The 54,322-nt window shown below is 70.1% G+C and carries 54 protein-coding genes, 1 tRNA gene and 1 pseudogene (1 of these 56 cut by a window edge); 26 read left to right on the top strand and 30 right to left on the bottom strand.

Going from position 1 to position 54,322, the window contains the following annotated elements:
• Positions 1 to 767, bottom strand: the 5' portion of a protein-coding gene (locus ACIBBB_RS32420) for a sensor histidine kinase (protein WP_398988525.1). 463 nt of this gene lie to the left of the window's left edge; 767 of the gene's 1,230 nt are visible here — the first part of the coding sequence; its start codon is at positions 765 to 767; its stop codon lies off the left edge, out of view.
• 252 nt (positions 768 to 1,019) lie between these two features.
• Here ACIBBB_RS32420 and ACIBBB_RS32415 point away from each other — a divergent pair, with 252 nt between their 5' ends.
• Positions 1,020 to 1,814: a class I SAM-dependent methyltransferase gene (locus tag ACIBBB_RS32415; RefSeq protein ID WP_398988383.1), complete on the top strand. Its 795-nt coding sequence runs from the start codon at positions 1,020 to 1,022 to the stop codon at positions 1,812 to 1,814.
• A 27-nt stretch (positions 1,815 to 1,841) separates the two neighbouring features.
• Here ACIBBB_RS32415 and ACIBBB_RS32410 read toward each other — a convergent pair whose 3' ends face one another.
• Positions 1,842 to 4,565 carry an NACHT domain-containing protein gene (locus ACIBBB_RS32410; RefSeq protein WP_398988381.1) on the bottom strand — a complete coding sequence of 908 codons (2,724 nt, stop codon included), beginning with the start codon at positions 4,563 to 4,565 and terminating at the stop codon, positions 1,842 to 1,844.
• Positions 4,566 to 4,733: 168 nt separating this feature from the next.
• Between ACIBBB_RS32410 and ACIBBB_RS32405 the strand changes: the two genes are divergently transcribed.
• The 3 genes from ACIBBB_RS32405 (at position 4,734) to ACIBBB_RS32395 (ending at position 7,670) form a co-directional block, all read left to right on the top strand.
• Positions 4,734 to 5,690 carry a LysR substrate-binding domain-containing protein gene (locus tag ACIBBB_RS32405; RefSeq protein WP_398988379.1) on the top strand — a complete coding sequence of 319 codons (957 nt, stop codon included), beginning with the start codon at positions 4,734 to 4,736 and terminating at the stop codon, positions 5,688 to 5,690.
• Between the two features lie 114 nt (positions 5,691 to 5,804).
• On the top strand, positions 5,805 to 6,968 hold the full coding sequence (locus ACIBBB_RS32400; protein ID WP_398988377.1) for an NAD-dependent formate dehydrogenase: 1,164 nt from the start codon (positions 5,805 to 5,807) through the stop codon (positions 6,966 to 6,968).
• Positions 6,969 to 7,034: 66 nt separating this feature from the next.
• The gene (locus ACIBBB_RS32395) at positions 7,035 to 7,670 is read left to right on the top strand and encodes a hypothetical protein (RefSeq protein WP_398988375.1); all 636 of its coding nucleotides are present in this window, start codon (positions 7,035 to 7,037) and stop codon (positions 7,668 to 7,670) included.
• Positions 7,671 to 7,897: 227 nt separating this feature from the next.
• Here the strand turns inward: ACIBBB_RS32395 and ACIBBB_RS32390 are convergent, their stop codons facing one another.
• The 4 genes from ACIBBB_RS32390 to ACIBBB_RS32375 form a co-directional block, all read right to left on the bottom strand.
• Positions 7,898 to 9,646 carry an asparagine synthetase B family protein gene (locus tag ACIBBB_RS32390; protein WP_398988373.1) on the bottom strand — a complete coding sequence of 583 codons (1,749 nt, stop codon included), beginning with the start codon at positions 9,644 to 9,646 and terminating at the stop codon, positions 7,898 to 7,900.
• 116 nt (positions 9,647 to 9,762) lie between these two features.
• Entirely contained in the window at positions 9,763 to 10,278 is a 516-nt protein-coding gene (locus ACIBBB_RS32385; protein WP_398988371.1) for a hypothetical protein, read from the bottom strand.
• An 11-nt stretch (positions 10,279 to 10,289) separates the two neighbouring features.
• Complete coding sequence (locus tag ACIBBB_RS32380; RefSeq protein WP_398988369.1) at positions 10,290 to 11,306, bottom strand: hypothetical protein; 1,017 nt, start codon at positions 11,304 to 11,306, stop codon at positions 10,290 to 10,292.
• Positions 11,303 to 12,250 (bottom strand): hypothetical protein, encoded by a 948-nt coding sequence (locus ACIBBB_RS32375; protein WP_398988367.1) that lies wholly within the window; start codon positions 12,248 to 12,250, stop codon positions 11,303 to 11,305. Before ACIBBB_RS32375 ends, ACIBBB_RS32380 begins: the two co-directional genes overlap by 4 nt.
• Before the next feature lie 230 nt (positions 12,251 to 12,480).
• On the opposite strand from ACIBBB_RS32375, the gene ACIBBB_RS32370 reads away from it, so the two are divergent.
• Entirely contained in the window at positions 12,481 to 13,200 is a 720-nt protein-coding gene (locus ACIBBB_RS32370) for a hypothetical protein (RefSeq protein ID WP_398988365.1), read from the top strand.
• Between the two features lie 53 nt (positions 13,201 to 13,253).
• Here the strand turns inward: ACIBBB_RS32370 and ACIBBB_RS32365 are convergent, their stop codons facing one another.
• From ACIBBB_RS32365 to ACIBBB_RS32355, 3 genes are read right to left on the bottom strand one after another with little or no spacing between them, the layout of a single operon-like run.
• Complete coding sequence (locus ACIBBB_RS32365) at positions 13,254 to 13,997, bottom strand: TetR/AcrR family transcriptional regulator (protein WP_398988363.1); 744 nt, start codon at positions 13,995 to 13,997, stop codon at positions 13,254 to 13,256.
• 34 nt (positions 13,998 to 14,031) lie between these two features.
• Positions 14,032 to 15,036: an SDR family oxidoreductase gene (locus ACIBBB_RS32360; RefSeq protein ID WP_398988361.1), complete on the bottom strand. Its 1,005-nt coding sequence runs from the start codon at positions 15,034 to 15,036 to the stop codon at positions 14,032 to 14,034.
• Positions 15,037 to 15,091: 55 nt separating this feature from the next.
• Complete coding sequence (locus tag ACIBBB_RS32355; protein ID WP_398988359.1) at positions 15,092 to 15,838, bottom strand: SDR family oxidoreductase; 747 nt, start codon at positions 15,836 to 15,838, stop codon at positions 15,092 to 15,094.
• A 312-nt stretch (positions 15,839 to 16,150) separates the two neighbouring features.
• Here ACIBBB_RS32355 and ACIBBB_RS32350 point away from each other — a divergent pair, with 312 nt between their 5' ends.
• Complete coding sequence (locus tag ACIBBB_RS32350; RefSeq protein WP_398988357.1) at positions 16,151 to 16,567, top strand: YciI family protein; 417 nt, start codon at positions 16,151 to 16,153, stop codon at positions 16,565 to 16,567.
• A gap of 154 nt (positions 16,568 to 16,721) precedes the next feature.
• Positions 16,722 to 17,978 carry an RNA polymerase sigma factor gene (locus ACIBBB_RS32345; RefSeq protein WP_398988523.1) on the top strand — a complete coding sequence of 419 codons (1,257 nt, stop codon included), beginning with the start codon at positions 16,722 to 16,724 and terminating at the stop codon, positions 17,976 to 17,978.
• A 40-nt stretch (positions 17,979 to 18,018) separates the two neighbouring features.
• On the opposite strand, the gene ACIBBB_RS32340 is transcribed toward ACIBBB_RS32345, so the two are convergent.
• A complete protein-coding gene (locus tag ACIBBB_RS32340; protein WP_398988355.1) occupies positions 18,019 to 18,237 on the bottom strand; it encodes a hypothetical protein in 219 nt (72 codons plus the stop codon).
• Between the two features lie 6 nt (positions 18,238 to 18,243).
• On the opposite strand from ACIBBB_RS32340, the gene ACIBBB_RS32335 reads away from it, so the two are divergent.
• Complete coding sequence (locus ACIBBB_RS32335; protein WP_398988353.1) at positions 18,244 to 18,477, top strand: hypothetical protein; 234 nt, start codon at positions 18,244 to 18,246, stop codon at positions 18,475 to 18,477.
• Positions 18,478 to 18,810: 333 nt separating this feature from the next.
• The gene (locus ACIBBB_RS32330; RefSeq protein ID WP_398988351.1) at positions 18,811 to 19,320 is read left to right on the top strand and encodes a hypothetical protein; all 510 of its coding nucleotides are present in this window, start codon (positions 18,811 to 18,813) and stop codon (positions 19,318 to 19,320) included.
• Positions 19,321 to 19,380: 60 nt separating this feature from the next.
• On the opposite strand, the gene ACIBBB_RS32325 is transcribed toward ACIBBB_RS32330, so the two are convergent.
• From ACIBBB_RS32325 to ACIBBB_RS32315, 3 genes are all read right to left on the bottom strand, one after another.
• Positions 19,381 to 19,572, bottom strand: coding sequence for a hypothetical protein (locus tag ACIBBB_RS32325; RefSeq protein WP_398988349.1), 192 nt, complete (start codon positions 19,570 to 19,572; stop codon positions 19,381 to 19,383).
• On the bottom strand, positions 19,573 to 19,866 hold the full coding sequence (locus ACIBBB_RS32320; protein ID WP_398988347.1) for a protein kinase: 294 nt from the start codon (positions 19,864 to 19,866) through the stop codon (positions 19,573 to 19,575).
• Between the two features lie 87 nt (positions 19,867 to 19,953).
• A complete protein-coding gene (locus tag ACIBBB_RS32315) occupies positions 19,954 to 22,254 on the bottom strand; it encodes a germacradienol/geosmin synthase (RefSeq protein ID WP_398988345.1) in 2,301 nt (766 codons plus the stop codon).
• Between the two features lie 165 nt (positions 22,255 to 22,419).
• Here ACIBBB_RS32315 and ACIBBB_RS32310 point away from each other — a divergent pair, with 165 nt between their 5' ends.
• From ACIBBB_RS32310 to ACIBBB_RS32295, 4 genes are all read left to right on the top strand, one after another.
• A complete protein-coding gene (locus tag ACIBBB_RS32310; protein WP_398988343.1) occupies positions 22,420 to 23,022 on the top strand; it encodes an HhH-GPD-type base excision DNA repair protein in 603 nt (200 codons plus the stop codon).
• Between the two features lie 173 nt (positions 23,023 to 23,195).
• A complete protein-coding gene (locus ACIBBB_RS32305) occupies positions 23,196 to 24,773 on the top strand; it encodes a M28 family metallopeptidase (protein WP_398988341.1) in 1,578 nt (525 codons plus the stop codon).
• Between the two features lie 300 nt (positions 24,774 to 25,073).
• Complete coding sequence (locus tag ACIBBB_RS32300; RefSeq protein ID WP_023540426.1) at positions 25,074 to 25,376, top strand: type II toxin-antitoxin system VapB family antitoxin; 303 nt, start codon at positions 25,074 to 25,076, stop codon at positions 25,374 to 25,376.
• A 117-nt stretch (positions 25,377 to 25,493) separates the two neighbouring features.
• Positions 25,494 to 26,129, top strand: a complete 636-nt coding sequence (locus ACIBBB_RS32295; protein WP_398988338.1) for a LytR C-terminal domain-containing protein — start codon at positions 25,494 to 25,496, stop codon at positions 26,127 to 26,129.
• Between the two features lie 61 nt (positions 26,130 to 26,190).
• Here the strand turns inward: ACIBBB_RS32295 and upp are convergent, their stop codons facing one another.
• On the bottom strand, positions 26,191 to 26,826 hold the full coding sequence (gene upp / locus ACIBBB_RS32290; RefSeq protein WP_398988336.1) for a uracil phosphoribosyltransferase: 636 nt from the start codon (positions 26,824 to 26,826) through the stop codon (positions 26,191 to 26,193).
• A gap of 288 nt (positions 26,827 to 27,114) precedes the next feature.
• On the opposite strand from upp, the gene ACIBBB_RS32285 reads away from it, so the two are divergent.
• From ACIBBB_RS32285 to ACIBBB_RS32270, 4 genes are all read left to right on the top strand, one after another.
• Entirely contained in the window at positions 27,115 to 27,330 is a 216-nt protein-coding gene (locus ACIBBB_RS32285) for a hypothetical protein (protein ID WP_398988521.1), read from the top strand.
• Between the two features lie 252 nt (positions 27,331 to 27,582).
• Positions 27,583 to 28,137: a hypothetical protein gene (locus tag ACIBBB_RS32280; protein ID WP_398988335.1), complete on the top strand. Its 555-nt coding sequence runs from the start codon at positions 27,583 to 27,585 to the stop codon at positions 28,135 to 28,137.
• Between the two features lie 125 nt (positions 28,138 to 28,262).
• On the top strand, positions 28,263 to 28,706 hold the full coding sequence (gene tadA / locus ACIBBB_RS32275; protein ID WP_398988519.1) for a tRNA adenosine(34) deaminase TadA: 444 nt from the start codon (positions 28,263 to 28,265) through the stop codon (positions 28,704 to 28,706).
• 31 nt (positions 28,707 to 28,737) lie between these two features.
• Positions 28,738 to 28,822: transfer RNA gene (locus ACIBBB_RS32270), tRNA-Ser, on the top strand.
• Positions 28,823 to 28,911: 89 nt separating this feature from the next.
• On the opposite strand, the gene ACIBBB_RS32265 is transcribed toward ACIBBB_RS32270, so the two are convergent.
• Both ACIBBB_RS32265 and ACIBBB_RS32260 read right to left on the bottom strand, forming a co-directional pair.
• Positions 28,912 to 29,796, bottom strand: a complete 885-nt coding sequence (locus ACIBBB_RS32265; RefSeq protein WP_398988333.1) for a TIGR03621 family F420-dependent LLM class oxidoreductase — start codon at positions 29,794 to 29,796, stop codon at positions 28,912 to 28,914.
• A 165-nt stretch (positions 29,797 to 29,961) separates the two neighbouring features.
• Entirely contained in the window at positions 29,962 to 32,046 is a 2,085-nt protein-coding gene (locus ACIBBB_RS32260; RefSeq protein ID WP_398988517.1) for a discoidin domain-containing protein, read from the bottom strand.
• A gap of 515 nt (positions 32,047 to 32,561) precedes the next feature.
• Between ACIBBB_RS32260 and ACIBBB_RS32255 the strand changes: the two genes are divergently transcribed.
• The 4 genes from ACIBBB_RS32255 (at position 32,562) to ACIBBB_RS32240 (ending at position 35,398) form a co-directional block, all read left to right on the top strand.
• Positions 32,562 to 32,726 (top strand): hypothetical protein, encoded by a 165-nt coding sequence (locus tag ACIBBB_RS32255; RefSeq protein ID WP_189106395.1) that lies wholly within the window; start codon positions 32,562 to 32,564, stop codon positions 32,724 to 32,726.
• 104 nt (positions 32,727 to 32,830) lie between these two features.
• Positions 32,831 to 33,124 (top strand): Dabb family protein, encoded by a 294-nt coding sequence (locus ACIBBB_RS32250; protein ID WP_398988331.1) that lies wholly within the window; start codon positions 32,831 to 32,833, stop codon positions 33,122 to 33,124.
• A gap of 199 nt (positions 33,125 to 33,323) precedes the next feature.
• Positions 33,324 to 34,298 (top strand): RNA polymerase sigma factor SigF, encoded by a 975-nt coding sequence (locus ACIBBB_RS32245; RefSeq protein WP_398988329.1) that lies wholly within the window; start codon positions 33,324 to 33,326, stop codon positions 34,296 to 34,298.
• Between the two features lie 221 nt (positions 34,299 to 34,519).
• The gene (locus ACIBBB_RS32240) at positions 34,520 to 35,398 is read left to right on the top strand and encodes an RNA polymerase sigma factor SigF (RefSeq protein WP_189106392.1); all 879 of its coding nucleotides are present in this window, start codon (positions 34,520 to 34,522) and stop codon (positions 35,396 to 35,398) included.
• 159 nt (positions 35,399 to 35,557) lie between these two features.
• Here the strand turns inward: ACIBBB_RS32240 and ACIBBB_RS32235 are convergent, their stop codons facing one another.
• Positions 35,558 to 35,764 (bottom strand): hypothetical protein, encoded by a 207-nt coding sequence (locus ACIBBB_RS32235; protein WP_398988327.1) that lies wholly within the window; start codon positions 35,762 to 35,764, stop codon positions 35,558 to 35,560.
• Positions 35,765 to 36,016: 252 nt separating this feature from the next.
• Here ACIBBB_RS32235 and ACIBBB_RS32230 point away from each other — a divergent pair, with 252 nt between their 5' ends.
• From ACIBBB_RS32230 to ACIBBB_RS32215, 4 genes are all read left to right on the top strand, one after another.
• Positions 36,017 to 36,556, top strand: coding sequence for a MarR family winged helix-turn-helix transcriptional regulator (locus ACIBBB_RS32230; protein WP_398988325.1), 540 nt, complete (start codon positions 36,017 to 36,019; stop codon positions 36,554 to 36,556).
• Positions 36,557 to 36,572: 16 nt separating this feature from the next.
• Positions 36,573 to 39,059: an MFS transporter gene (locus ACIBBB_RS32225; protein WP_398988323.1), complete on the top strand. Its 2,487-nt coding sequence runs from the start codon at positions 36,573 to 36,575 to the stop codon at positions 39,057 to 39,059.
• Between the two features lie 203 nt (positions 39,060 to 39,262).
• Complete coding sequence (locus ACIBBB_RS32220) at positions 39,263 to 40,090, top strand: YceI family protein (RefSeq protein ID WP_398988321.1); 828 nt, start codon at positions 39,263 to 39,265, stop codon at positions 40,088 to 40,090.
• Positions 40,091 to 40,100: 10 nt separating this feature from the next.
• Positions 40,101 to 40,571: a PPOX class F420-dependent oxidoreductase gene (locus ACIBBB_RS32215; protein WP_398988319.1), complete on the top strand. Its 471-nt coding sequence runs from the start codon at positions 40,101 to 40,103 to the stop codon at positions 40,569 to 40,571.
• Positions 40,572 to 40,612: 41 nt separating this feature from the next.
• On the opposite strand, the gene ACIBBB_RS32210 is transcribed toward ACIBBB_RS32215, so the two are convergent.
• The 10 genes and pseudogenes from ACIBBB_RS32210 to ACIBBB_RS32165 all read right to left on the bottom strand — a co-directional run.
• The gene (locus ACIBBB_RS32210) at positions 40,613 to 41,434 is read right to left on the bottom strand and encodes a TetR/AcrR family transcriptional regulator (protein ID WP_398988317.1); all 822 of its coding nucleotides are present in this window, start codon (positions 41,432 to 41,434) and stop codon (positions 40,613 to 40,615) included.
• Positions 41,435 to 41,479: 45 nt separating this feature from the next.
• Positions 41,480 to 41,701 (bottom strand): hypothetical protein, encoded by a 222-nt coding sequence (locus ACIBBB_RS32205; RefSeq protein ID WP_398988315.1) that lies wholly within the window; start codon positions 41,699 to 41,701, stop codon positions 41,480 to 41,482.
• Between the two features lie 22 nt (positions 41,702 to 41,723).
• The gene (locus ACIBBB_RS32200; RefSeq protein WP_398988313.1) at positions 41,724 to 43,883 is read right to left on the bottom strand and encodes a glycosyltransferase family 39 protein; all 2,160 of its coding nucleotides are present in this window, start codon (positions 43,881 to 43,883) and stop codon (positions 41,724 to 41,726) included.
• Positions 43,880 to 45,214, bottom strand: coding sequence for a glycosyltransferase (locus ACIBBB_RS32195; protein WP_398988311.1), 1,335 nt, complete (start codon positions 45,212 to 45,214; stop codon positions 43,880 to 43,882). The genes ACIBBB_RS32200 and ACIBBB_RS32195 overlap by 4 nt, the downstream gene beginning before the upstream one ends.
• 26 nt (positions 45,215 to 45,240) lie before the next feature.
• Entirely contained in the window at positions 45,241 to 46,902 is a 1,662-nt protein-coding gene (locus ACIBBB_RS32190) for an ATP-binding protein (RefSeq protein WP_398988515.1), read from the bottom strand.
• 32 nt (positions 46,903 to 46,934) lie between these two features.
• A complete protein-coding gene (locus tag ACIBBB_RS32185; protein ID WP_398988309.1) occupies positions 46,935 to 47,672 on the bottom strand; it encodes a response regulator transcription factor in 738 nt (245 codons plus the stop codon).
• Between the two features lie 125 nt (positions 47,673 to 47,797).
• Positions 47,798 to 48,103, bottom strand: coding sequence for a hypothetical protein (locus tag ACIBBB_RS32180; RefSeq protein WP_398988307.1), 306 nt, complete (start codon positions 48,101 to 48,103; stop codon positions 47,798 to 47,800).
• Between the two features lie 148 nt (positions 48,104 to 48,251).
• Positions 48,252 to 49,163, bottom strand: coding sequence for an amidohydrolase family protein (locus ACIBBB_RS32175; protein WP_398988305.1), 912 nt, complete (start codon positions 49,161 to 49,163; stop codon positions 48,252 to 48,254).
• Positions 49,164 to 49,220: 57 nt separating this feature from the next.
• The gene (locus tag ACIBBB_RS32170; protein ID WP_398988303.1) at positions 49,221 to 50,096 is read right to left on the bottom strand and encodes a DUF2797 domain-containing protein; all 876 of its coding nucleotides are present in this window, start codon (positions 50,094 to 50,096) and stop codon (positions 49,221 to 49,223) included.
• 21 nt (positions 50,097 to 50,117) lie between these two features.
• A pseudogene (locus ACIBBB_RS32165) lies at positions 50,118 to 50,380 on the bottom strand (cysteine hydrolase); the annotation flags it as partial.
• 129 nt (positions 50,381 to 50,509) lie between these two features.
• Between ACIBBB_RS32165 and ACIBBB_RS32160 the strand changes: the two are divergent.
• Positions 50,510 to 50,665: a hypothetical protein gene (locus tag ACIBBB_RS32160; RefSeq protein WP_398988301.1), complete on the top strand. Its 156-nt coding sequence runs from the start codon at positions 50,510 to 50,512 to the stop codon at positions 50,663 to 50,665.
• A gap of 61 nt (positions 50,666 to 50,726) precedes the next feature.
• On the opposite strand, the gene ACIBBB_RS32155 is transcribed toward ACIBBB_RS32160, so the two are convergent.
• From ACIBBB_RS32155 to ACIBBB_RS32145, 3 genes are all read right to left on the bottom strand, one after another.
• Positions 50,727 to 51,380 carry a DUF6461 domain-containing protein gene (locus tag ACIBBB_RS32155; protein WP_398988299.1) on the bottom strand — a complete coding sequence of 218 codons (654 nt, stop codon included), beginning with the start codon at positions 51,378 to 51,380 and terminating at the stop codon, positions 50,727 to 50,729.
• Between the two features lie 73 nt (positions 51,381 to 51,453).
• Positions 51,454 to 52,017 carry a dihydrofolate reductase family protein gene (locus ACIBBB_RS32150; protein WP_398988297.1) on the bottom strand — a complete coding sequence of 188 codons (564 nt, stop codon included), beginning with the start codon at positions 52,015 to 52,017 and terminating at the stop codon, positions 51,454 to 51,456.
• Between the two features lie 121 nt (positions 52,018 to 52,138).
• A complete protein-coding gene (locus ACIBBB_RS32145) occupies positions 52,139 to 53,326 on the bottom strand; it encodes a glycosyltransferase family 39 protein (RefSeq protein WP_398988295.1) in 1,188 nt (395 codons plus the stop codon).
• Between the last annotated feature and the right edge of the window lie 996 nt (positions 53,327 to 54,322).

Raw genomic sequence — 54,322 nt, 5'->3', positions numbered from 1 at the left:
GCGAGCGCCGGGGCGAGTGTGCTCTCGGCGAGGTCGGCCGGGGCCAGGTCGTGCACGAACCTGCGTGCCTCGGCGAGGCTCCGGGACGCGATCTCGGCCGCGTCCCGCATATGTCCCCGCGCCGCCTCCGGGTCCGCGTGCCAGACGCGTTCGGCGGCCTGGAGCAGCATCTGCTGGCTGGACAGGCCCTGCGCGAGGGTGTCGTGGATCTCTGTGGACAGCCGCTGCCGCTCCGCGAGGATCCCCGCCCGGCGTTCGGTGGCGGCGAGGTCTCGGCGCGTACGGAGGAGGTCGTCGATCAGGACGCGCTGCCGGGCGGCCTGACGTTTGAGATGGATCAGTACGGCGGTCCCGACGGCGGCGACGGCGGGCGGGGCGAGCAGCGCGTTCGGGTCGAACTGGCCCTGTGCGAAGCGCAGTTTGGACGCCACGACCAGCAGGGTCAGTACGGCGGCGAGCGACACCGCCGTCCGCGTCGACAGGGTGTGCAGGCCGGTGAAGAAGAGCGGCATCGCGCACCACGCGGCGCTCGGCGCGAGCGCGAGCAGCACGACCCAGACCGCCAGCACGGCGCCCACCCACGCGAGATACCGGGCCTCGGGGCGCGTACCGGAGCGTGGTGCGGGCGCCAGGAACCGTCCGGCGAGATAGAGCAGCCCGAACACCATGAACAGGCCCACGACCCAGTGGGTGTGCGTCCCGCCCTCGTGCCGGATCAGATACCGCGCGAGCGAGGCGCCCAGGAGCAGGACGAACGCGGCGTCCATGACGGCGGTGAGCCACCGTCGGTCGGGATCGGACCTCGTCGTCGTCACTCGCACCGCTACCTCTCCCTCGACCTGGTGAGCGCCCCGCTCACCCCAGTCCTAACGTGTCCGCCACGGTGCCGCATCAGCCGATCGGTTGACACGGCTGTCGCCCGTACGACTCGCGAACCGGGGCCGGTTCGCCGTACCCACCACTCCGCGACCGGCCCGAGGCTGATGACAACGCCTCCGCAAACGCAAGGGATCCGACAGATGCCCGCGAAGAACCTGACCGCCAACCGCGCCGCCCTCACCCACCGTCTCGCCTACGCGCTGCGCCACCCCGACCGGGCGCCGCGCTACCTGGCCCGCGCCGCCCGCGACACCTGGCTGCGCCACCGCTGGCCGGACCACATCTCGTACTACCGCGCCGTCATGCGCTCCGACACCCGCGCCGACCCGAACGCGGCCGTCGGCAGCCGTAGCCACGAGCGGTGGCTGGCCCTCGGATCCATGCAGTTCGACTACCTCCTCGGCCACGGCCTGCGCCCCGAACACCGCATGCTGGAGATCGGCTGCGGCAACCTCCGCGCGGGCTGGCGGTTCATCGGCCACCTGGAGCCGGGGCACTACTACGGCATCGACATCTCCCCCGACATACTCGCCGCCGCCCAGGACACCCTGGTGCGCCACGGCCTCCAGGACCGCCTCCCCACCCTCACCCCGGTCCGCGACCTGAAGCTGAGCTTCCTCCCCGACGCCCACTTCGACGTGGTCCACGCGCACAGCGTCTTCTCGCACTCACCGCTCCCGGTGATCGACGAGTGCCTGGCCCACGTGGGCCGGGTGCTGGCGCCCGGCGGCTGGTTCGACTTCACCTTCGACCGCACCGAGGGCAAGGAACACCAGGTACTGCGGGAGGACTTCTACTACCGCACCGAGACACTGACCGCCCTGGCCGAGCGGCACGGCCTGACGGCCCGCTTCATGACCGACTGGGAGGACCTGCCGCACGGCCAGTCGAAGATCCGCGTCACCCACGGCCCGGACCGCCGCCACGGCCGCTGAGGTCGCGTCCCCGGCGTGAGCTCCCGCTCACCAGGTCAGGTCCCTGGCCGGAACCTCGACCACCTCCATCCGGTCCGCCACGTGCTCGCCGCCCGTCGTCTTCTGCTCCACCACCAGCCGCACCGTACGCAGAGCCGGGTGCGCCGCCAGGGACGAGAGGTCGATCGGGTCCTGGCAGGGCGCCAGCGTCAGGGTGTGGAGGTGCGGGAACGAGGAGAGCCAGAACCAGTTGGGCGACAGGGAGCCCGGCAGCCACAGATGGGTCAGGCTGTCCGGGCGTACCTCGCGGGACAGATCGGCCGAGGTGAAGCCGTCGGACACGCGAAGGCGCCGACGGCTCCGGAGGGTGCGCAGGGCCGTGAGTTCCTCGTGGGTGGTGACCTCGAAGTAGACGTCGTCCTCGATCAGTCCGGCCAGGACGCCCTCCACGTAGGAACCGGTGTCGAACCGGTGCCACGCGGAGGCCAGCAGTTGGCGCACCGGCGCGTAGTCGTGGTCGCGGTACTCGCTCAACAGCGGGATCGCCGCGTCCCCGCCGATCAGGACGGCCGTCTGGACCGTCAACAGGCACTGGGAGTCGGTGAGTCCGGCCGGGCCTGGCAGCAGTTCGAGTGCGATCGCGCCGATCGCCGCCAGGTCCGAGGCCTCCGAGTAGGTCTTCGGCGGGATGAGCGCCGCCGTGCGGGCGCTGATCTCCTCGCGTACGCGCGGTTCGAGTTCGGTCGCGTGCTCCAGCGCGGCGGCGGCCACCAGATGGAACTGGTTACGGCGGTACGGCGAGAGCGCCATGTCCCCGCGGCGCGCGATGTCGAGGAGGAACTGCGCGCACTCCTGCGGCCTCGCGTGCGCCGCCGCCATACGGATGACGTCCTCCCACTGCGTCTCGGCGGCCCGCATCACCAGGAGCGCGATGTCCCCCTCCTCCACCGCCGCCTTCGCGCCGAGGTAGTCCTGGAACGTCCGGTGGATGAAGTCGATCGAACCGACCGCCGGCTCCCGCAACAGCCCGCTGCGCAGCAGCAGATGACGGAAGATCGTGGACGCGTCGCCCTGAGCCGCCGCGACGGGCACACCGGGCAGTGTGTCGGCGATGATCCGCTCCGCGTGGCTGCGGTCGAGCTCCGCCTTGCCGTTGAGGATGAACTTGTACGCGAGGCGCTGGAGCAGCCGTATCTTCGGCCCCTCCGTCAGCTCGACACCGTCCGGGGACGCCATGTCGCGCTCCCGGTCACGGCGCGAGAGCAACATCGACAGCGCCGCCTCGTACAACTCCTTGCGCGCGTGCGGCAGATAGCCGCGCCGGTCGCAGTGCAGCGCGCAGATGAGGCCGCACATCAGCGGGTTCGTGGCGAGCCTGGCGAGGTCCTGCTTGATGCGGACCGCGGCGCCGAGCGACGCCTCGTACGCGTCGAGCAGATCGCGCTGCTCGTCGTCATCGGTCACGCTGCGCGCCGCGTTGTGCCAGCGGTGGATGAAGGCGTGCACGTCGCTGCGGCTCATCGGCGCCAGTGACAGCTCGGCGAACTTCTCGGCCGCCAGCCAGCGCCCCCGTACCGCCGACGGACGCGAGGTGACCAGCCACAGATTGCCCGGATACGCGCCGAGCAGATCCTGGAGCCAGCGGCGGGTGCGCTCCCGGACCTTCTCGGGTGTCTCGTCGATGCCGTCGATGAGGATCAGGCCACGCCCCGCGGCCAGCACCCGGTCCGTCCAGCCCTGGGGCTGCGCGCCGGCGAGCGGGCTGCGGATCCGGCTGAGGAAGTGCTCGGGCGTGGGCAGTTCACCGTCCTGCCTGGTCAGCGAGCGGATGGGCAGCACGAACGGGATCCGGCCCACGAACGGCGCGAGCGGCGCGCCACCGTCGTTGAGAAGGCCCCTGTCCTGCCGCGCCGCCGTGACGGCCATCCACTGCACCAGCGTGGTCTTCCCCGACCCGGCCTCGCCGCGCAGGAGGACCCGGTCCCGCCCGTGGAAGGCGTGTTCGGCCCGGATCGACGCGGGTTCTGACCGGATCGGGGCGTGCCGCGCCTCGCGTGCGAAGCCCGCCTCCAGGCTCAAGTAGGCGGCGTCCAGGGGCCACTGTTCGGGCGAGTTGGTGAGGTCGATGCCGTAGATCATCAACATGCCGTACTTGTGCGTGATGTGCGCCGCGTACCGCGCCTCGAAGAGCGCGTCCTGGGTGAACCGGGAGGGCACCCGCTTCAGTAACTCGTCGGTCTTGGCGACGGTTTCGGCCAGGGTCGCGGTGTGCCGTACGAGCGTGCGTGCCACAAAGGTCGAGCGCTGCGTGAAGAAGTGCAGGATGTACAGGCACGCGGTCTCCAGCAGCGCGTCGTACAGGCCGGTGGCGTCGGCCGACAGATCGCGGGTGGCGTTCGGTTCGACCGCCTGTAACGCGCGGGCGAGCGCCTGCGGGCCGAGTTGGACGGCCTGTACGTCCTCCATGTCGAGGTCGCCCAGGCAGTGCAGCGTACGGGCCAGGGCCAGCGCGACGGTCTCGTCCTCGTCGGGCGGCACCGGCCGCTCCCCGGGCCCGACCGGATCGACGGCGCGCCGGACGAGCTCGGCGGCGAGCTTGTGCAGGTCCTTGTCGGACAGGGTGCGCTTCTCGCCACGGAAACTGACCAGTCCCGATATCCGTACCGGCCGGTCGACCATCCCGGCGCCGGGCCCGTCCCTCACGAACAGCTTCTTGATCAACGGTATTACGATGCTCGACGCGAGCCGTGCGGTGGTGACTGCCGGATCCATGATCGCTCCCTCCGCTGGCTGATCAGGGTATCCACCGAAATCGGCCCGGCGCCGGGTTTGCCGCAACCTCGTCCGGGCGCCGGTCGGAACCGACCCGTACCGCAACCGCTCCCCGTACGTGAGGATGGCCGGGACCCGCCCGTCGAGGGCGGAAGGGAGCGATCCGTCGTGCTGCTGCGGCAACTGGAGTACCTCGTCGCGCTCGCCCGTGAGCGCCACTTCGCGCGCGCCGCCGACGCCTGCTTCGTGTCACAGCCCTCGCTCTCCGCCGCGATACGCAAGCTGGAGCACGAACTGGGCGTGCCCATCGTGCGCCGCGGCCGGCGCTTCGAAGGGCTCACGCCCGAGGGCGAGCGCGTGCTGCTCTGGGCGCACCGGATCCTCGCCGAACGCGACGCGCTGCAACACGAGTTGTCGGTCATGCGCGGCGGCCTCACCGGCACGCTGCGGCTGGGCGCCATCCCCACCGCGCTGACGGCCGCGTCCCTCCTCACCACCCCCTTCTGCGAGCAACACCCGCTCGTACGTGTCTCGTTGGAGTCGCTGTCGTCACGCGACATCACGCGGCGGCTGACCTCCTTCGAGCTGGACATCGCGCTCACGTATCTGGACGACGAGAGCCTGCGCCAGGTACGCAGGACACCGCTGTACGAGGAGCGGTATCTGCTGCTCACCCCCCACGACAGCGCGCTCGCCGAGCACCGGTCGGTGCGCTGGGCCGAGGTCGCCGGGCTGCCTCTGTGCCTGCTGTCTCAGCAGATGCGCAACCGCCGCATCATGGACGAGTACTTCGCCGCCGAAGGCGCGAGCGTCACCCCGGCGATCGAGACCGACACCGTCGCCGGCCTCTACACGCACATGGCGGCGGGCCGGTGGTCGAGCGTGATCTCCCACGCCTGGCTGCATATGTTCGGAGTCCCCGAGACGATGCGCGTGGTCCCGCTCGTGCACCCCGCGCACGGCCCGCGCGTGGGTCTGGTCATCGCCGACCGCAGCCCCGAACCGGTGCTCGCGAAGGCGCTGTTGGAGACCGCGCGGCGGGTGAGCCTGCGCGAGGTGCTGGACGGCCTGCTCGACACGTATCTCGCGCCGGCCGACGCCTCGGACCCGCGGCCCGAGCGATAGCCGGCGCCTATCCGGGCATAGAAACAGTCGCTTTGACCAGGGTCCACGCCGGGACCCACCGTAAGAGGCACCTTCCGAAGCACTCCGCAGCAACGGACGAGGAGCCGCAACGCCATGGCCAAGATCCTGTGTGTGCTGTACGACGACCCGACCGACGGACAGCCCACCACCTACGCCCGCGACGACCTCCCGGTCATCGACCACTACCCCGGCGGCCAGACCACCCCCACCCCCGAGGGCACCGACTTCACCCCCGGCCGGCTGCTGGGCAGCGTCTCCGGTGAACTCGGCCTCCGCTCCTTCCTGGAGAGCCGCGGCCACACCCTCGTCGTCACGTCCGACAAGGAAGGCGCGGGCTCGGTCTTCGACCGCGAGCTGGTCGACGCGGACATCGTGATCTCGCAGCCGTTCTGGCCGGCGTACCTGACGGCCGAGCGCATCGCCACCGCCAAGAACCTGAAGCTCGCGGTCACCGCGGGTATCGGCTCCGACCACGTCGACCTGGACGCCGCCATCACGCACGGCGTCACCGTCGCCGAGGTGACGTACTGCAACAGCATCAGCGTCGCCGAGCACGTGGTGATGACGGTGCTCGGTCTCGTACGCAACTTCATCCCCTCGCACCAAATCGTGCTCGACGGCGGCTGGAACATCGCGGACGCCGTCAAGCGCTCGTACGACCTGGAGGGCATGCAGGTCGGCACCGTCGCCGCCGGTCGCATCGGGCTCGCCGTCCTGCGCCGCCTCGCCCCCTTCGACGTGGGGCTCCACTACACCGACCGCCACCGCCTGCCGGAGGCCGTCGAGCAGGAACTCAACCTCACCTGGCACGAGTCGACCGCCGCCATGGTGCCGCACTGCGACGTCGTCACCATCAACGCGCCGCTGCACCCCGAGACCGAGGGCCTGTTCGACGACAAGCTCATCGGGACGATGAAGCGTGGCGCGTACCTCATCAACACCGCCCGCGCGAAGATCGTCGACCGCGACGCCGTCGACCGCGCGCTGCGCGGCGGTCAGCTCGCGGGTTACGGCGGCGACGTCTGGTACCCGCAGCCCGCGCCGGCGGACCATCCGTGGCGCACCATGCCGCACCACGCGATGACACCGCACATCTCGGGCTCGTCGCTCTCCGCGCAGGCGCGGTACGCGGCCGGTACGCGGGAGATCCTTGAGTCGTACTTCGCGGGGAACCCCATCCGCGACGAGTACCTGATCGTGGAAGGCGGTGCGCTCGCCGGCACGGGCGCGCACTCGTACTCCACGAAGGAGAGCTGACACACGGGGGACCTACCGGCCGGGCCCGGCGCTCTCCGGCTCGCCGTCATATGCGATCGTGCGCGCATGACGGCGTTCCAGGAGCACACGCGGTTGGCCGGGGAGCGGGCGCTGGAGGCGCTTCCAGCGCCGCTCAGGCCGGAGATCTATGTGGTCTCGTTCAAGATCTGGCGGATCGACTCGTTCGACTGCCGCTATCCGAATCTTGAGATCGGTTACCAGACCGAGAGCGGGGTACGGCGCGAGTCCGCCCGGCTCCGCGATCCGGCCGGCGATGACGGCGATGACGGCGATCCGGGCGAGGTGCGGTGGAGTTACGCGTACTGGCCTCTGGACGAACCGGCGGGCATCATCGGCCACGGCCTCGACCCGGCGGACGATCCGGTCGGGGCCGCCCTGCATCTCGCCGAGATCAGAGAACTCGGCCTGTGGTACGAGGACACGGAGGCCGACGACGATGGGGACGACGAGGAGCGGGATCGGCTGGACGAGCTTCTGACCACGCACTTCGACGACGCCTGCGTCGGCCTCGCCCGCCATCTGCACGAGAGCGGCAAACTCACCGAAGTCCTCGGCCGCCCCGTGCCGATCGTGCCGTTCGACATGTACCGGGCCGGCTACGAACCGGAGCTCGCCGAGGCCGCGAACCCGCCCGAGGTGGTCGCCGACTACCTCGCCTGGGCGAGGGCACAGGAGGAGTGAGGAGCGTCCGCCGCTCCGAACGCTCAGGCGTTCACCCCGCGCGCCTTCAACTCCGCCTTCACCTCGGCCCCGTCGGGAACATGCCGTGTGACGTAGTCGCTCAGGGAAGCGTTCCTGAGCCCGCTGATCTCCAGCAGCGGTGCGAAAGAGGCCAGTTGGTGGGTCGAGGAGAGGCGATTCCTCGAACCTCCGGCCCGACGCGCCGCTCCCCGCCCCGTTACGCCCCGTTACGCCCCGACCTCGAACGAGCGCAGCCACAGCTCCAGCGTGAGGACCAGCCACAACTTGCCTCCCTGGCGCGGCAGCAGCGTCCCCTCCCTCCGTAGCCAGGACCGGATCGTGTCTTCACGGAACAGGCCACGGGCCCGCGCCGACCTGCCGAGCAGCAGGTCGTGGCCCAGCTCGCGCAGGGGCCCGTCCAGCCACTGCTGGACCGGTACCCGCATCCCGCTCTTGGGCCGGTCCACGATCGTCGGCGGCAGCAGGTCCCGTACCGCCTCCTTGAGGATCCACTTCTCGCTCGTCCCCGCGAGCTTCAGCCGGGGCGGCACGCGGAACGCGTGGTCGACGACCGCGCGGTCGAACAGCGGGGCGCGGCCCTCCAGCCCCTGCGAGGCGGTGATGCGCTCCACCTTGGTGAGGATGTGGTGGGCGCCCTTGGTCCGCAGGTTGGTGTGGAGCAACTGGTTGAGCAGGCTCTTCATCTGCCCCTGTGCCAGATACGGCGCCAGCAGGTCCGTCACCGGCGGCGCGTCCGCCAGCTCGGCCAGCACACCGGGAGTCAGCAGTACGGGCAGGTCGGCGTGGCACTTGCGGTACGAGTCCACGTAGGCCCGTGCCCGCGAGTCCACTCCCGCCTCGTCACGCAGCAGTTCGTGGATGAGCATCGGCAGGTTCTTGGGGCCGCCGAAGACCGGGTCGCCGCCCTCCCCGTTGAGCACCACGCTCATACCGTCCGCCGCCACCGCCTCGGCGAGCATCAGGTTGGGCACGGTGAGCGGGTCGCCGACCGGACTGTCCAGCAGCGCGACGGTCTCCGGCAGCCGCGCCGCGACCGCCTCGCCGGGCACGGTCAGGACCTGGTGCTCGGTGTGGCAGTGGGCGGCGACCAGCCCGGAGTAGGCGAGTTCGTTCGGGGCGTCGCCGCCGAAGCTGATCGAGTACGACCGGACGGCCTGGTCGTGCAGTTTGGCGGCGAGCGCGGTGACCAGGCTGCTGTCGACACCGCCGGAGAGCAGCACTCCGACCGGTTCGGCGACCGGCAGCCGCCGCGCGGTGGCGGACTCCAGCAACCCGCGCAGCTCCCGGGCGTGTTCGGCCGCCGGACGCTCGTCGGCCACCTCGGCCGGCTCCCAGTACGTCTCCTCCACCGTGGAACCGTCCGCCTTCAGCCGTACGCACCGGCCCGGCAGCACTTCGTGGATCCCGCGCAACAGGGTCTCCCTGCCCGGCAGATACGCGAACGTGAGGAACGACCTGACCGCCGGCAGATGCAGCCCGGTGTCGAGCGCGGGCCAGCGCTGGAGCGACCGCAGGGAGGTGGAGGCCGCCCACGCGGCCCGCTCGCCGCTGCCGGCGCGGGCGTGGAAGAGGGTACGGGCGCCCATGTGGTCGCGTACGAGGACGAGTTCGTCCCGGTCGACGATGGCGAGGGCGAACATGCCGTCGGCGGCGGCCAGTCCGGCGGTGCCGAACCTGACGTAGGCACGCAGGAGCAGCTCACCGTCCGAGCAGTCACCGGCGATGCCCTCGGCACCGGCCGAACCGAGCCGGGCGCGGAGTTCGGGCGCGTTGTGGAGCGTGACCTCGCCGATCGCGTACACGTCGCCCACCCGGTACGGCCCTTCGGCGGCGCCGGGCCCGTCGAGCAGCCCCAGCGCATGGTGCCCCGCCCGCGTCGGCACGGGCCGGCCACCCATGGCCGCCACCTGCCCGGCCGCGTCGTCGTCGGTCAGACACGCACACCAGCGGGACATCGTGTTTCCTCTTCCTCTCGTGTTCCCGGCGCGGCGATCGGCGTGATCGGTCCGGCGCCACGTGGCCCCGGACCGATGTGGCCCACCGCCCGTCGCCCACCGCCCGTCGTCCCCGGTCAGCCGAAGTCGTCGTCGCTGTCGCTGTCGGCGGAACCGTCGTCCCAGTCCCCGTAACCGGCGTCCCCGGCGCCCCCACCGTCGCCGCCCGACGCGCTCGCCTCGGCCTGGCGGCGCATCTCCTCCTCCTCTTCCGGGGTGAGGGAGGTGGGCGGCATGGCCGGCGTGCCGAGGACGACACCGGCGGTCACCGCGCCCAGGACGGTGCCCAGCCGGCCGCCGAACGAGGTCCGGTTGACCGTCAGCACCCCGTCGCTCCACAGCGTCCGGCCGTAACCGGCCTCCCTGCCGTAGATCGCCGGGCGCCCGTCCGCGTACACCCGCTTGACGATCCGCCGGCCCAGCAGCTCGTCGCTGCCCGAAGCACCGCGTTCGTTCCGCCACCGCACGAGGCGACGGCTCGCGCTGTCGGCGCTGCGCCACTCCTGGCGGCCGTCCGAATAGCGCCGGTGGACCGTGCGGTCGGCGAGCAGCTCGTCGCTGTAGGTGATCTCCCGCCTGTGCGGCTGCGGCACTGCGGTTCCTCTCATGCGGAGGGCCAGCTCAGGAAACCCGCCTGGCGTACCTGACGAAGTTCGGTCAACTGTGAGCGGGGCGCGCGCACTTCCCGTACGAGACGGTGCACCGTACGGACCAGTGACGCCGGATTCACGGCGGCCAGCTCCACGAATCTGCCGCGCCGCAGCCAGTCGCGCTCCCAGCGGCTGAGGACGGACGCGAGCCCCGGAGCGGCTCCCGCACCGGAGGCGGCACCGGCACCAGAGGCCGCCGCGGGACCCGGCCAGTGCCCGGGTATCGCCGCGTACTCCGGACCACGCCCGTGGACCAGATGGAGTGCCCCCGCCTGCCGGGGCCGCAGCCCCAGCGGGACGACCCGCACCCCGTCCGGTACGTCGACGGACCGGGCGAACCGCGCGGGGAAGGTGAGCCCGTGCGCGCTCGCGTCGTGCAGAAGGTAGACCGTCGCCTTCTCGGCCAGCGTGAGCATCCTCAACACCCCGGGGTCAAGGGGCAGTTCGGAGGCGCCGTAGACCGGGCAGGCCGACTCCATCGGCACCGCGTTGGCCCGCAGCATGGCGGCGATGTCGTCGGACTCGCACACCAGCAGCCTCGGCAGGCCGTAGTCGAACAGGTCAGATTCCGGAGTGTGCAGCCCGGCCACCCGCGGGGGCCCGGGCACGACGGGCGGCAGGAGGCCGTCCACCGAGTCCGGGCCGAGGCGGTGCAGCGCGGCCAGGAAGGCGCCGTAGGTCAGCGCGGGGGCCGACGTGAAGTGCGTACGCCGGGGCGCCCGGTGCCACGGCAGCAGCACCCGGCACACCTCGTAGTACAACTGCCGCTCGGTGAAGTGCAGTTGGCCGGGCGCGGCGGCCTTCTCGACCGCCGTACGCAGCACGCGGTCGAGGAACGCCCGCCGCATCTGCCCCGCCTGCCCTGCCTGTCCCGCCGGCCCTGCGTGCCCGGAGTCCGTCGCGTGTCCAATGTCCGTGTGCCCGCCGTCCGCCGTGTGGCCCGTGTCCGTGAGGTGGCCCGTGTCGCTCATGACGCCGTCGGCCAGGTGAGGAACCCGACCTGCTGCGCACGCCCCCGGTCGGGGTCGGCTATCCCCTCCGCCCGGTCCACCGCCCGCGCGAGCACGGCCAGCAGCTTCGCCGGCGTCACGGAGGCGATCGGCGACCACCAGCCACGGGACAACCAGTCGGCCTCCGCCTCGGTGAGCCCCGACGACGTGGCACGGACGGCCTCCAGATCCGCGGGGCCCAGCGGACTCCTCAGCCGTACGGCGTGAGGGTTGTCCTTCACGGTGCGCGGCAACATCCCGGCGACCACCACCCGGTCACCGAGCGCGGCCCTGGCCGCGGACGCGAAGCCGAGCCCGGCCGGGCTGGCGTCATGCAGGACTATCCCCACCGGACCCGCTCCGCCGGACGGATCCGGGTCGCTGGATATCCTCGCGAGCTGGTGCACGGACTGCACCAAGGCGAGGGAGTGCTTCTCGTGCGCGCCGTTCAGCACGAGGCAGGCCAGCACGGTGGAGTCCGGACAGAGGAGAACCAGCTTCGGCGCCTGGCCGGCCGGGACCAGGGGGTACAGCCTGCTTCCCTCGGGCGCCAGCCCGGCCGGTGGCTTGCCGTAGACGGCGGTCCAGCGGTCTATCACCGAGGTCTTGAAGTCCCCGAACGGCATCGGCACATCAACCTTGCCGGTCCTCTTGGCGCGGCGGGCACCGCGGATCGTCAGCACGACAACCAGTACGACGAAGACGCCCGCGACCGTGAGGGTGCCCCGGATCACGTCCGGGGCGAATCCGGAGACACCGATGATCACCCAAGAGGCGATCACCCCGAGCACCAGCAGGCCGACGGCGGTACATCCGTACATGGCGTTCGCGGCGGGAGTTCGGTTGCGAGCGGCCGCGTAGTAGAGCTGGGTGGGCGTGTAGCGCAGCCCTTCGCCGTTGCCGAGCTTCTCGATGAGCTTCCGCATCCGGACGTCATGCAGGCGGAGCTTGTTCTCTTTCGGTTCGAGGGCGAACGCGCGCTTGCAGACCGGGCACATCCCGTTCCCTCGGTCCCGGTAGCGAGCGTCTTTGCCACAGTGCGGGCAGATCACGACGGCCCCCTCCAACTGCCCTGAGAAGCACATGGTTTCGTTGTGCCGAACGGAGAGATTCTAGACGACGGAGCTTGATTCAGATGTCCAATTCAGGTACGCGAATGAAACGTGAGGCGAACGCGGAGAACGAGGTCCACGACGTCGCCGAATTCAAGGACGCGGCAAGGAACGTGGTCACGCCGGTCCTTCAACTCCCCTCGGACATCGCCCTCGTCGTGGTGAACGCCTTCACGAAAGTCGTGAGAGACGCGAAGAGAAGCGAATCGGCGACGACGATGGACAAGGACGGGATAACCCGTTTCCAGACTTTCGAGGAGGGCGACGTCTATATGCTCGAAGCGCCCTTCGACGACTTCTTCGCGGACCGCTATCTGATGGACTTCTACAATGTGGAGGAGCGCGGTGTCTGCTCCCGTATGCATCTGCATACCGGTCTGCGATTCGTGCGGATGATGACGGGCCCGGATACGCGGATCCGGGTGAGCAGCCTCTCCCCGTTCGAGATCACCGGTGTCACCGGGGTAACTCCCTTCACGTTGCGGTCCTTCGAGGACACGCTGCCCGACACTCCGCCGGGTGTGGTGCGGACCCGCTACAACCTGGTCGTGCCGCCCTGCTCCTTCGTGGACATGCAGATCCCGCGCGGCGTCAGCCACCAGTTCAACGCCGTCGGCGAGCACGCCGTGATCGATTCCGTGCACCCCGAGGAGTCCGTGGAGACATTCCGCGAGAAGATGACCGGGTACAAGATGATGGCGCAGACGGTATTCCTGGCGGACGAACTCCCCGCTTCGGACACCTGCGCGGATCTGCCCACCTGACCTGCGGCCGCGGGACAGATGCCGAGGGGGGTCTCGCCGGCGTGCTTGAACCGCTAGCCGCCGCCTTCGGCGACCGTCGAGGTCGTGGACGCTGTCGAGGTCGTGGAGAGCCGGCGCAGCCACTCCGTCATCAGGGCCATTTCGGCGGTGCTGAGCCCCGACTCACCCGACCGCCCCAGCAGGACGTTCAACTGGGCCGCCGCCGCGGGCAGTTGAGTCCTTTTCGTGGGCCGGCCCGCGCGCTCCGCCATCACTTCCGGGGTGAAGACGGTGGCGTGCACGGCGTCGCGGACCCGCCGGGAGGTGTCCCTGTCGGTGAAGGTCGAGGGACGGGCGACGAGCATCAGCGCCACCCCGACGTTGGCCGACATGACGACCTGGGCAGCGGCCTCGGGCGCCAGACTCAACTTGCCGTCCGCCGCGGCCCGCCGAAGGTCCCTGGTGAGGATCTCGTGCGACTCCAGGGCCGCCGCCGGGGGCGTACGCATCGCGGGGGAGTACATCAGCCGGTACAGATTCGGGTTGTCCAGCGCGAACTCCACGTGGCTGTCCCAGCCGTTGCGCAGATCCTCTATGGGATCGTCCTGCGGGGTCCGCTCCCGCTTGGTCTCCAGATACTTGTCGAAGCCGTAGTCCACGACCGCGGACAGCAGCCCTTCCTTGTCACCGAAGTGCCGGTAGAGCGCCGGGGCACCCACCTGCGCGGCGTCGCACACGGCCCGGGTGGAGACGTCTCCGTTGGGCGACTCGGCGACCAGTCGTGCCGCGACTTCGAGGATCCGCGCTCGTGTGCTCATGGCGGACGACCGTATCAAGGGCACCGTAGCGCTGTTACTCATGACGCAGCGACACAGGAGCGAGGCCGGGAGCGGCGTCGGACGTGGCGTCGGACGCGGCGGGAGACGCGACCACCGCGGCGGTGTCCGGGGCCGCATGTGGAGCGAGGAGGTCGGCGAGGCCGATACGGGTGAGGAACTCTGCCCTTATTCGGTCCGCGACCCGGCTGACCTCTTCGGAGCCGTCGTTCGCCGGGTCCACATGGACCCTGAACGGCCGCGAGCCGTACGGGGCGTCCACAACCGAGACAATGGCGTCGGCGACCTGCGACACGTCGGCGTCAGCCGGCGCGAGCTCGGCCAGGCGCAGCGCGACCTGGTCCATGAGACCCGCGTACCGCTCCTCGTAAGCGGGGACGACGGTCTGCTCCGACGGGTGCCCGCCGGTGATGAAGTGATTGGTGCCGGTGGTGAAGGAGCCGGGCACCACGATGCTGGTCTCGATGCCGAAGCGGGCCAGCTCGGCGGCGTACGAGACGGCGAGGGAGTCCATGGCGGCCTTCGCGGCGAAGTACGGAGCGAGATAGGGCGGGGTGCCGCCGCGACTCGACGTGGAACCTATCCACAGGACCAACCCGTGCCGCTGGGCGCGCAGATGAGGCAGTACGGCCCTGTTGACGCGCTGGGTGCCGAGCACGTTCGTGTCGTAGACGGCCATCAGCTCCTCCGGCGTGAACGCCTCGGTGGGCCCGGTGACCATATGCCCCGCGTTGTGCACGATCACGTCGAGCCCGCCGGCCTCGGCCAGCACGGTGGCTGTGGCGGCGTCGGCGGACTCCTGGGAGAGCACGTCCAGCTCCACCGTACGGAGGTCCACTCCGTGCTCGGAGGCGTACGCGTGCGCCTCGGCGACCCGGTCCGCGTTACGGCCCGCGGTGTTGCGCATCGCGGCGTAGACGGTGTGCCCGGCGCGGGCGAGAGAACGAGCGGCAAGCGCTCCGAAGCCGGAACCGGCTCCCGTGATCACAATGGTCTTCGCGGTCTTCGCGGTGTCACTCATGACGGAACTCCTCGATCGGTCGGAAGAATCGGTGGGGTGCCTGACACGAGCGGCCTCAGATGATGCCGCCGTTGGCACGGAGAACCTGGCCGTTGACCCAACGGGCCGGCCCGGCGAGGAAGGAGACGACCTCGGCTATGTCCTCCGGCCGGCCGAGCCGCTCGAGCGGTGCCTGGGCGGCCATCCCCGCGATGGTCTCCTCGTCCTTTCCCTCCAGGTACAGGTCCGTGGCCGTCGGCCCCGGCGCCACCGCGTTGACGGTGATGTCGCGTCCGCGCAGCTCCCTGGCCAGGATCAGCGTCATCGCCTCGACCGCGCCCTTGCTGGCCGCGTACGCCGTATATCCCGGGAAGGCAAGGCCCAGCACCGAGCTGGAGAAGTTGACGATCGCCCCGCCGTTCCGCAGTCGGCGCGCGGCCTGCTGGTCGACCACGAACGTGCCGCGGATGTTGGTGCGGTGCATCCGGTCCAGCGCGTCCAGCTCGGTGTCGACCAGCGGCGTGACGGACATGACACCCGCCGCGTGCACGAGGACGTCGACACCTCCGAAGGCTTCCTCCGCCGCGTCGAACAGCGCCGACACCGCGACCTCGTCCGCCACGTCGGCGCGGAAGGCGATGGCCGTCCCGCCCGCCTCGGTGATGGCGGCCACCGTCGCCTCCGCCGCCGCCTGATTCCCCGCGTAGTTGACAACGACGGCGTGTCCGTCGGCCGCCAGGCGCTGCGCGCTCTCCCGGCCTATGCCGCGCGACCCTCCGGTGACGATCACTACTCGACGCGCCGCGCTCGACTGCTCGCTCATGACGTTGCTCCCTGTATCGATGTACCGATGTACCGACGTGACTAGCGGGGCTTCGACCGGGATAGCGGTCTCCGCCTCGCGACAACAACGACGCTAACAGATCTGCCGTAACATCGCTACCCTCTCCCGTAACATCGCTACGCCGTCTCCGGCGAGCCCGCTACGCCCCTCGCCGCCGACCTGCGGCTACGGGGCCCGACAGAGTGATTCGAAAAAAAATCCCCTGAGCTGTCGAGAACCCGTCATCGGCTCCGACGTCCCCTGTGAGAGTTGCCCGGAAGAGGCGACAGCACAGAAATAAGGAGTGAAGTCATGAAGTATCTGGTGATGGTCCAGGGTTCCCAGGCCGACTACGACGCCATGAACGGCAAGGCGTCCGAGCACAGCCCGGCCTGGAGCGAGAAGGACATGCAGGCGATGTTCGCCTTCATGGGGGAGATCAACAACGACCTCGCCGAGTCCGGTGAACTGGTCGACGCGAACGGCCTGGCCGCGCCCTCGCAGACTCGCTTCGTCAGCGCGGACAAGGACGGCAAGCCCGTGATCACGGACGGACCGTACGGCGAGACGAAGGAACTGCTCGCCGGCTACTGGGTGCTCGACTGCCCGAGCCTGGAGCGGGTCACCGAGATCGCCGCGCGCGTCGCGGCGTGCCCCCAGCCCGAGGGCGTCCCGGTCTACCCCGTCGTCATCCGGCCCATCCCGGACGGTCCGGGGGTGGATGGCTGAGACACCGCGCGCACCTCGGTACGCCCGGGGTGTAATACGCGGTGTGAACCACGGCACGGACACCAGCGCGGACGACGGCGCGGACGACGGAACAGACGGCCGCACGAACGACGACACCGATGACGGTGCGAGCCGCACGGACGGTACGAGCCGCATGAACAGTGCGACCCCACCGACCGGCCCCACCGCGATCGAGGACCTGCTGCGCCGAAACGCGCCGCAGGTCCTCGGCGCGCTCGTCCGCCGCTACGGCCACTTCGACCTCGCCGAGGACGCCGTACAGGAAGCGCTCATCGCCGCCGCCCAGCAGTGGCCCGCCGCCGGCCGCCCCGACAACCCCCGCGGCTGGCTGATCAAGACCGCCTCCCGCCGCCTCGTGGACCAGCTCCGCAGCGAAGAGGCGCGGCGAAGGCGCGAGGAGAGCGCCGCCGCGCTCACCCCCAGGGACGCCTTCACCGCACCGCCGCCCGGGGAGAGCCGCGCCCCCTCGGAGGACGACACTCTCACCCTGCTCTTCCTCTGCTGCCATCCCGAACTGCCCGCCGCCGGGCGAACCGCGCTCACCCTGCGCGCCGTCGGCGGTCTCACCACCGCCGAGATCGCCCGCGCCCATCTGGTGCCCGAGGCGACGATGGCGCAGCGGATCAGCAGGGCGAAGCAGAAGATCAAGGGCGTGCCTTTCCGGCAGCCGGGGCCGGAGGACCGCGACCGCCGGCTCGCCACCGTGCTCCAGGTGCTCTACCTGATCTTCAACGAGGGCCATACGGCCACCTCCGGCAGCACGTTGCACCGCGCGGACCTCGCGCACGAGGCGATCCGGCTCATGCGAGCCATACGGCGGCTGCTGCCGACGGAGGGCGCGGTGACCGGCCTCCTCGCGCTGATGCTGCTCACAGAGGCGCGGAGCGCGGCCCGCACGGGACCACACGGCGAACTCATCCCCCTGGACGAGCAGGACCGCACCCGCTGGGACCGCGCCGCGATCGACGAAGGTACGGCGCTGGTCGAGGAGGCCCTGTCCCAAGGGCCCGCCGGGGCCTACCAGTTGCAGGCCGCCATCGCCGCGCTGCACGACGAGGCGGCGAGCGCCGAGGAGACCGACTGGCCCCAGATCGTGGCTCTGTACGACGAGTTGCTGCGCCGCGCTCCCGGCCCCGAGCCGATGGCCGCGCTGAGCAGGGCCGTTGCCGTCGCGATGGCGCACGGGCCGGAGGCCGGACTCGCCGAACTCAAGCAGCTTGGGGAGGAGTTGGCGGGGCACCACCGGCTCGACGCGGTGCGGGCGCATCTGCTGGAGAAGGCGGGCGACAAGGAAGGAGCCCTGGCCGCCTACCAGTTGGCGGCCGAGCGCACGCTCAGCGTCCCGGAGACGCGCTACCTGTTGATGCGGGCGGCACGCCTGCGCTCCTGACTGCCCGGCCCTCCGCGCGTCCGCGAATACACGAAACCGTTCAGCCGTTGAGGCTGCCGACCGTCCCCAACTGCTTCCACTTGCCCTGCTCGCGCATGTCGATCCACACGGGCCGCTCCAGCGCCTGATGGTCCTTGAAGCGGTACCGGCCGAGCAGCCCCTTGACGTCGACGGCCTCCATGGCCTTCCGCAGCGCGACCCGCGCGCGCTCGGGTTCCTCGTCCTTCCCGCCCGGCTCCGGCAGGGCCCCGTCGTCCATGACCCGGTGGATCCCGGCGGCCAGTACGAGCGTGCCGTCGTACAGCTCGACCCGCCCCGTGCCTCGAACTTCTTCCGCAGCGAGGCCGGAGCGGCGCAGACCCGCGGGAACAGCTCGCAGTCCGCCCTCGGCTGCCGCTCGTCGTGGAAGGAACGGAAGCGCAACGTGCCGTCCGGCACCAACTTGTCGCGCGTATCGGTGTATTGGTGGTCGTCCTCGGAGTCGCACGACGCCTCGTAGTTGTCCTGTACGACCATCAACTGCCCGGACTTCTTCAGCGCGTCGACCCATCCTTCGCGCTGCCGGGAGTTGGGCAGGGTGACGGTGTCCGGCCGGTTGTCCTCGACGTCCCGGGCGACGTCCGCCTCGTCCATCTCCTCCGGATACGCCGCGGACTCGTTGGCGTCGATACCCGCCTCGCGCAGCCCGTGCCCGAGCTTGAGGTGGTTGGGGTCCTCCTCGGCGAGCTTGTCGTCCCAGTGGTGGTCGGAGCCGACGATCAGCTTGTCCGTGTCGTACGCGCCGCGCAGATAGCGCCCTTCCTGCTCGCCGACCTCGAACTCCGACGGCATCATGCCGAAGGCGAAGTCCGGGCCCGAGCCTTCCTTGCACGTGTCGATCGCGGCCATGCGCCCGTCGAAGCCGGTGTCGACGCCGTCGACACTGCTGGTATCGCCGATCAACGCGATCATGCCCGGGTGCTTGTCCAGCAGCTCGGTCGCCGGGGTCTCCTGGTCGTCCTTCACCGGGACGACGCACACCGGCAGCCTTGTGCCCGTCGTGCGCGCGACGTCCTTGAACGCCGCCTCGACGATCGCGGCACGCTCCTCGCCGTACGACTCGTCGATGGACCAGTCGTACGCGACACCGACGACGTACTCCTCGGCCATCGCCGCACTGGGACCGCCGACCGGCTCGGCGCCGGACGAGGAAGACGATGAGGAGGACGAGGAGGAGAGCACGACCCCGGTCGGTACGCCGAGCACGACGAGCGCCACGGCGGCCCCGACGAGGGCGTTGCGCCGCCGACGGCGTGGGGGAGGCGGCGGGGGGAGCGGGGAAGAGACCTTGGCGACGGAATGAGGCCGAGTGCTCGCGCGTACGCCCTCGGGCTCGGGCCGGCCGACGACCACAGGCGAGGGCTCAGCTGCGACGAGGACCGGCGCGGGCACGGCTCGGCCGCAGTGGCTCGTCGTTCAGGTGGTTGTACATGATCCCGGCCGCATGACCGACGAACGGCGGCCGCCCGACGAGGAGTTCGTACAGAACGCAGCCCAACGCGTAGAGATCCGTGCGCCCGTCGCCGTTCCGCTGCTGAAAACGCTCAGGCGCCATTTACAGCACGCTACCGAAGGGCGCCTGCCCGGTCCGGGTCAGCTGCGGATCGCTGGTCCCGTGATCGTGTACGGCCACGATGTGCGGGCTGTCCAACGAGGCCACGGCCCGCGCCTCCCGCCGGAACCGCGCCAACTGCTCCTTCCGCTCCCCCTCGTCCCCGGGCGCGACCAGCAGCTTTACGGCAACCTCCCGCCCCAACTCCCGGTCCCGCGCCCGCCAGACCTCCCCCATCCCCCCGGCCCCGAGCAACTCCCCCAACTCGTACCGCCCGCTCAGCAACCGCCCCCGCACGATGCTCTCCCCTCCACAGACGAGGGTCCGAGGCCATCCCCCGCCCCGGCCCCGGGCCCGGGGCGGTCCTGCCTCAGGGGGAGGTCGTCACCGCGTCAGTGCCTGGGCCGTGTCCTCCCTCACGGGAGCCGGGGCAGGGCGTGGTGGTGGCGAGGGGAGGTGGATTCGGGTGGCCGAGGTGCCCGGGCCCCTGGGGGTCGGGGGGAGCCAGCGGGTGATGTGTGCGCGGTCGTGGAGGAGGTCCTCCTCCTTGTAGCGGTAGCAGCCGTGGTGCCAGACGAGGATGCCGGAGAGCCAGTTCTCCAGCTCCGTCACGTAGCCGTCGAGGATCTTGCGTGCCTCGGCGTCGAGGGCGAAGTCGTCGTACAGGACGGGGAGTTCGTTGGCCGCGACATGCTGGAACTGGCGCATGCGGCCCTTCATCAGGTCGTGGATGATCGCGACACCCGTCGGGTAGTCGCAGTTGAAGAAGGACTGCACGACCAGGACGCCGTTGTGGACCTCGCCCTCGAACTCGATCTCCTTCTGGTACGAGAAGAGGTCGTTCATCAGACAGGCGTAGTCCTGGGCCGCGTTCTCCAGGGACTTCATCGGGCCGCTGCGGTAGACCTCCGGCGGCACCGTCCGGCCGTGGCCGATGCGGGACAAGCTCATCGTCAGGTTGGAGCCGAAGGTCTGGCGGCGCATCTCGATGTAGTCGACGGGGTCCGGGACGCGGTTCTGGATCTGGTTGGCCAGCTCCCAGACCCAGCTGGCCGTCATCTCCTCGACGGCCGCGCGGAAGTCCCGGCGGGCGTCCGTGTCCATCGGGCCCGCCGTGCGGACCCACAGGTCGGCCAGGCCGCGCTCCAGGGCGCTGAGCGGTGGCGGAGTGGCGAGCGTGTCGACCGGCATGAACAGCGACAGCCGTTCGTTGCAGGCCTTGGCCGCCGCCAGATTGCGGGCGTGGCCGTACACGACGGGGAAGTAGTCGTCGCCGTACGTCCCCCAGGCCAGCCAGTCCGAGGTCAGGTCGAGCCCCTCGGGCGTGGCGTCCGGGTGGATGCCGGCGGCGCAGAGCGGGAGGTCGATGCGCCGGATCCGTTCCTCGTCCCAGACGTTCGAGCCCGGGACGCCCGGCTGCCCCTCCAGGATGCCCATCCGGTGGGCCCACTCCACGACGTGCTCGCGCGACGCCTCCAGATGCGGGCTGAGCGTCGCCTCGAACGGCATCTCGAACTCGGGGAGGATCGAGGGCCCCACCCGCTGATACGGCACATGGCTGTGGGCACGCGCCCTGGCGGGCGAGCCGTTGGTGAGGCTCTTGAGATAGTCCGACGCCGCCGTCCAGCGCCCGACGGGGGTCTGCGAGAACAGCGGCCCCGCCGTCTCCCCCGCCCCGGGCCCGCCGTTCGCGTCCGCCCCGTTCATGTACCGGCTGGAGCGCATGTGCCACTCGTGGCCGCCGGACTGCCAGTCCTGGAGGCCCTTCACGTAAGCGAGGGCCCCGGCCGCCGCGACCGGGTCGATGCCTTTCTCCACGAAGAGCGGGCCCAGCTCCGTCAGTGCCGTGTTCTCGAACTGGTGGAGCCGGGAGGTCAGCAGGTCGTTGACCGCGTCGGCCGCCTCCTGCGTCGTGCAGCCCAGGAACGTCTCCAGGACGAGCACCCCGTTGCTCAGCTCGCCCTCCTCCTCGATCTCGCGCTGGTACGAGAAGAGGTCGTTCCGCAGATGGACCCCGTCGGAGAAGCTGTCCCGCAGGACCCGCATCGGACGCGAATCGGCGATCGCGGGGGGCACCTCCGCACCCGCCGCGTACTCGATCAGCCCCGCCGACCACGGCGCCCCGCCCACCTTGCGGCGCATCTCGATGTACTCGACGGGATTCGCGACCCGCCCGGCATTGATGTTGGCGAGCTCCCAGAGGGACTCGTTGAGCAGATTCTCCGTGCTCTCGGCGAATCGCGCCCGCCAGTCCAGGGACATCGACGGGACCGTCCGCCTCCAGAGATCGGCGAGACCCGCCTCCACCGGATTCGTCGGCTCGGGAAATCCGTCGGCGAGATCCATCGGCATGAACGCGGCGAGCCGGTCGAGGTACGCCTTGCCGCCCTCCCGGTCCTGCGTTCTCTTGAAGATCTCCAGGAAGTGGTCGTCGAAGAAGAAGACCCACACATACCAGTCCGTGACCAGCGACAACTGCGGCCCTGTGCAGTCGGGATGGGTGTACGAGCACAGGAGCGCGTAGTCGTGGGCGTCGAGATCGCTCTGCTCCCAGATCCCGGAGCCCTCCAGCATCCCCATGTCCCGGGCCCATGTCCGGGAGTGCTCCCTGGCCTCCTCCAGACGCGGGTTGATGCGCGCCGGATAAGGCATGTAGAAATCAGGCAGTTCAAAGGGCTGTGTCACTGATGCGCGGCCTTTCCCGAGGATTCCGGAGCATTCCGGCAGCTGTCCGTGTCCAGCTCTACCCCTCGCCACGTAGGGCCATCCGCGCCACAAAACAGTCGTATCAACACACCGCCAGGGCGTGGCCTCCCTGAAATTTTCCTCCTCCCGGTCCACCATCTGCCCATGAGCACGACGATTCGCATCGCACAGCAACCCAAGGCCGACGAACTCCTCGGCCGCAGCCCGTTGGCCGCGCTGATCGGCATGCTGCTGGACCAGCAGGTGCCCATGGAGTGGGCCTTCGCGGGGCCGTACACCATCGCCGTCCGCATGGGGGGTGACGATCTGGACGCCCACGCGATCGCCCTGTACGACCCCGAGGCCTTCGCCGCGCTGCTCACGGAGAAGCCCGCCGTGCACCGCTACCCGGGGTCGATGGCCAAGCGTGTGCAGCAGCTCTGCCAGTTTCTGGTCGCCCATTACGACGGCGACGCGGCCGCGCTCTGGCGGGATGTCGCCACCGGCACGGAGCTGCTCAAGCGGCTGAGCGAACTCCCCGGATACGGCAAGCAGAAGTCGCAGATCTTCCTCGCGCTGCTCGGCAAGCAGTACGGCGTACAGCCCGAGGGCTGGCGCGCGGCGGCCGGCGCGTACGGGGAGGAGGGCTCGTACCGCTCGGCGGCGGACATCACCGGACCCGAGAGCCTGGCCAAGGTCCGCGAGAACAAGCAGGAGACCAAGCGCGCCGCGAAGGCGGCGAAGGCGGCCGAGAGCCCCAGGAGCTGAGCGGACGTCAGGCGGCGCCCGGAGACGCGGGGCGAGTCCATGACTTGTGGCACATGACTTGTGGCACATCTGTTCCCCTATGACCTCCCGGGTCGCTAGCTTTCCCTCGTTCGCTCACCAGCGTTCTCGTTCAATTTCGCTCCTTTTCGCTCGTTCGCATCGGAAGGACCCCTGTGAACGCAACGTCCCGCAGACTCCTGGCAGTCGCAGCCGCCACCGCGCTCACCGCCCCGCTTCTGCTGTCCGCATCCTCCGCCTCCGCGCACAACAGGCCCGACCCGGCGAGGGACGCGGCGAAACTCGCCGGGAAGCTCGTCAAGGAGGCGTCCGCCAAGGACGCGTACAAGCACCTGCAGAAGTTCCAGGACATCGCCGACTCCGCCGACGGCCACCGCGCCGCGGGCTCGCTCGGCCACGACGCCTCCGCCGCGTACGTGTACAGCCTCCTTAAGAAGGCCGGCTACAACGTCTCGTACGACAGCTTCGAGTTCACGTACATCGAGACGCAGGCCCAGACGCTGAAGGTCACCGCGCCGACGCCGCGCGACTCCGAGATCACGGCCATGTCGTACACGAAGTCCACGCCCAAGGGCGGGATCGAGGCCGAACTCGCCGTCGTACCGGTCGACGCGACCACCGGCTGCGAGGCCGGCGACTACGCCGCGGGCGCCTTCACCGGCAAGATCGCGCTCATTCAGCGCGGCGGCTGCGACTTCGCCGTGAAGCAGCAGACGGCGGCCGGCGCGGGCGCGGTCGCCGCGATCGTCTCGAACAACACCGAGGGCGCCCTCAGCGGCACCCTGGGCGACCCGGCGGCGGCCAGGATCCCCACGGGCGGTGTCACCCAGGCCGAGGGCGCGAAGCTCGCCGCCGAGGCGGCGGACGGCCCCGTGACGGTCTCGCTGGACATCCGTCAGCTCCAGGAGAAGCGCGTCACGCGCAACGTCATCGCCGAGACCAAGGGCGGCAACGCCGCCAACACGGTGATGCTCGGCTCCCACCTGGACTCCGTCACCGCCGGCCCCGGCATCAACGACAACGCGTCGGGCTCCGCCGGTCTCCTCGAAGTCGCCCTGGATCTCGCCAAGTCCCACGAGAAGCCCGCCAACAAGGTGCGCTTCGCCTGGTGGTCGGCCGAGGAGCTCGGACTGCTCGGCGCCGACGACTACGTGAAGGGCCTCAGCCCCGAGCAGGCCGAACAGATCAAGCTCTACCTGAACTTCGACATGATCGCCTCGCCGAACTTCGGCCAGTTCGTGTACGACGGCGACAACTCGGACGGCGTGGGCGCCGGCCCGGGGCCGGAGGGATCCGCGCAGGTGGAGAAGGGCATCACCGACTTCCTCGACAGCAAGGACTACCCGCACGAGGGCACCGACTTCACCGGCCGCTCCGACTACGGGCCCTTCATAGAGGTCGGCATCCCCTCCGGTGGGACCTTCACCGGCGCCGAGGGCATCAAGACGGTCGCACAGGCGGAGAAGTTCGGCGGCGAGGCCGGGATCGCTTACGACCCCTGCTACCACGCGGCCTGCGACGACCTCGACAACATCGACAAGGAGGCGTTCGACGTCAACATCGACGTCATCGCCAACGCGGTCGGCCAGTACGCCCACGACCTGAGCCCGCTCACCGCGAAGGCGGGTGCGGCGGGTGCGGCGGCCTCGGCCAAGGTGGAGCGCACCACGGGCGGCGACACGGGCGTCGGCGCGTCGAACGCCCACGACCACGAGCACGAGTCCCGGGCCTGACAGCCCGAGAGGTCCGACAGCCCGACAGGTCAGACGTTCCGACGTTCTGACCGGCAGTCCGGCTGACGGGCAGCCACTGACCGCGGGCGCCGGGGGAGCTGATTCCCCCGGCGCCCGCGGTGCGTCCGCCCGCCGCACGGGCAGCGGTCGTTCAGGCCTCCTCAGGAGGCGATATGGGCGGCGACGTCACCGGACGGGACGGTTCCACTCATACGTCGCTCCTACTTTGACCCGTATGGATCTGTTTGCACCACCGCGCCATGGCTGCGCCCGGAGGCGCTCGCCCGGTAGGCTTTCCGTGTGATCTTCAAGCGCATCGGTAACGGGCGGCCGTATCCCGACCACGGCCGGGAAAGCACCCGGCAGTGGGCGGATGTAGCGCCGCGCCCGGTCCGCCTCGATCAGCTCGTCACCACGAAGGGCCAACTGGATCTGGAGACGCTGCTCGCCGAGGACTCGACCTTCTACGGAGACCTCTTCGCCCATGTCGTGAAGTGGCAGGGCGATCTGTATCTGGAGGACGGGCTGCACCGCGCCGTCCGCGCCGCACTCCAGCAGCGACAGGTGCTGCACGCGCGCGTGCTCGAACTGGACCTCGGCTGACAGACCAGCAGGCCGACCGGGTCGCCACTGAGCCTTTCGGGGTCTTTCCGGCCTCTTCGGGTCCAACCTATTGATCATTTAGTAGGAATCACTACCGCCGCGCACTACGCTGCGGCCATGAGCATGCTCACCCCCCCTGGCATGGGCGGCAAATATCGTATTACGGGTTCCAAGTACCCGCGCATGCGCCGCCCCCGTCACCGCCGCAGGATCGTGCTCGCGGCCATCGCCGGAGTCGTCGCCCTCGGCCTGGTCGGCTGGGGGACCGTACAGCTCATCGACGTGTTCACGGCGGACGACGGAACAACGAAGAAGACCACGGCCGCGTCGGTCGGCGGGCGCGACTGCGAGCCGTCACCGTCCGCGTCGGCGGCGGTCGCCAAGCCGCTGCCCAAGCCGGCCCAGATCAAGGTCAACGTCTACAACGCGACTCCGCGCGCGGGACTCGCCAAGACCACCGCGGACGAGCTCAAGAAGCGCGGCTTCCTCATCGGCAAGGTGGGCAACGCGCCGGCGGCGTACGACAAGAAGATCCCCGGCACCGGGATACTGCTCGGCGCCCCGGCCACCGCGGACGGCCCCCTCACGGTGCTCGGCGCCCAGTTGAAGGGCGCGAAGTCCGAGCACGACGCGCGGAAGACCAAGGACGTCGACCTGCTGCTCGGTACGGCCTTCAAGAGCCTGAGCGTCAAGAAGGACGCCGACCAGGTCCTGGCCACCCTCACCAGGCCCGCGCCCGGCGGCCCCTGCTGAGCCACGCCGCAGACCAAGGGCCCTGTCCGGCGGACAGGGCCCAGGAGTCGTCGTACGCGCCCTAGTCGACCGTCCCGTACATACGGTCGCCCGCGTCGCCCAGCCCCGGAACGATGTATCCGCGGTCGTTCAGCCGCTCGTCGACCGCCGCCGTGACGACCGTGACCGGCGTGCCCGCCAGTTCGCGCTCCATCACCTCGACGCCCTCGGGCGCCGCGAGCAGCACCACGGCCGTCACGTCGTCGGCGCCGCGGCCGATGAGCTCACGGATCGCCGCCACCAGCGTGCCGCCGGTGGCCAGCATCGGGTCCAGGACGTACACCTGGCGGCCCGACAGGTCCTCGGGCATCCGGGTCGCGTACGTCGACGCCTGAAGCGTCTCCTCGTTACGGATCATCCCGAGGAAACCGACCTCGGCGGTGGGGAGCAGCCGCATCATGCCGTCGAGCATGCCGAGACCGGCCCGGAGGATCGGCACCACGAGAGGCCGCGGGTGGGACAGCTTCACACCCGTGGTCGGCGTCACCGGAGTCTCGATGTCGACCTGCTCGGTGCGCACGTCCCTGGTGGCCTCGTACGCGAGCAGGGTGACCAGCTCGTCGGCGAGGCGTCGGAAGGTAGGGGAGTCGGTGCGCTTGTCGCGCAACGTGGTGAGTTTGTGCGCGACCAGCGGGTGGTCGACGACATGAATCCGCATGCCTCCACAGTAACCGTGGCCCGGCCCCTGGCTCCCGCGGGCATCAATCCAGTGCCCGCAGGGAAGGTGATGGGGCACGCGTACAAGGGGACGCGGGGGACACAGTCAACCGAGTCGTGGGGTGGTGAGGCGGGGATGCCGGACCGGCAGCGGCGGAATCCGCAGGGGCGGGACGGCGGTGGCCGTACGGCCGAGGCGGAGGCGGAGGATCCGCTGAGGCTCCCGGCCCGGGAGGCCGCCGGACCTACCACAGCCCCGGGGCTCACACCTGGAGCCACGCCCGAACCCGTGTCCGACGCCACGCCCGACGCCACCTCGGATCTCACCTCGGATCTCGCCTCCGACCTCGCCTCCGACGACAGCGGCGCGGCCCGCCGACGACGGCGTGCGCAGTTCCTGCGGGAGTTGAACGAGGCCAAGGCCCTGCGCGAGCGGGTGAAACCTCGGCAGGCCCGCGCGGCCCGGATGCGCCAGCAGATGCGGATGCGGACCTTCCGCTGGTAGTCACGTACGGGTCACCCAGCGGCCCTCCGGCCTTCGCGGGACGGCCACTTGGGCATCGCCCGGCCTCCGCCCCGGCGCCTTCGGACCCCCTCCCCCCGCGACGCGTCCGGCCCCGTCCAATAAAATGCCTCCACGACGCAACGACGGAAGACCTCTCGCAATCGCCCGCTTTCTGCCACGATTCCGAGTAGTGGGCGGGGCAGAGCGCAGCGCACCGCCGAATCGTCACCTCTGACCAGTGGGAGAGTCACGGTGTACTTCGCCGCACTGCTCGCGCGCACCGAAGACGGGTGGGAAGCGAGCGACACAGAGCTCGACGACGTGGAGACCTTGTCGGATCTGACCGACCTGGCCCGAGAAGCCTCGGTGGACGAGGACACGGTGCTCGTCTTCATCGAGCAGGAGGACGCCTGGTTCGGCGTGCTCCGCGTGGAGGGCGAGGAGGATCCTCGCATCTACGTCTCCGACGCGGCCATGGCCGCACGCTCCTCGTACGGGGAGATCCTGACGGACGAATTGCTCGGCGGGGACGATGACGACCTCGCCGACGCCTTGGACACGCTGGACCTCGACGGCACCGAGGACGGCGAGACTGAAGAGCAGGAGGACACGGAGGAACCGGACGGCAGCACCGGCCCCGCCGACGCGGCCGGCTCCGGAGCCGTACCCGCGGGACCTGTGGGCGACCGCACGATCCTCGCCGACCTGGGCCTCTCGGAGCCGGAGTTGCTGGCGCTGGACACCGACGCCATGACCGAGATCGCGGACGCGTTGGGCGCCTCCGAGGTCCTGGAGACCGCCCGCTAGTGACGGAGCGCGACCCGGTCGGCGGACCGGTCGATGGACCGGAAGCCGACCCGGAGACCGACCCCGAGGCCGACCGGGGAAACGGGCCGGAGACCGATCCGGTGCGTGACCCGTGGCGGGCGCCGATGCGTCTCGCCCTGGAAGAGGCCGCGCGTGCGACGCCGGCCGGCGATGTGCCGGTCGGTGCCGTCGTGCTCTCTCCGGACGGCACCGTGCTGTCCGGCGGCCACAACGAACGTGAGCTGACCGGCGACCCCACCGCGCACGCGGAGATCCTGGCCATCCGCCGCGCGGCGGCGAAGCTCGGTGCCTGGCGGCTGACGGGCTGCACGCTCGTGGTGACCCTGGAGCCGTGCACGATGTGCGCGGGCGCGCTCGTGCAGTCGCGGGTCGCCCGCGTCGTGTACGGGGCGCTCGACGAGAAGGCGGGAGCGGCGGGCTCGCTCTGGGACGTCGTACGCGACCGCCGTCTCAACCACCGCCCGGAAGTGATCCACGGGGTGCTCGCCGAGGAGTGCTCCGAGCTGCTCAGGGCCTTCTTCCGGGACCGCCGGATTATCGATTTCTGAGCAGGGGCCACCTTGGGCTAAGCTCTCTCTCGGTAGCGTGTCCGAGCGGCCGAAGGAGCTCGCCTCGAAAGCGAGTGTGGGGAAACTCACCGAGGGTTCAAATCCCTCCGCTACCGCTCTCACACCCTCCTGATCTGCGGAAACGTTGATCGGGAGGGTGTTTTGCGTGGCCGTACCGCGCAGCGGCGACAAGGCGGCCCGGCGGTCAGCGCAGTTGGGTGATGACCTTCGCGAAATCGGCCATGTGCGCTTCGAGCACGGAGAAGTACGTCACACGGTAGGTGTCCCGGTAGCCGTTCAGCGTCTCGGCGATCTGCTCGACCGTGCCCGCCAGTACGTTGGGTAGCCGCAGGATCTGGTCCCTGGTCAGATTCGGGGCCGTACGGTGGACGGCCGTCAGGTCCAGGGCGTCCGGGCCGGAGTTGGCGTCGTCGAGGACCACCGCCGACACGAACAGGTTCAGCTCCAGACGGCCGAAGCGCGCGCCCGCCTCTGAGCGGACGTGGTCGACCCGGTCGGCGAGTACCTGCCGCGGGTCCAGACCCGGTGGGGTCCGGCGCGCCATGATCGGGAAGCCGACGATGTCCGCCTCGCGCGCGGCGAGGCGCAGAAGCCGGTCGCCGAGACCGGCCAGGAGGAGCGGTGGCCCCGGGCGCTGACGGACCGCGGGCTGCTGCTCCGGGGTGGCGAACATCCGGTGCAGTTCGGCGACCGTGTGCGCCAGGTTGTCGACCCGCTCCTCGGCGGTGGGGTACGCCAGCTCCGCCGCATGGAACTCCGCCCCCACGCAGCCCGCGCCGAGCCCGACCTCCAGGCGCCCGTCGGTGAGCTGGTCGGTGTCCGCGATGTCTCTGGCCAGCAGCGCGGGCCGGTAGAAGCCGGAGTTGAGGACGAGGGTGCCGACCCGCAGGGTGGTCGTCGCGTCGGCGGCGGACACCAGGGCGGGGAAGGGGGCCGACATCCCCAGATGGTCGGGGATGTGGAGCACGTCGTATCCGAGCTCCTCGGCCTGCCGGGCCTTGGCCTGCCAGGCCTCGTGCGATCCGGTGGCCGTCATGCTGACGCCGAAACGGAAGGGGCGGGTGGGCATGGCTTCCTCTCGACGGGACCAATGTCCCAGGAGGGTCGATTTTGCGTCTTTTGTTCATGATAGTCATGACGCGATCAAGGCCCGGTCTCTCCGTGGAGAGACCGGGCCCCGAGGTGCCGCATATGGCGGGTGAGCCGCTCCGCGCCCCTAGGGCGTGCGACGCGACTACGGGAAGTTGATCACGTTCGACGGAATCGTCGAGGTGCCCGACGTCGGTGATCCGATGCTGTTGATCACGTGGTTGTACTGGCCCATGCCGCCGAGTGAGACGACCAGGATGTTGTGGAACTTCACCCCTGGCTTCACCGGTGCCTGGAATCCGTGCTCCTGACGGATGTTCGGGTCGGATGTGTAGTTGCAGTAGCTGCCCATCGCCCAGCCCTCATGGGTGACGACGGAGTCGTCCACCTTGTAGCCGGCGTAACCCTGGATGCTGCCGTTCTGGATGGCGGCCTGGTTCGGCGCGTCGTACGCCTTCTCGTTCTGGAAGAAGATCGTCCGGCCCCGCTCGCCGCTCCACCGCACGTCGTACTTGTTGAAGTGTTCGACGAACAGCCCGGTCGCGAGGACGTCGTCACCGTTCACCTGGAGCCCGTAGTCGGCGCGGTTGGTCTCCCAGCCCACACCGTCCCCGTGGTCCGCCCGCCAGATCCAGGTGTGGTCGATGACCGTGTCGTTGCTGTTGACGACCATGCTGGTGGTGGCCTTGCCGGGGCCGGCGCCGCCGATGCGGATGAAGACGTCCTGGACGGTCGTCGGGTTGGCGGAGTGACCGGCCGACGAGTTCGGCGGGCCGACCTCCAGCAGTGTCGGGGAGTTCACGGGTCCGGCGTCGATCAGGAAGCCGGCGAGCTTCACGCCGTCGACGTCGGCGACCTTCATCGCCGTCACGCCGTTGTCCGGGATGATCGTGGCGTAGCCGAGGCCGAGGACCACGGTGTTCGCCCGGTTGACGTTGATGGACTGGTCGACGTGGTAGATGCCCGGGGTGAAGAGCAGGTGCAGGCCCTGGGCGAGCGCCGCGTTGATCGTGGCCGCCGTGGCGCCCGGCTTGACCACGTAGAACTGGTCGAGCGGCAGGGACTCGCCCTGCGGGGTGCCGTTCCAGGAGACGCCGCGCGCGTTGGTGCGCTTGGCCGGCACGAAGACCTTGTACGTGTTGCCGTCCAGGTAGAGGAACGGCTTCTCGCGGGAGGTCGGGGTGTTGTTCAGGGTGGTGTACGGCGGGTTCGGGAAGGACTGCGCGGGCGCGCCCTCGACCCCGGAGAACGCCATGTTCCAGACCCCGTTGCCCCAGCCGCCGATGGCGCTGTCGCGGGTGTACCACTGCTGCTGGGAGTAGGGCGTGATGGTGCCGTCGACCTTGCTGTCGGCGATGTAGCCGCCGCTGGCCCAGCCGTACCCGTTCGGCGCGAGGTTGAGTCCGCCCTTGATGTGCATACGACGGAAGGGGGCGGCCTGCGCCACGGCCCAGCGGTTGCTGCCGCTGACCGGGTTGAGCGCGAGGTTCTCGGCCGAACGCCAGAAGTTCTGGGTGGCGTTGCCGTTGAACCAGCCGGCGTCCACGGTCACGTCGCCGTTGATGTTCGTGTCGTCGGGCTTGAGACCGAGACCGGAGATCGAGGTGTAGAAGCCGAGTTGGGCGTTGATGTTGTTGTACGTGCCCGGCTTGAAGAGCAGTTGGTAGCGGCCGGTGCCGAACTGGGCCGACTCCTGCTGCTGGAAGATCTGGTCGAGTGTGCCCTGGATGTTGGGGGTCGAGGGGTCGAAGACCTTGACGTTGGGGCCGAGGTCACCGCCGCCCTGGATCGGTCCGCCGGGGCCGCCGCTCTCGCCGTACACCTGGAACTCCCAGAGGGAGTAGCCGTACGGGGTGGCGCGGGTGGTGCCGGTCAGCTTCACGTAGCGGGCGTTGCCGGAGACGTTCAGCGTCTCGTTGCCGCCTGGGCCCGTGGTGGTGGAGTACGCGCTCGTCCAGCTGGTGCCGTTCGTGGAGAGCTCGATCTTGTACGCCCTGGCGTACGCGGCCTCCCAGCGCAGCACGACCTGGTTGACCGCGACCGAGGAGCCGAGGTCGATCTGGATCCACTGCGGGTCGGCGGCGGCGCTCGACCAGCGGGTGCCGGTGTTTCCGTCGACGGCCGCGGCGGCGGGGGTGCCGCCGTTCTCCGTGCTGGAGACCGTCACCGGCTTGCCCTGGGAGAGCAGGGTCGGTGCGGCGCTCGCGGGGGTGGTGGTGGGGATGAGCATCAGCAGGGAGGCGACCAGGGTGGCGGCGATGGATGCGGCGATCCCGCGGCGGCGTACCGACGCGGGTCTCCTGAACACCGGAACTACGGACAGCGGAGCGTGCATGGGCAGGTCTCCTGAAGTCTCGGACGACGAGGGGGAGTTCGGGGTGCGGAGAGATCCGGGGATACCGGAGAGCGCTCTCTCGTATCGCAGATGGTTCTCCCGTGTTTCGTACACGTCAAGAGTTGTGCACACACCGGCCGTCATCGGTTGGTCTCCGATCAACAACTAACCGACCTGGCGAGGCATTTGCTCCGTTTCGCCACCTGTCTTGCGGAGTGTCCGTTCAGGTCCTGACGACGGGACCCGGCGCACCTCGCGTACGAGGTCCGGATCGGGCGGCGCGGCGACCAACATCGATGCGGTGCGGCCAGAAGCGGTCAAGCAGGTGATCGAAATCGGCCTCCGAACCGGCCCATTCGTACGGTTAGACTCACGCGATCGCACCGGGGACGGCAGGGGAGGCAGCGCTGATGGTGCAAACGAAGAAGCTCGCGCTCTATCTGGTCGTTGTCTTCGTGCTGTATACGATCATCACGTCGCCCGAACGGGCGGCCGATCTCGTCCAGGTGGGCTTCGAGGGCATATCCGACGCGGCCGAGGGTGTCGGCGAGTTCATGACCGAGCTCGTACAGTAGCCACGGCCGGACCGCGGCCTTGACGGCAGCCCCGGACTCCGGCCCCGGCCGCCGCGCTCCGCCCCTCGCCCGCCCTCCGCCGCGTCCTTCCTAGGAGATACCCCTTGATCCGCCACCTGGTCCTCTTGAAGCTCAACGAGGGCGTCTCGCGCGACGAGCCCCGGGTGATCGCCGGGGCGCGCGCCTTCGCGGAGCTCGGCGACAAGATCCCGGAGCTGGAGTTCTGGGAGTGCGGCTGGAACACCAGCGACCGTCCGATCGCCCAGGACTTCGCCATCAACGCGGCGGTCGCCGACGCCGGCGCGCTGACCCGGTACGTGGAGCACCCCGACCATCAGGCGGGCGTCGCTCAGTGGCGAGAATTCGCCACCTGGGTGATCGCCGACTACGAGTTCTGATCGGTTCCGACCGGTTTTCCGGCCCTTGACCCTCCTGGCCCCACGCCTCACCGGCGTGGGGCTTTTTGAGTTTGAACAGGGGATTCTTCGTCAACACGGAGTTTTCTGGTGCTTGCACACAGTGGGCAAGTCTTGTGATGCTATGACCGCTTTTGACGGATGAGTTGACCGTAGTTGACCGCGAAGGGGTGGCGTGACCGTGCCGGCCAGTACAACGCCTCAAATGCCGCCCCAGATCGAGCCCCGGACCGAACCCCGGGCGGAGGCCCGGACCGAGGTCCGGTCGAACGACGCCCGGGACGACGACGACCGGACCGACGACCGGACCGAGCCCCGGAGTGAGCCCGGGAGCGACGCCCCCCTCGTCGAGACCCCGAGCGAGAACGAGCCACGGCCGTCGACGCCGGGGACCCGGGGCGCCGACACCAGGGCGCTCACCCAGCTGCTCTTCTCGCAGATCAAGAATCTGGAGCGGGGCAGCCCCGAGCACACCCGTGTACGCAGCGCGCTCATCGAGGCGAATCTGCCGCTCGTGCGCTACGCCGCCGCCCGCTTCCGCAGCCGTAACGAACCGATGGAGGACGTCGTCCAGGTCGGCACGATCGGCCTCATCAACGCGATCGACCGGTTCGACCCGGACCGCGGCGTACAGTTCCCGACCTTCGCCATGCCGACCGTCGTCGGCGAGATCAAACGCTACTTCCGCGACAACGTGCGGACCGTCCACGTACCGCGCAGGCTGCACGAGCTGTGGGTCCAGGTCACCGGCGCCACGGAGGACCTGACGACGGCTCACGGCCGCTCCCCCACCACCGCCGAGATCGCCGCGCGGCTGAAGATCTCCGAGGAGGAGGTCCTCGCCTGCATCGAGGCCGGCCGGTCGTACCACGCGACGTCCCTGGAGGCGGCCCAGGAGGGCGACGGGCTGCCCGGTCTGCTCGACCGGCTCGGCTACGAGGACCCGGCGCTGGCCGGCGTCGAGCACCGCGATCTGGTCCGGCATCTGCTGGTGCAGCTGCCCGAGCGGGAGCAGCGGATCCTGATGCTGCGCTACTACAACAACCTGACGCAGTCACAGATCAGCCAGGAACTGGGCGTCTCCCAGATGCATGTGTCAAGGCTTCTGGCGCGAAGCTTCGCGCGTTTGCGATCCGCAAACAGGATCGAGGCATAGCTCTTCCGGGTAATAACCCCGGAGCATCCCCACCGGCAGCAAATTCGCATACCCCCTTATTCCGGTGCAGATATGTCGACTTGGCGCTACAGCGTGTTGACGACATGTGACATTCTGCTGGAACCGCGTTTGCCGCAGTCCCACCGCCGGTATTCAGGTGGAGGCTGCGTTCCTTCGACGGGAGCGGCCACCGCGACCGTCAGCGACCTCAAGGGGGTGGCATGTCCGTAGAACAGGGCAGCTCGAAGGTGCTCACGCTCAACAAGAGCGACCAGGCACCGGACGACGCGCCGGATGCTCTCGACCGTGTGGCCGAGCCGCGCGCGTCCCAGCCGGAAGTCATCGACACCCGCACTCTGTCCCGCTCCCTGTTCCTGCGGCTCGCCGTGCTCGCCCAGGACAGCCCGGAGCGCACCTACGTACGTGACACCCTCATCGAGCTGAATCTGCCGCTGGTGCGTTACGCGGCGGCCCGGTTCCGCAGTCGTAACGAGCCGATGGAGGACATCGTCCAGGTCGGCACGATCGGCCTCATCAAGGCGATCGACCGGTTCGACTGCGAACGGGGCGTGGAATTCCCCACGTTCGCGATGCCGACCGTCGTCGGCGAGATCAAGCGCTTCTTCCGGGACACGTCGTGGTCCGTGCGCGTGCCGCGCCGGCTCCAGGAGCTGCGGCTGGCGCTGACGAAGGCCAGCGACGAGCTGGCCCAGAAGCTCGACCGCTCGCCGACCGTCCCCGAACTCGCCCTGGTGCTGGGCGTGTCGGAGGAGGACGTGGTCGACGGCCTGGCGGTCGGGAACGCGTACACGGCCTCGTCGCTGGACTCGCCGTCCCCCGAGGACGACGGCGGCGAGGGATCGCTCGCGGACCGTCTGGGGTACGAGGACACGGCCCTGGAAGGGGTGGAGTACCGCGAGTCGCTGAAGCCGCTGCTGGCCAAACTCCCGCCCCGCGAGCGGCAGATCATCATGCTGCGCTTCTTCGCGAACATGACGCAGTCCCAGATCGGCGAGGAGGTCGGCATCTCGCAGATGCACGTCTCACGCCTGCTGACCCGCACGCTGGCACAGCTGCGGGAAGGGCTGATCGCGGACTGAGGGCGGGCGTCACCGCGAGGACGACGCCTCGGATCCGACAGCCGCTCCGACGGCCGGTCCGAGTGCGGTCACCGCGGTGGCGCCCCGCATGGAGCGGAGCGCCACCGTCACGAGTGAGACCCAGGACTGTGACCCAGGACTGTGACCTGGGGCCTGCGGTCAGCCGAGCGCGAGCCAGGCGACCGCGGCCAGGATCACGATCACGGCCACGACGCCGACGATCAGTCCGGTCTTCGATCCGCTCTGCTGGGGCGCCTGGCGGCGCTGCGGCTCACCGTCGTCGACAAAGGCGCGGAACATCTGGGTGTTGCCCGCGGGGTCGGGATTTCCCTCGGGGCCCTGCGGGGCATGGGGGTTGTTGGCCATGAGCCAGGACCCTAGCGAACCCCGCACCGGCGCCCAACCCCCGGGGCCGTCTCAAGGCCGTACGGGGTGCTCCCGGCACCTCCACGCCTGCCTCCCGGGCCACTCCCGCCGCCCCTTACCCCATTGACCTCAGACATGCGAAGCCTTTTGGGTTCCTTTACTCCTGATGCCCATTTTTAGTTTGCCTTCAGCAACCAACTGCTTCTATGGTTGCCCTAAGCAACAACCTGGGCGAGAGGTCTACGGAGGGTCATGGCCGCCAAGAGTCAGTACGCGGAACTGGCCCACCAGCTCAGTGCCATCGGTGCCGTGAAACGGGGACTCACCCGTGTCCTGCCCTCCGACTGTCCGGGCGGCTCCGCCGCCGTACTGGCCCTGCTGGAACAGCACGGGGAGATGCGGATGAGCCGGCTCGCCGAGTTGCTGGCCGTGGACATGTCCGTGACCAGCAGGCATGTGGCCCACGCGGCCGAGCGCGGCTGGATCGAGCGCGCCCCCGACCTCGCCGACCGGCGGTCCCGCATCCTGCGGCTCACACCGGCGGGCCGGGACCTGCTCGACGAACTCGCACGGCGGACGACCGAGATGTTCGCCCGCGCGCTGTCCGAGTGGACCGACGACGAGGTCGGACAGCTCAACACCATGCTGGCCCGCCTGCGTGAGGACTTCGGCGACTGCCGACCCGGCCGTTACGACGACAGCCCCGGGCTCTACACCCGTACCCCCACACCTGCCTCCGGCCCCGGCTCCGCACCCGCACAGCGTGAAACGCCCTCGCGGCAACAGACGTAATAGACGAAGGAATTCAATGGCTACGACCACCACACCAACGGGTGTACGGGGCGGCCACGCCAAGCACGGCGGCGGCGCTCCCGCCGCCGCCGCGCCCGGCACGCCGATGACTCACCGTCAGATCATGGAGGCGCTCTCCGGGCTGCTGCTCGGCATGTTCGTGGCGATCCTCTCCTCGACGGTCGTCACCAACGCCCTGCCCGAGATCATCTCCGACCTCGGCGGCGGACAGAGCGCGTACACCTGGGTGGTGACCGCCTCGCTCCTGGCGATGACGGCCACCACTCCCCTGTGGGGCAAGCTCGCCGACCTGTTCAGCAAGAAGCTGCTGGTCCAGATAGCACTGACCCTCTATGTGGTCGCCTCGGCGGCGGCGGGACTGTCCCAGAGCGCGGGGACGCTGATCGTCTTCCGCGTCGTCCAGGGCATCGGCGTGGGCGGTCTCACCGCCCTGGCGCAGATCATCATGGCGGCGATGATCGCCCCGCGTGAACGCGGACGCTACAGCGGCTACCTCGGCGCGACCTTCGCCGTCGCCACCGTCGGCGGCCCGCTCATCGGCGGTGTCATCACCGACACACCGTGGCTCGGCTGGCGCTGGTGCTTCTACGTCGGCGTCCCCTTCGCCGTCATCGCGCTGATCGTGCTCCAGAAGACCCTGAAGCTCCCGGTGGTCAGGCGCAAGGTCAAGATCGACTGGACCGGCGCGTTCCTGATCAGCGCGGCCGTCTCGCTGCTGCTGCTCTGGGTCACCTTCGCCGGTGACAAGTACGACTGGGTCTCCGGTCAGACGTACGCGATGCTCGGCGGCACGGTCGTGCTCGGCGCCCTCTTCCTCTACACCGAGTCGCGGGCCGGCGAGCCGATCATCCCGCTGCGCCTCTTCCGCAACCGCACCATCACCCTCGCGTCGCTGGCCTCGCTGTTCGTCGGTATCGCGATGTTCGCCGGCACGGTCTTCTTCAGCCAGTACTTCCAGCTGGCGCGCGACAAGTCGCCGACGATGTCCGGCGTGATGACCATCCCGATGATCGGCGGGCTCTTCCTCTCCTCGACGGTCTCCGGCCTCGTCATCACCAAGACGGGACGCTGGAAGGCGTGGCTCGTCAGCGGTGGTGTGCTGGTGACGGCCGGTCTCGGGCTGCTGGGCACCATCCGGTACGACACCGAGTACTGGCACATCGCGATCTTCATGGCGATCATGGGCCTCGGCATCGGCATGATGATGCAGAACCTGGTCCTGTGCACGCAGAACCAGGTCTCCCCGGAGGACCTGGGCGCCGCGAGTTCCGTCGTCACCTTCTTCCGCTCGCTCGGCGGTGCGATCGGCGTCTCGGCGCTGGGCGCGGTGCTGGGCAACCGGGTCGCCTCGTACGTCAAGGACGGTCTCGCCGACCTCGGTCCGGACGCCGCGGCTGCCGGTCACGCCGGTACGGGCGGCGGGGGCATCCCGAATCTGGACACGCTGCCCGGACCGATGCGGACCGTTGTGGAGGCGGCGTACGGGCACGGTGTCGCCGACGTCTTCCTCTTCTCGGCTCCGGCCGCGCTGCTCGCCTTCTTCATCACGCTGTTCATCAAGGAGGTCGCGCTCAAGACGCGTGCCGGGGGTGACGCGGCGGAGAGCCTGGAGAAGGCGCCGCCGGTGCCGGTGGCCGTGGGTGCGGAGGCAGCGGTTCCGGCTCCGGCTCCCGTGCCGGCCACCAGCGAGGCACCAGGCGGCGTCCCGGGCACCGGTGGCATCCTCGTCCACGGCGTCGTACGCGGTGGCGAGGGCGGCGCCGTTCCGGGAGCCGCCATCACCCTCATCACCCCGGCCGGGCGCCAGTTGGGCCGCGCGGTCGCCGGGGGTGACGGCGGGTACACGGTGGACGCGCCCGAGGCCGGCTCGTACGTCCTGATCGCCTCGGCCGACGGCTTCCAGCCGCAGGCCGTCACGGCGGCCGTCGGCACGGAGCCGCTGGCGTACGACATCCTGCTCGCCGGTACGAGCGGGCTCACCGGCTCCGTACGGAGCGAGGAGGGCGATACGCCCGTCGAGGGCGCGATGGTCATCGTGACCGACGTACGCGGCGATGTGCTGGCCACCGGCAAGACGGCCGAGCAGGGCGAGTTCGCCTTCGCGGAGCTGCTGCCCGGTGCCGTGACGGTCGCCGTGAACGCGACCGGCTTCCGGCCGCTGGCGCTGCCGGTGGAGATCGGCGCCCAGGGCGTGACCCGCGTCGAGGCGGTGCTGCGGTCGGGCGCGCTCGTGCAGGGCACCGTCCGGGCCGGCGACTCCCGGCGTCCGCTGCCGGACGCACGCGTCACACTGATCGACGCGGCCGGGAACGTGGTCGCCACGGCGACGACCGGGGACGACGGGGCGTACGGTTTCGCGGACCTGGACGCGGGCGAGTACACGGTCATCGCGACCGGCTACCCGCCGGTGGCGGGCACCCTGACCGTGGCCGGGCGCGGAATCGACGGCCATGACATCGAGCTCGCGCACCCCGGCGAATAGCCGGGGCGAGTGAGCCCGACCGAAGCCCCCGGACGGGGCGCGTCCCCCAGCGGAGGCACGCCCGGTCCGGCGGAAAGGGGCCCCGGTGAAGTGGCGGCAGGCCTGGGGACGGCATGCCACCACCGCGCCGGGGCCCACCTCTTGGCGATCAGGACCATGAGGTCGGGCCCCGGGAGATCCGCGAACGAGGAGAGAGAAACGGGATGGGACTTCGCGCACAGGTACGGACACCGGACGGCTGGGCCGTCCGGCACGCCGTCGTGACCCTGACCGACAGGACCGGCGCCCAGGTGGTGCGCGCCGACGCGGACGCCGACGGGGTGGTGGCCGCCGACGCGGCGCTGCCTCCGGGGCCGTACACCGTGATCGTGACGGCCACCGGCTACGCGCCCGCCGCCGCGACCGCGTTCGTCACCTCCAGCGGTGTCGCCGACGCCGGGACGGTCGTCCTGACCCGGCAGGGCGGTGTCGAGCTGCCGCCGCCGGGCGGGTGGAACATCGACCCCGCGCACTCGTCGGTGGCGACGGTCGCCCAGCATCTCGGGTTCTCCAGCGTGCGCGGGCGCTTCGGGGAGTTCGGCGGGCGGATCGAGATCTCGGCGGTGCCGGAGCGCTCCCGGGTGGACGCGGTCATCGACGCGGCGAGCATCGACACCGGCAACGGGATGCGGGACAAACACCTGAGGTCGCCGGACTTCCTGGACGTGGAGCGGTTCCCGGAGATCACGTACCACAGCACGGGGGTCAGCCAGTCGGGTCCGGGCCGCTGGACGGTACGGGGCGAACTGGCGCTGCACGGTGTCGTACGGAAGGTGGGGCTGGACCTGTCGTACCTCGGGACCGGACCCGACCCGTGGGGCGGCGAGCGGGCCGCGTTCCGCGCGACGACGGAGCTGCGGCGGGACGACTTCGCCATGAACTACAACCAGGTGGTGCAGGCGGGCATCTCGGCGATCGGCACGACGCTGCGGGTGGAACTCGACATTCAGGCGGTGCGGGAGGTTGGTCCGCGGGACACGGCGGCGTCGTAGGCTGCGGGGCATGGCACCCAACATCGCTACCAACACCACCGTGGCGCTCGACGCGTTGCTGGAGTTCGTCCGGCCCAGGCACCACGCGATCCTGCTGACCACCCGTTCCGACGGCCGCCCCCAGGGCTCGCCGCTGACCTGCGGCGTCGACGACTCGGGGCGGATCGTCGTCTCCACCTACCCGGAGCGCGCGAAGACGCGGAACGCGAAGCGTGACTCGCGCGCGAGCGTGATCGTCCTGTCGGACACCTGGGACGGTCCGTGGGTGCAGATCGACGGTACGGCGGAGGTGCTGGACGTCCCGGAGTCGGTGGAGCCGCTGGTCGAGTACTTCCGCAACATCTCGGGGGAACACCCGGACTGGGACGAGTACCGGGAGGCGATGGTGCGGCAGGGGAAGTCAATCATCCGCATCACCCCGGAGCGGTGGAGCCCGATCGCCACGGGCGGCTTCCCGGCGCGGCTGGCTCCGCCTGGGTAACCGGGTGGGGGGCTCAGCCGCGCCGGGTCTGCCGAGGTGACTCAGCCGCGGGCCCGCATCGCCTCGATGCCCGCGATGAGGACTTCGAGCGCGAACGCGAAGTCCCGTTCGCGCATCTCCTCGACCGCCTCGCCGCCGCGCGCCTCCATCAGTTCCCCGGCCTGTTCGAAGTGGCCGCGGTACTCCTCCTGTTCATGGATCGTCCCCATCGCGTACCGGTAGTACTGATCCTGGGTCACCCCCGCCTCGGCGCAGCGCTGGACGAAGTGGCCCTCGATCGTGCCGAAGCCGTACACGAACTGGAAGACGGCCGACATCGCACCCATCTGCCCGTGCGCGGGCAGGCCGGTACCGCGCATGACGCGCCGCACCGCGGCGGAGAACTCCATCGAACGCGGGCCGATGTTGAGGAATCTGCCGACGAGCGGCGAGACCCAGGGGTGGCGGACGAGCAGGGCCCGGTAGCTGACGGCCAGGGCGCGCAGTTCGTCGCGCCAGTCGGAGCCGGTGTCGGAGCCGGAGTCGGAGTCGGCTTCCGGGCCCGCCACCGAGTCCGCCGGTTCACGGATGTCGATCTCCGTGTAGACGGAGTCCAGGGCGAGTTCGAGGAGGTCGTCCTTGGTGTCCACGTACCAGTACAGGGACATGGCCGTGACGCCCAGTTCGGCCGCCAGCCGCCGCATGGAGAACTTGGCCGGGCCCTCCGCGTCGAGCATCCGTACCGAGACCGCCGTGATCCGGTCCCTGTCGAGCCCGGTCGGATGGTCGGAACGCTCACTCTTGCGGCCGCGGGCGGCGGGCTTCCCCTCCAGCCATACGCTGGTCCGCAGCGACTGCCTGGCCTTCTCGGCTGCCGACTCCATGGATGAGCCTCCTCGGTTCCTCGGCCCGTTCGTGCGGATCCGATGCTATGCCGCGGATGTCCCGGGACGGTCAGCCCGCTCGGCACGGCGCAGCAGCAGCGCGGCGGGCAGCGAGGACGCGCCCACGGTTACTGGTACGAGCGCGGCGAACCGCGGGTTCAGTACGGCTCCGAGGACGGCGACGGCCGCCGATTGCCGTCGGCCGAGGTCTTCACGCGGAAACTCCTGTGCGGTGTACGGGACCGGCTGGTCCCGTACACCGCACAAGGGTCTCCCTTACGACGTATAGCTACTTCTCGGCGGTCAGGTCGTACAGGGTCGTGCCACCCACGGTGACCTCCTTGTACGTCTCCTGCACCCAGGTGGCGATGCTCGATCCGGCGCCTTCCGCACCGCCGCCGCCCCCGCCGAATCCGCCGCCTCCGAGGAAGTAGTGGATCTTGCCGTCGGCGACGTACTGCTTGAACTGCTCCAGGGTCGGCGACGGGTCGCTGCCGTTGAAGCCGCCGATCGCCATCACCGGTTCCTCGGCGGCGAGTTGGTTGCTCGCGGCGTTCTGGGAGCCGGTCGCCGCGGCGACCCAGGTGTAATCGCCGGCGTCCTTCTTGAGCGCCGCGACGACCTCGGAGCTGACGGACTGGCCGTTGAGCAGACCGGCCATACCGCCACCGCCACCACCGTCGCCGCCTCGGGCAGCACCACCGCCACCGCCTTGCGGAGCCTGGCCGGGAGCCTGCCCCGGGGCTTGGCCGGGAGGCCGGCCTTGGGCCTGACCGGGAGCCTGGCCGCCGCCGGGCCGCTGGCCCCGGGCACCGTCGGCACCGGCTTCGCCGCCCATGGGACCGCCGCCCATGGGACCGCCGCCTCCACCGCCGGCGGGGCCACCACCGCCGAACCCGCCGCGTGCCGCTGCCGGGCCCGCCGTGACGATCGACCCCGAGTGCGGCGTGCCGACCGTGGACAGCGTGTACGCGAGCGGCGCCGCGAGCGACGCGGCGACCGCCAGCACCACGGCGCTCACCGCGAGCCGGGGCGCGAAGGTACGGAACCGCCCCTCCCGGCCGATCCGGCCCAAGACCGTCAGGGCGACGGCCGCGCTCAGCCCGCCGATCAGTACGGCCCAGCGCAGCCAGGGCAGGTAGTCCGGCGTACGGCCGAGCAGGACGAACCCCCAGACCGCGGTCCCGGCCACCGTCACACCGAGCGCGGCCGACGCCAGGAACCTGGCGCGCTCCTGCCACAGCATCGTCACGCCCATGCCGACCAGGGCGGCGATGTAGGGCGCCAGTGCCACCGTGTAGTACTCGTGGAAGATGCCCGCCATGAAGGTGAAGACCCCCGCGGTCATCAGCAGCGCACCGCCCCAGACGAGGAACGAGGCACGCGCGGTGTCCGTACGTTTGGCCCGCCAGGTCAGCACCACACCGACGACGAGCAGGAACAGCGCGGCAGGCAGCAGCCAGGAGATCTGACCGCCGATGCTGTCGCTGAACATCCGGCCGAGCCCGGCCTCACCACCGCGCCGCCCGCCGCCACCGCCTCCGCCACCACCGACGCTGCCGACCTCTTCGCCGTTGATGCGGCCAAGTCCGTTGTAGCCGAAGGTGAGTTCGAGGAAGGAGTTGTTCTGCGAGCCGCCGATGTAGGGGCGGGACGCGGCGGGCCACAGCTCGACAATCGCGACCCACCATCCGCCGCTCACCACCAACGCCAGTCCGGCAGCGGCCAGTTGGCCGATCCTGCGCCGTACGGACGTGGGCGCGCACACCGCGTACACGAGCGCGAGCGGCGGCAGGATCAGGAACGCCTGGAGCGTCTTCGTCAGGAACGCGAATCCCATCGCGACACCCGCCCACACCAGCCAGCGCGTCCGCGCGCCTTCCAGCGCGCGCAGCACGCAGTAGACGGTGACGGTCATCAGCAACGCCAGCAGCGCGTCAGGGTTGTTGAAGCGGAACATCAGCGCGGCGACGGGCGTGAGCGCGAGCACCGCGGCCGCGAGCAGTCCGGCCGGGGCGCTGAAGCGGCGGCGTACGGCCGCGTACAGCACGGCGATCGTGCCGACTCCCATCAGCGCCTCGGGCACCAGGATCTGCCACGAGCCGAGCCCGAACAGCCGTACGGACAGGGCCATCGGCCACAGCGCGGCCGGGGGCTTGTCGACGGTGATGGAGTTCGCCGCGTCCGACGAGCCGAAGAAGAAGGCCTTCCAGCTCTCACCGCCGGCCTGAACGGCCGCGGAGTAGAAGGAGTTGGCGTACCCGGAGTCGCCGAGGTTCCACAGATTGATGAGCAGCGCCGCGAGCAGCAGGCCGAGGAAGGCGGGGCGTACCCAGGGCGCGTCCTCGGGCCTGCCGCGGCGGAGCCGTATGAGCAGAGCGGCGGGGCCGGCCGCGCGGCCGGCCCGGTGTGTGGGGGCCGGAGTGCGGGTGTGGAGGGTGTGAGTCATCGTGCGTTCCGTTCCTGGGCGGGGACGTGGTCCGGCCGCGCCGTGGGCTGTTCGTCGCTGCCGCGCCGGTCGGGGAAGACCCAGGCGCGGAAGAGGAGGAAACGCAGCACCGTTGCCGCGAGGTTGGCGGAGATCAGTACGGCCAGTTCCGTGGCGTGGGCGGGGTTGCCGGAGGCGGCGTCGAGCGCGGCCAGCGAGCCGCTGGTCAGCGCGAGCCCGATACCGAAGACGACGAGGCCCTGGGCCTGCTGCCGGACGGCGCGCTCACGGCCCCGTATGCCGAACGTGAGCCGGCGATTGGCCGCGGTGTTCGCGACCGCCGAGACCAACAGCGCGGCAGCATTGGCCGTCTGGGACCCGGAGGCCGTACGAAAAAGGGAATAGAGCAGCAGATAGACCAGCGTGGACAGCGCGCCGACCACGCAGAAGCCGACCAGTTGGCGTGCGAGCCCCCGGGGTACACCGCTGATCGCCCGGTCCCGCGGGTCGTCACCGAACGGCCGGGCGAGCCGGTCGAGCGGCAGCGCGCCGACCGCGAGCGCGCGCCCGACCCGCCAGACGCCCTTGAGGTCGTCGACCGCCGTACTCACGATGTGCACGCGGCTGTCGGGGTCGTCGACCCAGTCGACCGGCACCTCGTGGATGCGCAGCCCGGCCCGTTCGGCGAGCACCAGCATCTCGGTGTCGAAGAACCACCCGGTGTCCTCGACCATCGGCAGCAGCCGCTGGGCGACCTCGCCCCGTATCGCCTTGAAGCCGCACTGCGCGTCGCTGAAGCGCGCGGAGAGCGAGGACTTGAGGATCAGGTTGTACGCGCGCGAGATGAACTCCCGCTTCGGCCCCCGCACGACGCGCGACGAGCGCGCGAGACGCGAGCCGATCGCCAGGTCCGAGTGGCCCGAGATCAGCGGCGCGACGAGCGGCAGGAGCGCGTTGAGGTCGGTGGACAGGTCGACGTCCATGTAGGCGAGGACGGGGGAGTCGGAGTGGGACCAGACGGTACGCAGCGCGCGTCCGCGTCCCTTCTCCTCCAGCCGGTACGCGGTGACCTCGGTGATCGAGGCCGCGAGACGGGCCGCCACGGCGGGTGTGCGGTCGGTGCTCGCGTTGTCGGCGACGGTGATACGGAAGCGGTACGGGAAGGTGCGGGCGAGATGGTCGTGGAGCCGGCGTACGCACGACTCCAGGTCTCGCTCCTCGTTGTATACGGGGATCACCACGTCGAGCACGGGGACGCCGGTGGGGGCCCTCGCGTCGAGCGCGTCGACCGGGAGATGTTCCCTGGCCGGGAGGCTGCCCCACGGAGTGTCGGTGTCGGTGTCGATTCGCATACCACCGACATTCGGCGGTCAGGCTGTCACCGCAGTGTGGTGAGCCTGTGGTCCGGCTGTGAGTTCAGGGGTCGCCCGCCGGCGGGTGCGGCCGGGAGCCGGACGGTGAACACGGTACGGAGGCCGGGCTCGCTCATGACGCGGACGTCGCCGCCGTGCGCGGTGACGACGGCCTGCACGATGGCGAGGCCGAGACCGGTGGAGTCGGCGGCGGTGCCCGGGGTGTTGGCCGTGCCCGGGGCGTTCGCCGTGCCGGCCGTGCGGGAGCGGGAGGCGTCGCCGCGCGCGAAGCGTTCGAAGACGTGCGGGAGGAGGGCGGGAGGGATGCCCGGCCCGTCGTCCGCCACGTCGATGAGCACGTACGGGTCGGGGGTTCCCGTCGTACGTACGCGAGCCGTGACGGTCGTGCCCGGCGGGGTGTGCTTCCGGGCGTTGGCCAGCAGGTTCACCAGTACCTGATGGAGCCGGGAGGCGTCGCCGTACACGTATCCGGGCTCGTCCGGCAGCTCCAGCCGCCAGTGGTGGTCCTGCCCGGCGGCCCGCGCGTCGCTGAGCGCGTCCACGACGAGCGGGGAGATGTCCGTCGTCTCGTACGCGAGCGGCCGCCCGGCGTCGAGCCGCGCCAGCAGCAGCAGATCGTCGACCAGCCCGGTCATCCGTTTCGCCTCGGCCTCGATCCGGCCGAGCGCGTGCCGGGTGTCGGGGCCGATCTCCTCCCTGCCGCGCCGGGTGAGTTCGGCGTAACCGCGGATGGAGGCGAGCGGTGTCCGCAGTTCATGGCTCGCGTCGGCGACGAACCGCCGTACCCGTGTCTCGCTCTCCTGCCGCGCGGCGAGCGCCGAACCGACGTGCCCCAGCATCCGGTTGAACGCGGCGCCGACCTGACCGACCTCCGTACGCGGATCGGCCTCGGTGTCCTGAAGGTGTGTCAGGGGTGCCACTTCGCCGCTGTGCAGGGGAAGTTCGGAGACGCGGGTGGCGGTCGTCGCGACGCGCCGAAGCGGGCGCAGCGCCACCCCGACCAGGACCACACCCGCGATCCCGGCGGCGGCGAGGCCGGCCACGGTGACGCAGACCTCGACCACGATCAGGGTGGCGAGGGTGTCCTGGACGTCGCTGAGCGGGACGCCGACGAGAAAGGAGCCGTTGACGCCGTCGACGTACTCGGCGCGGTAGTCGCCGAGGCCCGGGAGGGTCACTGTGTGCGATTCGCCGTCGCGCGGGACGGTGGCGAGGGCGGCCGTCCCGGACGCGGTGAGCGCGTACCCGGTGACCTGCTGGCCCGGCTCGTCGCCGCTGGACGGGGCGCTGATCATGCCCTGGCCGACGTCGCTCGGGCCGGCCCCGGTCAGCTCGACGCCGACGGTGCCGATCGGGGCACCCCCGCTCGTGATGGTCCTGAGCGGCTCCTTGCCCTGGGAGGGCCTGGGCTGCGGGACGCCGTTCGGCGGCAGTTCCTCGCGGCTGTGCGGCCCGGCGGTACGTTCGGCGATCGCGTGGACCTGGGCGTCCAGCTGGTCGTACTGGTACGAGCGGAAGGCGATGGTCGTCACCGCGCCGATGACCGCGGCGACGACGGCGATGAGCGAGACGGCGGAGACGACGAGGCGGGTGCGCAGGGACCAGCGCTTGGACGCCGTGCGCGGGCGCCGGCCCAGCCCTCGTACTCGACGCACTCGATCCCGCATCGCCGCCACCGCCGTCATCGCCACCACCTCGGTCACTCCCCCGGCTTGATCAGATATCCCGCACCGCGCCGGGTGTGGATCATGGGCGACCGACCCGCGTCGATCTTCCGGCGGAGGTACGAGATGTAGAGCTCCACGACGTTCGCCTGGCCGCCGAAGTCGTACGACCACACGCGGTCGAGAATCTGGGCCTTGCTCAGCACGCGCCGCGGGTTGCGCATCAGGAAGCGCAGCAGCTCGAACTCGGTCGCGGTGAGATGGATGGACTCCTCTCCCCGGCTGACCTCGTGGCTGTCCTCGTCGAGCGTCAAGTCACCGACGACCAGGGCGGATTCGCTGCGTACGGCGGCGGTGCCCGAGCGTCGTATCAGCCCGCGCAGCCGTGCCACGACCTCTTCCAGGCTGAAGGGCTTGGTGACGTAGTCGTCACCGCCCGCGGTGAGCCCGGCGATCCGGTCCTCCACGGCGTCCCTGGCGGTGAGGAAGAGGACGGGCACCTGCGGCAGCTCTTGGCGCAGCCGCCCGAGGACGGCGATGCCGTCCATGTCGGGCAGCATCACGTCCAGCACCACCGCGTCGGGCCGGAACTCCCGCGCCGCACGCAGGGCGCCCGCGCCGTCACCGGCGCTGCGGACGTCCCACCCCTCGTAGCGAAGGGTCATGGACATGAGCTCCGCGAGCGAGGCTTCGTCGTCCACGACAAGGACCCGGACGGGGCTGCCGTCCGGCTTGATCATCTCGGTGCGCCCCCTGGGCGAGGTGACGGTCATGGAGCCCAGAGTGGGGAATCCGCCTGAGAACGTCCTTGCCGCTTCCTGTGAATTCCCTGAGAACGTGGGCGGGCCCCGAGGCGTGGGTGTGGGGTGAGGGCGTGGGGTGAGGGGTGTGTGGCGCGTCAGTCGCGGTCGTCGCCGGTGGCGGCGCGGCGAGCTTCACGCCGGCCCGCGTACCGCTCCTTGCGATTGGCGCTCCTGGCCCACTCCTGCCGTTCTCTGATGTGGGAGCGCGCTTTGCATCCGGCACAGCAGGGGCGGCTGACCAGCGCCATGAGGGTCCGCACCCACCGGCAGCGGGTGTCCGTGTCCTCGCGCGTCGGGCGCGGCGGCAGATCGCAGGGGCCGTGACGGTGGTCGTGGACGGGCAGGGGGTGGTGCTCCGCGTGGCGGACCCACGGCGGCTTGGTCTTGTCCGTGCGGGACATCTCGTTCCTTCCGGAACCCGCCGCCCGTGCTCCCGGAGTCTCCGGGCGGGCGGCTAGGTCGTCCGCTTCACGGCGTCACCTCCTTCTTGTGTCGTGCGGGGCTGTCCACGGAAGTGAACAGCCTTTCAGAGTAGGGGGATTGTGCTCCTCAGGCCATGTCTTTCAGGTCCAGCCCGAAGAGGCGGACGCCGTTCCCGTAACAGACGGCGCGCGTCCAGGCGTCGCCCAGCCCGAGCCCTTCGAGGACCTCCAGCTGGTGGAGGTACGGGTACGGGATGTTCGGGAAGTCCGTACCGAGCAGGATCCGGTCCCCCAGATCCGCGAGCCGCGCCTTGGCGTCCGCCCCGGCCGGGAAGGGCGCGAAGGCCTCGCTGAAGTCGGTGAACGCCATCGTCGTGTCGAGCAGGGCCCCCTGGTACCGGTCGGCCAGGTCCAGGAAGTCCGTGTACTCCGGCATCCCCATGTGCGCGAAGACGAGGCGCAGCCGCGGATGGCGCGCGAGCAGCCGCCCGACGGGCTCGGGGCCGGTGTACTTGCCGGGCTGTGGGCCCGATCCGCAGTGCATGACGACCGGCACGGCGGCGTCGGCGAGCAACCCCCAGACGCGGTCGAGTCGTTCGTCGTTGGGGTCGTAACCCCCCACCTGGAGGTGGGACTTGAAGATCCGCGCGCCGGACTCGACGGCCTCGCGTACGTACGTCTCCACGCCGTCCTCCGGGAAGAGGGTCGCGGTCTGGAGGCAGTCGGGCGTCCGCGCGGCGAACCCGGCTGCCCAGCCGTTGAGCCAGTCGGCCATGCCGGGCTTGTGGGGGTAGAGCATCGAGGTGTACGCGCGGACGCCGAACGCGCGCAGGAGCGCGACGCGTTGGTCCTCCTCGTGCCGGTAGGTGATGGGCCACTCCATGCCGGTGAGGGGGCCGGCGCTGTCGAAGTACGCCCACACCTTCCGCAGGACGCGGTCGGGCATGAAGTGCGTGTGTATGTCGACGAGACCGGGCAGCGAGAGCCGTTCACGGAACTCCCGCACGGCCTCGATCTCCGCGGCTGCTTGATCATCCATCCCTCCAGCCTCCGACCCGGAGGGCGTGCTGTCCAGCAGCGGCCGGGGCCGGGGCGGTCAGAAGAGGCCGTCCTGTACGGCGCCGTCGCCCACCTCGCGTACGGGTACGGTCACACCGGCCCCGCCGTCCCCCGCCCCGGTGAGTTCCCACCCGCGCACGAGCCGGGTGTCGAGGACGAGCACGCTTCCGTCCCCGCACTCCAGATGCAGATCGGGCCCGGCGGCGGCGACGAGCCGCCCGGCGACGCGCCCGCCGTCGGCCAGTTCGCCGATCACGCCGGTGACGGGCGGGGTCCCGGCCAGGCCGAAGACGTCGACGTGATCGACCGTTTCGAGATCGGCGCGCTCCAACGACTCGGGCCATCCGGTGAGGGCGACGGCCCGCTCGTACAACTCCCTTACCTCCTCGGCGCGTTCGGCCCGGTCGGGGAGCAGTGTGGCGCGTACGGCGCGCTTCGCGGCGTACGGAACGCGGTCCGGCACACCCAGCGCCGTACGCAGCAGCTCCTCGGTCCGCCGCGCGGCCATCAGAGGCCCGCGCCCGAGCCGGGTGAACACGACGGCGCCCTGTTCGAGCAGCCGCGCGGCCCCGCGCGCCTCGGCGGTGATCCCGACCTTGACCATGCCGGGCCCGAACCACGCCAGGTAGACGGTGTACGGCTGGGGGTCGTCGGCGACGGTGTCGGCGGCCACGGACCGCGACCGGTCGAGCCGCGCGCAGTCGGCACACTGCCCCCCGGTACTCCGCCCACCCACGACGGCCCCGACCGGACAGTCCAGCCCTCGCACCCCGGCACAACGCCGCACCCCGACGACCCGAAACCCGAGCTCCCGCCCGTACACGAGCGCACTACGCCGCTCCCGCGCACCGTCCCGCCACACGAGCTCAGCTCCGGCGTCACTCCACCGCAGCCCCTGGCACCGCCAGGCCATACGCACTCCTCGCTCCGAGCCTCAGCCGACCGTGCCGGGCGCCGCTTCGACAACCGCCTCGACAACCGGCCTGACAACCGGCTCGAAGGAAACATCGGCCGCCCGCGCGGGGACCTCCACATCGCCCCCGAGCGCCCACTCGGCGACCCGTGACATCGTCCCCGCCGGGACGGCGTCGCTGATGCCCTCGGGGCGGGGACGCCGTACGTCGCGTGGGCATCGTGCGGCAGGACAACCCGGCGCCCCCGCGCCGGCGCGGTCCGCGCCGTGGCCGATACGCACATCGGCCACAACCAGGGCCTGCACGCCCACGACGCCACTCATCCCCCGATGATCGCCGCCCGCGGCCCGCCCCCACAAACGTATAAACTCACCGCAGGGGGCGGCATGGCGGAGCGTGACGGGACGACGACATGGAGTACCACGAGGCGCTGGCCCGCGCGGAACGCGCGACCCGCTTCGGCTGGACGGCCATGAAGATCCTCGCGGTGCTGCTCGCCGTCGCGGTGCCGGCGCCGGGGCTTCTGGTGATGCTGGGCGGCATCGCCGTCGCGTTGTCCAACTACTGACCACGCGCTGACCACGCACTGCCCACCGTTCGCCCGCTGTCGGCGAAGCCGCCGTACGCGGTCATTGGAGCCACGTGCTGTCGGGGCCGCCGAAGAGCTCGCCGGGCGCGGCGAGGCGCACCGTACGCAGTGGAGTCCCGATCCAGGCCGGATCGGACGCGAGGCCCGTCGTACGTTCCATGAGGGCGAAGGATTCCGCGCAGATGCGGTCCATGTGAAAGGCGACGTCTTCCGCCCACGCGGGAACCTCCGGTCGGGGGTCCAGCCAGTCCAGGTCCTCCAGCTCGAAGGGGTCGAAGGCGCCGTCCACCCGGCCGTCGACCGCGCGTATGACCTGATGGCGGGCGTTGACGTCCCGGTGGACGCTGAAGAACTCACCGCCGTCCGCCGACGCCCGCCGGGCAATCTCCGGCAGGCTGCCGTGATACCCCCACTCGATGGCGACGACGTGCTCCTTGACGGTGACCACGCGAAGCAGCTCGTAGTCCTCGTACAGATGATCCGCCTGCTCGTCGGCGGCCTCGGTGAACGTCATGAGCCGCGATTCCCCGGGATCACCGCCGAACGCCCGGATCACGTCGTCCTCGGACTTCCCGGCGACGACGGAGAAGGTATACGCCTCCGGCGCGTCCGTATCGGCCCACGCGTACCGAGCAACGAGGTCTTCCCACACCGCGACGTCTCCCTGGTCCCTGGAGTTGAGCGCTTCCGCCATCGAGCGGCGCACTCTACGGCCTTCGGGACGGTCCTTCGGACGGCCTTCCGGCGCGGTGACGGCTCTCGGTCACTCACGCCCTCGGAATGTCCCGCCCCGTCTGCCGGTACTCGATCAGCAGCACCCGACCGTCCAGGACGCGCTGCCCGACCAGTTCCAGCTCCGCCGCCGCCACGCCCGCGAAGAACGGTTCGCGGCCCGACGTCCCCACGAGCAGCGGGAACGTCATCAGCCGCAGCCGGTCGACGAGGCCCGCGTCGAGAAGCTGCCGGGCGACGGAGAGACTTCCCATGGTGCGCAGCGGTACGTCGCTCCCGGCCTTGAGCCGGCCGATCTCGCCGACGAGGTCGTCGTGGCAGACACGGGTGTTCGGCCACGAGGCCGTCTCCAACGTCCTTGAGAACACCACCGCGTTCAGCTCGCTCATCCGCTGCCACGACTCGTCCCGCGCCTCCTCGGGCAGACCCGCCAGCGCCTCGTACGTCCGTCGCCCGAAGACGACCAGCTGCGGCTCGGCCGACTCGGCGGTGATCCACTCCTCCAGGTCGGGGCCGAAGTACCCGAAGTACCCGGGGGAGTCCTCCCCGCCGGCCCATCCGTCGACCGACACGAAGATATCGACAGTCAGTGTCTGCACAGCTGCTCCTTCAAGCTCCTGGGGGCGGACGACCCCACCCTCAGGAGACGTCGGAGCCACACCGAGCTTTTCGACAGGAACCACGACCCGTCACCCGGCGGCAGCTCGTCCGGGACAGCCCTTAGGGGGGCCCCGACCCGTTGAGCCAGAACGCGCCGTAAAGCGCGGCGACAAGTATCTCCGCACCCAATATCACGTAGACAAGAAGGGGTTTGGCCTTGACCATCGCAGCAGCCAGGGGAAGCAGCAGCGGAAAAGCGGGCATCAGAAGTCTGGGCTTCGACCCGAAGTACCCGGAGGCGCCGATGGCCATAACGACCACAATGCCCGAGTAAATAACCAACGAGTGCGAGCGCGACTGCCTGAAAACTATTCGATGAAAAAAGAAAACAGCAAAGACCATCGCCACCAGCAACAGCGGCCAGACAACTTCGACACCGACGCCAGACGCCACGAAGCGCGAGAAAGAGACTCCCCCGTCGAATCCGTTGCCCCACCGGGCCTGGACATCGAGGTATCCGAATACGTCACCCTGCCGAACACCCACCCAGAGAACGAACCCAACAGCCCCCAGTGGCGCGACCACCCCAGCCACGACAACGCGCCACAACTCCCGGCCCCCGACGGCCCGTTCCTTCCTCCAACGCAGAACTTCCCGCGCTCCGGCGAAAACAACGGCCGCGGCCACCGCGAGCCCCACCGGCCGCGTCAGCCCGGCAGCGCAGGCAAGGAACCCCGCCGACAACCACCTGCCCCGCACGACTGAGTACAGCGACCAAGCCGCCAAGGCCACGAACAGCGACTCGCTATAAGCCATGGACTGCACGATGCCGACGGGAAGCGCGGCCCAAAGACAGACCGAGATCAGGGCAACGGGCTTGCTGTAGAGATGCTCCGCGATCAGATAGATCCCACAGGCAGCGAAGACGGACGCGACGGCGCTGATCAGCAACCCCGCATCCGCGAGGCCGATACCGAACGCCGCCGAAACCCCTTCCTCAAGCCACGGCAACAGGGGAAAGAACGCCGTACTCGACAGATGCCGCCCATCGGGCGCGACCAACGAGAAGTCGTATCCGTGCTGGGCGACGCGTTCGTACCAGAGGGAATCCCACCGCTGCGAGAGCAGTTCACGCATGCTCGCCCCGGCGGATCGCGACCAGATCCCCAGAACCAGGAGACAGAAGAGGCGCACCGCGCAGAACAGCGCGACGACGCGCAGCATTTCCCGGTTCACCGCGTCAAAAGCCCGCGCGACGAATCCCCTCGGAACTGAGACCTGACTCCCCTCAGCCGACCGCATCGACATCCGACCTGATTTCATCCGACTCTACTCATGAGGTGACCTGACAAGCCGACGTCCTCCGCAGGAGATGAGCCGCAAGCTCTCAGCATGATAGAGAGGGCGCCGGACACCACGGTGAGCCCGGTGAGCCGGGTACGGGCCCACGCCCGGACTCACAGTCTCCACAGCCGCGCGTCCTCGCCCACGGTGGCCAGAAATCGTCCGTCGGGCGAGAACGCCACCGACCGAAGGGCGTTGCGGTGACCGACAAGAAGGTCCCCGACAGGTCGTGGTCGGCGGCCACCCCGACAAGGAGAGCCACCTCTCCTTCGGACCGGCACTCGCCCGACCTGCCGCCCACGACGAAGGCGCACGTCCGCCCCGACCCGCGGCGCAGAACGAGCGTTGTGATCACGAGGTTCTCCATGGCCTTTGGTGTAGCGCGGGCGCAGCTGCGCCCGGATAGCGGGCGGCCGTAACCGGTCAGGCAGAGCAGGATTGTGGCGCGCAGGGCCTGGACGCCGCGGAAGCCGAGAGCTGCCCGATATGACAACTCAAACGTTTGATGACTTCAAGAAATGACCGCGCGCCATGCCAGAGCGGCTCGGATTACACGCGAGATTCCCCCTCGGGCGGTCCGGCACCGAAGATTACCCTGGGGGACCGGAGGAAGGCATGTCACGCGAACAGGTGACAACACCCGCGCTCCTATGTGTGATTTGCTTAGAAGCAGGTTCATGGAGCCCTTTCCATCCTCGGTCCGAGCCGGCGTGATGCAGGCAGAGGACGGCATGGACAAGGCTCGTGATGCGGGGCGTCCGACGCCCCCTTCTCCGGCCTCGTCCATGGACTTTAGGGTCGTTGTGGGCTTCGGGCTTTGCCATCCGTGCAGGGAACTTTGTCAGTGGTGCACCGCGTCGAGCCCGCGCCGCTTCAGGCGTGTAGCCCTTGCGTGTGCTGGGCGAAGCTGTTGTGCTGCGTGAGGGGATCGCGCCGGGCTGATGTCGGGAACGGGCCGTG

Origin of the sequence: Streptomyces sp. NPDC051217 (assembly GCF_044455465.1) — a bacterium.
Taxonomy (GTDB): Bacteria; Actinomycetota; Actinomycetes; order Streptomycetales; family Streptomycetaceae; genus Streptomyces.
This window is presented reverse-complemented; position numbering and strand designations above follow the sequence as displayed.

What these genes read in the sequence shown, in the direction of transcription:
- ACIBBB_RS32415 (WP_398988383.1), top strand. Translation starts at nt 1,020, where the DNA reads ATGCCCGCGAAGAACCTGACCGCCAACCGCGCCGCCCTCACCCACCGT.
- ACIBBB_RS32410 (WP_398988381.1), bottom strand. Translation starts at nt 4,565, where the DNA reads ATGGATCCGGCAGTCACCACCGCACGGCTCGCGTCGAGCATCGTAATA.
- ACIBBB_RS32400 (WP_398988377.1), top strand. Translation starts at nt 5,805, where the DNA reads ATGGCCAAGATCCTGTGTGTGCTGTACGACGACCCGACCGACGGACAG.
- ACIBBB_RS32395 (WP_398988375.1), top strand. Translation starts at nt 7,035, where the DNA reads ATGACGGCGTTCCAGGAGCACACGCGGTTGGCCGGGGAGCGGGCGCTG.
- ACIBBB_RS32390 (WP_398988373.1), bottom strand. Translation starts at nt 9,646, where the DNA reads ATGTCCCGCTGGTGTGCGTGTCTGACCGACGACGACGCGGCCGGGCAG.
- ACIBBB_RS32380 (WP_398988369.1), bottom strand. Translation starts at nt 11,306, where the DNA reads ATGAGCGACACGGGCCACCTCACGGACACGGGCCACACGGCGGACGGC.
- ACIBBB_RS32375 (WP_398988367.1), bottom strand. Translation starts at nt 12,250, where the DNA reads ATGCGGAAGCTCATCGAGAAGCTCGGCAACGGCGAAGGGCTGCGCTAC.
- ACIBBB_RS32370 (WP_398988365.1), top strand. Translation starts at nt 12,481, where the DNA reads ATGAAACGTGAGGCGAACGCGGAGAACGAGGTCCACGACGTCGCCGAA.
- ACIBBB_RS32365 (WP_398988363.1), bottom strand. Translation starts at nt 13,997, where the DNA reads ATGAGCACACGAGCGCGGATCCTCGAAGTCGCGGCACGACTGGTCGCC.
- ACIBBB_RS32360 (WP_398988361.1), bottom strand. Translation starts at nt 15,036, where the DNA reads ATGAGTGACACCGCGAAGACCGCGAAGACCATTGTGATCACGGGAGCC.
- ACIBBB_RS32355 (WP_398988359.1), bottom strand. Translation starts at nt 15,838, where the DNA reads ATGAGCGAGCAGTCGAGCGCGGCGCGTCGAGTAGTGATCGTCACCGGA.
- ACIBBB_RS32350 (WP_398988357.1), top strand. Translation starts at nt 16,151, where the DNA reads ATGAAGTATCTGGTGATGGTCCAGGGTTCCCAGGCCGACTACGACGCC.
- ACIBBB_RS32345 (WP_398988523.1), top strand. Translation starts at nt 16,722, where the DNA reads ATGAACAGTGCGACCCCACCGACCGGCCCCACCGCGATCGAGGACCTG.
- ACIBBB_RS32340 (WP_398988355.1), bottom strand. Translation starts at nt 18,237, where the DNA reads ATGGACGACGGGGCCCTGCCGGAGCCGGGCGGGAAGGACGAGGAACCC.
- ACIBBB_RS32330 (WP_398988351.1), top strand. Translation starts at nt 18,811, where the DNA reads ATGCCGAAGGCGAAGTCCGGGCCCGAGCCTTCCTTGCACGTGTCGATC.
- ACIBBB_RS32325 (WP_398988349.1), bottom strand. Translation starts at nt 19,572, where the DNA reads ATGGCGCCTGAGCGTTTTCAGCAGCGGAACGGCGACGGGCGCACGGAT.
- ACIBBB_RS32310 (WP_398988343.1), top strand. Translation starts at nt 22,420, where the DNA reads ATGAGCACGACGATTCGCATCGCACAGCAACCCAAGGCCGACGAACTC.
- ACIBBB_RS32295 (WP_398988338.1), top strand. Translation starts at nt 25,494, where the DNA reads ATGAGCATGCTCACCCCCCCTGGCATGGGCGGCAAATATCGTATTACG.
- upp (WP_398988336.1), bottom strand. Translation starts at nt 26,826, where the DNA reads ATGCGGATTCATGTCGTCGACCACCCGCTGGTCGCGCACAAACTCACC.
- tadA (WP_398988519.1), top strand. Translation starts at nt 28,263, where the DNA reads ATGCGTCTCGCCCTGGAAGAGGCCGCGCGTGCGACGCCGGCCGGCGAT.
- ACIBBB_RS32265 (WP_398988333.1), bottom strand. Translation starts at nt 29,796, where the DNA reads ATGCCCACCCGCCCCTTCCGTTTCGGCGTCAGCATGACGGCCACCGGA.
- ACIBBB_RS32260 (WP_398988517.1), bottom strand. Translation starts at nt 32,046, where the DNA reads ATGCTCATCCCCACCACCACCCCCGCGAGCGCCGCACCGACCCTGCTC.
- ACIBBB_RS32255 (WP_189106395.1), top strand. Translation starts at nt 32,562, where the DNA reads ATGGTGCAAACGAAGAAGCTCGCGCTCTATCTGGTCGTTGTCTTCGTG.
- ACIBBB_RS32240 (WP_189106392.1), top strand. Translation starts at nt 34,520, where the DNA reads ATGTCCGTAGAACAGGGCAGCTCGAAGGTGCTCACGCTCAACAAGAGC.
- ACIBBB_RS32235 (WP_398988327.1), bottom strand. Translation starts at nt 35,764, where the DNA reads ATGGCCAACAACCCCCATGCCCCGCAGGGCCCCGAGGGAAATCCCGAC.
- ACIBBB_RS32230 (WP_398988325.1), top strand. Translation starts at nt 36,017, where the DNA reads ATGGCCGCCAAGAGTCAGTACGCGGAACTGGCCCACCAGCTCAGTGCC.
- ACIBBB_RS32225 (WP_398988323.1), top strand. Translation starts at nt 36,573, where the DNA reads ATGGCTACGACCACCACACCAACGGGTGTACGGGGCGGCCACGCCAAG.
- ACIBBB_RS32220 (WP_398988321.1), top strand. Translation starts at nt 39,263, where the DNA reads ATGGGACTTCGCGCACAGGTACGGACACCGGACGGCTGGGCCGTCCGG.
- ACIBBB_RS32215 (WP_398988319.1), top strand. Translation starts at nt 40,101, where the DNA reads ATGGCACCCAACATCGCTACCAACACCACCGTGGCGCTCGACGCGTTG.
- ACIBBB_RS32210 (WP_398988317.1), bottom strand. Translation starts at nt 41,434, where the DNA reads ATGGAGTCGGCAGCCGAGAAGGCCAGGCAGTCGCTGCGGACCAGCGTA.
- ACIBBB_RS32200 (WP_398988313.1), bottom strand. Translation starts at nt 43,883, where the DNA reads ATGACTCACACCCTCCACACCCGCACTCCGGCCCCCACACACCGGGCC.
- ACIBBB_RS32195 (WP_398988311.1), bottom strand. Translation starts at nt 45,214, where the DNA reads ATGCGAATCGACACCGACACCGACACTCCGTGGGGCAGCCTCCCGGCC.
- ACIBBB_RS32190 (WP_398988515.1), bottom strand. Translation starts at nt 46,902, where the DNA reads ATGCGGGATCGAGTGCGTCGAGTACGAGGGCTGGGCCGGCGCCCGCGC.
- ACIBBB_RS32185 (WP_398988309.1), bottom strand. Translation starts at nt 47,672, where the DNA reads ATGACCGTCACCTCGCCCAGGGGGCGCACCGAGATGATCAAGCCGGAC.
- ACIBBB_RS32180 (WP_398988307.1), bottom strand. Translation starts at nt 48,103, where the DNA reads ATGTCCCGCACGGACAAGACCAAGCCGCCGTGGGTCCGCCACGCGGAG.
- ACIBBB_RS32175 (WP_398988305.1), bottom strand. Translation starts at nt 49,163, where the DNA reads ATGGATGATCAAGCAGCCGCGGAGATCGAGGCCGTGCGGGAGTTCCGT.
- ACIBBB_RS32170 (WP_398988303.1), bottom strand. Translation starts at nt 50,096, where the DNA reads ATGGCCTGGCGGTGCCAGGGGCTGCGGTGGAGTGACGCCGGAGCTGAG.
- ACIBBB_RS32160 (WP_398988301.1), top strand. Translation starts at nt 50,510, where the DNA reads ATGGAGTACCACGAGGCGCTGGCCCGCGCGGAACGCGCGACCCGCTTC.
- ACIBBB_RS32155 (WP_398988299.1), bottom strand. Translation starts at nt 51,380, where the DNA reads ATGGCGGAAGCGCTCAACTCCAGGGACCAGGGAGACGTCGCGGTGTGG.
- ACIBBB_RS32145 (WP_398988295.1), bottom strand. Translation starts at nt 53,326, where the DNA reads ATGTCGATGCGGTCGGCTGAGGGGAGTCAGGTCTCAGTTCCGAGGGGA.